Annotated in this window: 46 protein-coding genes and 1 pseudogene (1 of these 47 running past the window's edge); 26 read left to right on the top strand and 21 right to left on the bottom strand. The window is 72.8% G+C overall.

Features of this window, described 5'->3' with window-relative positions; translation table 11 throughout:
• Positions 1–2147, bottom strand: partial view of an RICIN domain-containing protein gene (locus tag ACZ6ZR_RS02040; protein ID WP_465638388.1) — the 5' portion only. It extends 37 nt beyond the left edge of the window; only the first 2147 of its 2184 coding nucleotides appear in the window; its start codon is at positions 2145–2147; the stop codon falls past the left edge of the window.
• Positions 2148–2179: 32 nt separating this feature from the next.
• Complete coding sequence (locus tag ACZ6ZR_RS02045) at positions 2180–4069, bottom strand: glycoside hydrolase family 3 protein (protein ID WP_465638390.1); 1890 nt, start codon at positions 4067–4069, stop codon at positions 2180–2182.
• Positions 4070–4322: 253 nt separating this feature from the next.
• Here ACZ6ZR_RS02045 and ACZ6ZR_RS02050 point away from each other — a divergent pair, with 253 nt between their 5' ends.
• Positions 4323–5516 (top strand): C40 family peptidase, encoded by a 1194-nt coding sequence (locus ACZ6ZR_RS02050; protein WP_465638392.1) that lies wholly within the window; start codon positions 4323–4325, stop codon positions 5514–5516.
• A gap of 7 nt (positions 5517–5523) precedes the next feature.
• Here the strand turns inward: ACZ6ZR_RS02050 and ACZ6ZR_RS02055 are convergent, their stop codons facing one another.
• On the bottom strand, positions 5524–6009 hold the full coding sequence (locus ACZ6ZR_RS02055) for a MarR family winged helix-turn-helix transcriptional regulator (protein WP_465638394.1): 486 nt from the start codon (positions 6007–6009) through the stop codon (positions 5524–5526).
• A 48-nt stretch (positions 6010–6057) separates the two neighbouring features.
• Here ACZ6ZR_RS02055 and ACZ6ZR_RS02060 point away from each other — a divergent pair, with 48 nt between their 5' ends.
• The 3 genes from ACZ6ZR_RS02060 to ACZ6ZR_RS02070 all read left to right on the top strand — a co-directional run bounded on the left by ACZ6ZR_RS02060 (position 6058) and on the right by ACZ6ZR_RS02070 (position 8142).
• A complete protein-coding gene (locus ACZ6ZR_RS02060; protein ID WP_465638396.1) occupies positions 6058–6963 on the top strand; it encodes an EamA family transporter in 906 nt (301 codons plus the stop codon).
• Positions 6964–6998: 35 nt separating this feature from the next.
• Positions 6999–7637, top strand: a complete 639-nt coding sequence (locus ACZ6ZR_RS02065) for an NAD(P)-dependent oxidoreductase (protein ID WP_465638398.1) — start codon at positions 6999–7001, stop codon at positions 7635–7637.
• A 91-nt stretch (positions 7638–7728) separates the two neighbouring features.
• Complete coding sequence (locus ACZ6ZR_RS02070; RefSeq protein WP_465638400.1) at positions 7729–8142, top strand: PPOX class F420-dependent oxidoreductase; 414 nt, start codon at positions 7729–7731, stop codon at positions 8140–8142.
• A 108-nt stretch (positions 8143–8250) separates the two neighbouring features.
• Here ACZ6ZR_RS02070 and ACZ6ZR_RS02075 read toward each other — a convergent pair whose 3' ends face one another.
• From ACZ6ZR_RS02075 to ACZ6ZR_RS02085, 3 genes and pseudogenes are all read right to left on the bottom strand, one after another.
• Positions 8251–8664, bottom strand: a complete 414-nt coding sequence (locus ACZ6ZR_RS02075; protein WP_465638402.1) for a VOC family protein — start codon at positions 8662–8664, stop codon at positions 8251–8253.
• A 10-nt stretch (positions 8665–8674) separates the two neighbouring features.
• Positions 8675–9121, bottom strand: a complete 447-nt coding sequence (locus ACZ6ZR_RS02080; RefSeq protein WP_465638404.1) for a helix-turn-helix domain-containing protein — start codon at positions 9119–9121, stop codon at positions 8675–8677.
• Between the two features lie 70 nt (positions 9122–9191).
• Positions 9192–9985, bottom strand: a pseudogene (locus ACZ6ZR_RS02085) (hypothetical protein).
• 244 nt (positions 9986–10229) lie between these two features.
• On the opposite strand from ACZ6ZR_RS02085, the gene ACZ6ZR_RS02090 reads away from it, so the two are divergent.
• The gene (locus tag ACZ6ZR_RS02090) at positions 10230–11096 is read left to right on the top strand and encodes a DMT family transporter (RefSeq protein WP_465638406.1); all 867 of its coding nucleotides are present in this window, start codon (positions 10230–10232) and stop codon (positions 11094–11096) included.
• A gap of 24 nt (positions 11097–11120) precedes the next feature.
• The gene (locus ACZ6ZR_RS02095) at positions 11121–11510 is read left to right on the top strand and encodes a hypothetical protein (protein WP_465638408.1); all 390 of its coding nucleotides are present in this window, start codon (positions 11121–11123) and stop codon (positions 11508–11510) included.
• Between the two features lie 7 nt (positions 11511–11517).
• Here ACZ6ZR_RS02095 and ACZ6ZR_RS02100 read toward each other — a convergent pair whose 3' ends face one another.
• Positions 11518–11871 carry a VOC family protein gene (locus ACZ6ZR_RS02100; protein WP_465638410.1) on the bottom strand — a complete coding sequence of 118 codons (354 nt, stop codon included), beginning with the start codon at positions 11869–11871 and terminating at the stop codon, positions 11518–11520.
• Positions 11872–11935: 64 nt separating this feature from the next.
• Between ACZ6ZR_RS02100 and ACZ6ZR_RS02105 the strand changes: the two genes are divergently transcribed.
• A complete protein-coding gene (locus tag ACZ6ZR_RS02105) occupies positions 11936–12556 on the top strand; it encodes a DJ-1/PfpI family protein (RefSeq protein ID WP_465638411.1) in 621 nt (206 codons plus the stop codon).
• Positions 12557–12565: 9 nt separating this feature from the next.
• Here the strand turns inward: ACZ6ZR_RS02105 and ACZ6ZR_RS02110 are convergent, their stop codons facing one another.
• Together ACZ6ZR_RS02110 and ACZ6ZR_RS02115 are read right to left on the bottom strand one after the other, a co-directional pair.
• Positions 12566–13099: a hypothetical protein gene (locus ACZ6ZR_RS02110; RefSeq protein WP_465638413.1), complete on the bottom strand. Its 534-nt coding sequence runs from the start codon at positions 13097–13099 to the stop codon at positions 12566–12568.
• Entirely contained in the window at positions 13096–13713 is a 618-nt protein-coding gene (locus ACZ6ZR_RS02115; protein WP_465638415.1) for an HAD-IA family hydrolase, read from the bottom strand. The genes ACZ6ZR_RS02110 and ACZ6ZR_RS02115 overlap by 4 nt, the downstream gene beginning before the upstream one ends.
• Positions 13714–13747: 34 nt before the next feature.
• On the opposite strand from ACZ6ZR_RS02115, the gene ACZ6ZR_RS02120 reads away from it, so the two are divergent.
• Positions 13748–14401: a hypothetical protein gene (locus ACZ6ZR_RS02120; protein ID WP_465638417.1), complete on the top strand. Its 654-nt coding sequence runs from the start codon at positions 13748–13750 to the stop codon at positions 14399–14401.
• Between the two features lie 239 nt (positions 14402–14640).
• Here ACZ6ZR_RS02120 and ACZ6ZR_RS02125 read toward each other — a convergent pair whose 3' ends face one another.
• Positions 14641–15267 carry a hypothetical protein gene (locus ACZ6ZR_RS02125; protein ID WP_465638419.1) on the bottom strand — a complete coding sequence of 209 codons (627 nt, stop codon included), beginning with the start codon at positions 15265–15267 and terminating at the stop codon, positions 14641–14643.
• 224 nt (positions 15268–15491) lie between these two features.
• Here ACZ6ZR_RS02125 and ACZ6ZR_RS02130 point away from each other — a divergent pair, with 224 nt between their 5' ends.
• From ACZ6ZR_RS02130 to ACZ6ZR_RS02155, 6 genes are all read left to right on the top strand, one after another.
• Positions 15492–16511, top strand: coding sequence for a methyltransferase (locus ACZ6ZR_RS02130; RefSeq protein WP_465638421.1), 1020 nt, complete (start codon positions 15492–15494; stop codon positions 16509–16511).
• Between the two features lie 74 nt (positions 16512–16585).
• Positions 16586–17566 (top strand): ribokinase, encoded by a 981-nt coding sequence (locus tag ACZ6ZR_RS02135; RefSeq protein WP_465638423.1) that lies wholly within the window; start codon positions 16586–16588, stop codon positions 17564–17566.
• 60 nt (positions 17567–17626) lie between these two features.
• Complete coding sequence (locus tag ACZ6ZR_RS02140) at positions 17627–18079, top strand: type II toxin-antitoxin system PemK/MazF family toxin (RefSeq protein ID WP_465638425.1); 453 nt, start codon at positions 17627–17629, stop codon at positions 18077–18079.
• A 73-nt stretch (positions 18080–18152) separates the two neighbouring features.
• Entirely contained in the window at positions 18153–18524 is a 372-nt protein-coding gene (locus ACZ6ZR_RS02145) for a hypothetical protein (protein WP_465638427.1), read from the top strand.
• Positions 18525–18695: 171 nt separating this feature from the next.
• A complete protein-coding gene (locus ACZ6ZR_RS02150) occupies positions 18696–19646 on the top strand; it encodes a chitinase (RefSeq protein ID WP_465638429.1) in 951 nt (316 codons plus the stop codon).
• 10 nt (positions 19647–19656) lie between these two features.
• Positions 19657–21306, top strand: a complete 1650-nt coding sequence (locus ACZ6ZR_RS02155) for a glycosyl hydrolase family 8 (protein ID WP_465638431.1) — start codon at positions 19657–19659, stop codon at positions 21304–21306.
• A gap of 90 nt (positions 21307–21396) precedes the next feature.
• On the opposite strand, the gene ACZ6ZR_RS02160 is transcribed toward ACZ6ZR_RS02155, so the two are convergent.
• The 7 genes from ACZ6ZR_RS02160 to ACZ6ZR_RS02190 all read right to left on the bottom strand — a co-directional run bounded on the left by ACZ6ZR_RS02160 (position 21397) and on the right by ACZ6ZR_RS02190 (position 29665).
• Positions 21397–21903 (bottom strand): hypothetical protein, encoded by a 507-nt coding sequence (locus ACZ6ZR_RS02160; protein WP_465638433.1) that lies wholly within the window; start codon positions 21901–21903, stop codon positions 21397–21399.
• A 139-nt stretch (positions 21904–22042) separates the two neighbouring features.
• Complete coding sequence (locus ACZ6ZR_RS02165; RefSeq protein WP_465638435.1) at positions 22043–27805, bottom strand: DUF5979 domain-containing protein; 5763 nt, start codon at positions 27803–27805, stop codon at positions 22043–22045.
• 127 nt (positions 27806–27932) lie between these two features.
• Positions 27933–28469 carry a GNAT family N-acetyltransferase gene (locus ACZ6ZR_RS02170; protein ID WP_465638437.1) on the bottom strand — a complete coding sequence of 179 codons (537 nt, stop codon included), beginning with the start codon at positions 28467–28469 and terminating at the stop codon, positions 27933–27935.
• 58 nt (positions 28470–28527) lie between these two features.
• A complete protein-coding gene (locus ACZ6ZR_RS02175; protein ID WP_465638438.1) occupies positions 28528–28842 on the bottom strand; it encodes a nucleoside triphosphate pyrophosphohydrolase in 315 nt (104 codons plus the stop codon).
• Positions 28843–28852: 10 nt separating this feature from the next.
• Positions 28853–29089 (bottom strand): hypothetical protein, encoded by a 237-nt coding sequence (locus ACZ6ZR_RS02180; RefSeq protein ID WP_465638440.1) that lies wholly within the window; start codon positions 29087–29089, stop codon positions 28853–28855.
• Positions 29082–29315: a DUF7848 domain-containing protein gene (locus ACZ6ZR_RS02185; RefSeq protein ID WP_465638442.1), complete on the bottom strand. Its 234-nt coding sequence runs from the start codon at positions 29313–29315 to the stop codon at positions 29082–29084. The genes ACZ6ZR_RS02180 and ACZ6ZR_RS02185 overlap by 8 nt, the downstream gene beginning before the upstream one ends.
• A gap of 29 nt (positions 29316–29344) precedes the next feature.
• Positions 29345–29665, bottom strand: coding sequence for a hypothetical protein (locus tag ACZ6ZR_RS02190; RefSeq protein ID WP_465638444.1), 321 nt, complete (start codon positions 29663–29665; stop codon positions 29345–29347).
• Between the two features lie 111 nt (positions 29666–29776).
• On the opposite strand from ACZ6ZR_RS02190, the gene ACZ6ZR_RS02195 reads away from it, so the two are divergent.
• Both ACZ6ZR_RS02195 and ACZ6ZR_RS02200 read left to right on the top strand, forming a co-directional pair.
• Positions 29777–30499 carry a GntR family transcriptional regulator gene (locus ACZ6ZR_RS02195; RefSeq protein ID WP_465638446.1) on the top strand — a complete coding sequence of 241 codons (723 nt, stop codon included), beginning with the start codon at positions 29777–29779 and terminating at the stop codon, positions 30497–30499.
• A 262-nt stretch (positions 30500–30761) separates the two neighbouring features.
• A complete protein-coding gene (locus tag ACZ6ZR_RS02200; RefSeq protein WP_465638448.1) occupies positions 30762–31181 on the top strand; it encodes an RICIN domain-containing protein in 420 nt (139 codons plus the stop codon).
• A gap of 108 nt (positions 31182–31289) precedes the next feature.
• Here ACZ6ZR_RS02200 and ACZ6ZR_RS02205 read toward each other — a convergent pair whose 3' ends face one another.
• Together ACZ6ZR_RS02205 and ACZ6ZR_RS02210 are read right to left on the bottom strand one after the other, a co-directional pair.
• Positions 31290–31460 carry a hydrophobic protein gene (locus ACZ6ZR_RS02205; RefSeq protein ID WP_465638450.1) on the bottom strand — a complete coding sequence of 57 codons (171 nt, stop codon included), beginning with the start codon at positions 31458–31460 and terminating at the stop codon, positions 31290–31292.
• A 52-nt stretch (positions 31461–31512) separates the two neighbouring features.
• Complete coding sequence (locus ACZ6ZR_RS02210; protein ID WP_465638452.1) at positions 31513–31881, bottom strand: PRC-barrel domain containing protein; 369 nt, start codon at positions 31879–31881, stop codon at positions 31513–31515.
• A gap of 246 nt (positions 31882–32127) precedes the next feature.
• On the opposite strand from ACZ6ZR_RS02210, the gene ACZ6ZR_RS02215 reads away from it, so the two are divergent.
• Positions 32128–34023, top strand: a complete 1896-nt coding sequence (locus tag ACZ6ZR_RS02215) for a transglycosylase domain-containing protein (protein WP_465638454.1) — start codon at positions 32128–32130, stop codon at positions 34021–34023.
• Between the two features lie 47 nt (positions 34024–34070).
• On the opposite strand, the gene ACZ6ZR_RS02220 is transcribed toward ACZ6ZR_RS02215, so the two are convergent.
• Together ACZ6ZR_RS02220 and ACZ6ZR_RS02225 are read right to left on the bottom strand one after the other, a co-directional pair.
• On the bottom strand, positions 34071–35339 hold the full coding sequence (locus ACZ6ZR_RS02220; protein WP_465638456.1) for a polysaccharide deacetylase family protein: 1269 nt from the start codon (positions 35337–35339) through the stop codon (positions 34071–34073).
• A gap of 121 nt (positions 35340–35460) precedes the next feature.
• Entirely contained in the window at positions 35461–37959 is a 2499-nt protein-coding gene (locus tag ACZ6ZR_RS02225) for a DEAD/DEAH box helicase (RefSeq protein ID WP_465638496.1), read from the bottom strand.
• Between the two features lie 154 nt (positions 37960–38113).
• Between ACZ6ZR_RS02225 and ACZ6ZR_RS02230 the strand changes: the two genes are divergently transcribed.
• The 9 genes from ACZ6ZR_RS02230 (at position 38114) to ACZ6ZR_RS02270 (ending at position 50470) form a co-directional block, all read left to right on the top strand.
• Positions 38114–38956 carry a nitrilase-related carbon-nitrogen hydrolase gene (locus ACZ6ZR_RS02230; protein ID WP_465638458.1) on the top strand — a complete coding sequence of 281 codons (843 nt, stop codon included), beginning with the start codon at positions 38114–38116 and terminating at the stop codon, positions 38954–38956.
• Positions 38957–38967: 11 nt separating this feature from the next.
• Positions 38968–40365 carry a dihydropyrimidinase gene (gene hydA, locus ACZ6ZR_RS02235; RefSeq protein WP_465638459.1) on the top strand — a complete coding sequence of 466 codons (1398 nt, stop codon included), beginning with the start codon at positions 38968–38970 and terminating at the stop codon, positions 40363–40365.
• A gap of 12 nt (positions 40366–40377) precedes the next feature.
• Complete coding sequence (locus ACZ6ZR_RS02240; RefSeq protein ID WP_465638461.1) at positions 40378–41391, top strand: TIGR03842 family LLM class F420-dependent oxidoreductase; 1014 nt, start codon at positions 40378–40380, stop codon at positions 41389–41391.
• A 394-nt stretch (positions 41392–41785) separates the two neighbouring features.
• Positions 41786–41941, top strand: a complete 156-nt coding sequence (gene lanA / locus ACZ6ZR_RS02245; protein ID WP_396291780.1) for an SCO0268 family class II lanthipeptide — start codon at positions 41786–41788, stop codon at positions 41939–41941.
• A gap of 91 nt (positions 41942–42032) precedes the next feature.
• Complete coding sequence (locus tag ACZ6ZR_RS02250; RefSeq protein WP_465638462.1) at positions 42033–45128, top strand: lantibiotic dehydratase; 3096 nt, start codon at positions 42033–42035, stop codon at positions 45126–45128.
• On the top strand, positions 45125–46450 hold the full coding sequence (locus ACZ6ZR_RS02255) for a lanthionine synthetase C family protein (protein WP_465638464.1): 1326 nt from the start codon (positions 45125–45127) through the stop codon (positions 46448–46450). Before ACZ6ZR_RS02250 ends, ACZ6ZR_RS02255 begins: the two co-directional genes overlap by 4 nt.
• A gap of 241 nt (positions 46451–46691) precedes the next feature.
• The gene (locus tag ACZ6ZR_RS02260) at positions 46692–47519 is read left to right on the top strand and encodes an isocitrate lyase/PEP mutase family protein (RefSeq protein ID WP_465638466.1); all 828 of its coding nucleotides are present in this window, start codon (positions 46692–46694) and stop codon (positions 47517–47519) included.
• A 138-nt stretch (positions 47520–47657) separates the two neighbouring features.
• Positions 47658–48902 carry an MFS transporter gene (locus tag ACZ6ZR_RS02265; RefSeq protein ID WP_465638468.1) on the top strand — a complete coding sequence of 415 codons (1245 nt, stop codon included), beginning with the start codon at positions 47658–47660 and terminating at the stop codon, positions 48900–48902.
• A gap of 104 nt (positions 48903–49006) precedes the next feature.
• Positions 49007–50470, top strand: a complete 1464-nt coding sequence (locus tag ACZ6ZR_RS02270) for an XRE family transcriptional regulator (RefSeq protein ID WP_465638470.1) — start codon at positions 49007–49009, stop codon at positions 50468–50470.
• Positions 50471–50610: the final 140 nt, after the last annotated feature.

A 50610-nucleotide genomic window follows, 5' to 3' on the forward strand; every position in this document is an offset into this window, starting at 1 on the left:
GAGTTCGACGGGCCGCCGGTGGAGTTCACCACGTGGGCGATGGTGCCGGTGCCGCCGAGCGAGACGGTCACCATGTCGTGGAAGCGCACCCCGGCACGGTTCGGTGCCTCGATCGCGTGCTCGGCCACCACGCCCGGGTTGACGTTGAAGTAGCAGTAGCTGCCCAGGCCCCAGGCCTCGTGGGTGGTCACCGAGCTGGCCACCTTGTAGGCGGCGTAGCCGCGGGTGGAGCCGTTCTGCCAGGCGGCCTGGTTCGGCGGGTCGTAGGGCAGCTCGTTCTGGAAGAAGTAGGTGCGGCCGCCGTTGCCGTTCCACACCACCTGGTGCTGCTGGAAGTGTTCGACGAAGAGCCCGTACATGGTGACGGCGGTGCCGTTGACGGTCAGTCCGGTGGCGGCGGTGTTGGCCGTCCAGCCGACGCCGCTGCCGTGGTCGGCGCGCCAGATCCAGGTGTGGTCCCCGATCACGTCGGAGCTGTTCACCACCAGGCTCTGGGTGGCCTTGCCGACGCCCGCGCCGCCGATCCGGAAGAACACGTCGTGCAGGGAGACGGGGTCCGCGGTGTGCCGGGCGGTGGAGCCGTCCGGGCCGAGCTGGAGCAGCACGGGGGAGTTGACCGGGCCGGCGTCGAAGAGCAGTCCGGCGAGCTTGACGCCGTCCACGTCGGCGACGGTCATCGCCGCGATGCCGTTGTCCGGGACCAGGGTGGCCAGGCCGAGGCCGAGCACCACGGTGTCGGGGCGGGTCACGTTCAGGGTCTGGTCGAGGTGGTAGACCCCCGGGGTGACGAGCAGGTTCTTGCCCTGGCCGAGCGCGGCGTTGATCTGGGCGGCCGTGGCGCCGGGCTTGACCACGAAGAACTGGTCGATCGGCAGCGAGCTGCCCGGCTGATTGCCCGAACTCCAGGACGTGCCGGTGGAGTTGGTGCGCAGCCCGGGGACGAAGACCCGGTAGGCCCCCGCCGCGTCCACGTAGAGGAAGGGCTTCTCGCGGACCACCGGGGTCCGGTCGACGGTGGTGTAGGGCGGGTTCGGGAAGGTGTTGGCGGGGGCGTTGACGTCGCCGACGAAGACCATGTTCCAGTTGGAGCCGGTCCAGCCGCCCCACTGGGAGTTGCGGGAGAGCCACTGCTGCTGCGAGCCGGAGCGGACCTGGCCGTCGATCAGGGAGTCGGCCAGCAGGCCGCCGCTGGACCAGCCGCCGTCGTCCAGCTGGAGGCTGCCGCGGACGTGCATCCGGCGGTACGGCGCCGCCTGTGAGACGGCCCAACGGTCGGTGCCGGAGGGCGGGTTGACGGAGAGCCCCTCGGCGGAGCGCCAGAAGTTCTGGGTGGCGTTGCCCTGGAACCAGTCGGCCTCGGCGTGCACGCCGCCGTTGATGGTGACGGCGTCGGGGGTGAGCCCGAGTCCGGCGACCTGGGTGTAGAAGCCGACGTTGGCGTCGACGTCGTAGGTGCCGGGCTTGAAGAGGAGCGCCTGGCGCTGCGCGCCGAACTGGTTGGTCTCCTGCTGCCGGAAGACCGCGTCCAGCTTGGCCTGGACGGTGGCGGCGGGCATCGAGGGGTCGAAGACGGCGACGTTCGGCCCGAGGTCGGGGTTGCCGGGATTGCCGGGATCGCTGCCGGCACCGAAGGAGAAGGACTGCGCGGCGGTGCCGTTGCAGGCGTACTGCTGGAGCACCACCGAGTCGGCGGTGGAGGCGGACGGCACGTCCAGGCACCTGCCGCTGTTGCGGTTGACCAGGTGGTAGGCGCCGCCGCCCTCGTCCACCGGCAGCCACTGCTGGTTGGCGCCGCCGCCCCAGGTCCAGAGCTGCACCTTGGCGCCGTCTGCGGTGGAGACGCCGGTGACGTCCCAGACCTTGGTGGCGTCGCCTCGGGCGGCGATCCGGACGTAGCCGCCGTCGGTCGGCAGCAGCTGCCACTGCTGGGCGTCGGTGGCGTTGCAGGCGTACTGCTGGACGGCGGTGCCGTTGGCGGTGGCCGCCGCCGCGGCGTCCACGCAGCGGCCGCTGTTCCTGTTGACCACCGTGGTCCAGCCGGTGGGGGCGGCCGCCTCCGCGCTGGTGGGGGACAGCACGGCGGCCGGGGCGAGCAGCGTGGCGGCGGTCAACAGCGGTATGCCGTAACGCCGTTGTCGTTGACTCATGGAGGTGGGGGCTCCTGACTCGGTAGGGGGGATCAGCGGCCGGTGGTGAGGCCGAAGCCGTAGCGGAACAGCGGGTCGTAGGACGGGTCGCCGACGTTCAGCGGCTCCTGGGCCTCGCTGCGCGGCCAGCTGACCGGGAGCTTCCCGGAGAAGCGGCGCTCGCCGAACAGCACGTCGGCCACCCCGCCGCCCTCGCTGCCGGGCAGCCAGGACATCACGAAGGCGTCCATGGACGGGAGTTGGCCGGTGACGATCTGCGGGCGGCCCGCCACGTCCAGCACCACGCAGGTGGGGACGGCGGCGCAGACCTTGTCGACGGCGGCCCGGTCGGCGGGGGAGAGCTCCAGGGTGTGGCCGTTGTTGCCGACGTCGCCCATGCCCTCGGCGTACGGGGTCTCGCCGATCACCACCACGCCGACCTTCGCACCGTTGACGGGAGCGGAGGCGTCCGCGCTGTAGACGGCGGACGGGGCGTACTCCCGGATGCCCTCCAGGACGGTGGTGGCGGGGATGGTGTCGTCGGCGGCGCCCTGCCAGGTGACGGTCCAACCACCCGCCTGGTTGCCGGGGTTGTCCGCGTTGACGCCGGCGACGTAGACGGCGTCGGTGCGCCTGAGCGGCAGCGCGCCGTGCTCGTTCTTCAGCAGCACCTGGGACTCGGCCACGGCCCGCCGGGCCACCGCGCGGTGCTCGGGCGAGCCGATCGTGGACTGGTACCGCCGGTCGGTGAACGGGTGCTCGAACAGGCCGAGTTCGAACTTGGCCCGGAGGATCCGGCGGACGGCGTCGTCGATCCGGGAGCGCGCGACCCGGCCCTCGTTCACCTCGGTGAGCAGCGCCTGCTCGAACTTCTCGGCGCTGTACGGGACCATGAACATGTCCAGCCCCGCGTTGACGGCGGTGCGCACCTGCGCCGGGTAGTCGCCCGGGAGTTGGTTGATCGCGTCCCAGTCGCTGATCAGGAAGCCGTCGAAGCCGGTCTTCTGCTTGAGCACCTCGGTGAGCAGCTCGTGGTTGGCGCTCATCTTCACCGGGTTGCCGAGGCCGTCCTCGGTCCAGTCCACGCTGGAGTACGAGGGCATGATCGAGCCGACCCGGTGCCGCTGCACCGCCGTGACGTACGGGGCGAGGTCGATCCGGCGGAAGCGTTCGCGGGAGGTGACGGTGACGCCCTGGTCCAGCTTGTAGCTGCCGGCGGAGGATCCGTAGGCGGTGGAGCCGTCACCGGCGTAGTGCTTCACGGTGGCCAGCACCCGGTCGGGGCGGTCGAGTTGGGAGCCCCAGGGGCCCTGGAAGCCGTCGATCTGGGTCTCCATGGAGCTCACCAGCTCGGGCGTCTCGCCGAAGCTCTCGTAGGTGCGGCCCCAGCGGTCGTCCCGGGCCACGCAGACGCAGGGGGCGAAGACCCACTGCGGGCCGGTGGCGCGGGTCTCGATCGCGGTGATGTGAGCGGCCTCGCGGGCGAGTCCGGGGTCGCGGGTGGCGCCGAGCGCGATGTTGTGCGGGAAGACGGTGGCGCCCACCAGGTTCCCGTGGCCGTGCACCGAGTCCACGCCGTAGAGCAGCGGGATGCCCAACCTGGTCTCCAGGGCCCGGCGTTGGTAGCCGTCCACCATGTCGGCCCAGGCGGCCGGGGTGTTGGCGGCGGGGGTGGAGCCGCCGCCGGAGAGCAGCGAGCCGAGGGCCAGCGTGGTGATCCTCGCCGGGTCGCCGTCCACGGCGTTGCGTTCGGCCTGGGTCATCTGGCCGACCTTCTCGGCCAGGGTCATCCGGGCCAGCAGGTCCTCGACCCGGCGCTCGACCGGGCGCCTCGGGTCCCGGTAGGCCGGGCCGGCGGCCGCCGACGCCGTGAGGGGGAGGGCGGAGGCGGCGATGGTGGCGGCGGCGAGCAGGGCTCCGCCGAGCAGGGGGCGCCGGTGCATGCGGATGTGTCTCCAGTCCTGGGTGGGGTGCCGGAGGTGCGATGTCAGGAGCATGTAAGCAGAGTCCTGAAAGCATTGGTAAGGGGTCGGGTCGCTCTTTTTTCAGGACTTGAACTTAACCGTGAAGTAACGCCTGGTCAGATGACGAGCCGTCAAGGGACTACCCGTGCTCAGTGCGCGGTGCTTGAATGCGCACCACCAAGCCAAGCCCACGACAGTTCGGGACGGTTCCGTGACTACGCGCGTAACACCCTTGGCACGCTGGCTCCTTCGTCCACTGCGCACCGCGGCCCTGCTCTCGGTGCTCGCCTCCTTCGCGGTCTTCTTCGCCGGCGTCCAGCCGGCCGCGGCCGCCCCCGCCTGCGGAGTGCTCTCCTCCGGCGCGGCCACCCAGGCCGTCGCCGCCGTCAACGCCGCCTGTGGCCAGATCGGCACCCCCTACTCCTGGGGCGGTGGCCACGGCAGCCAGCCGGGACCGAGCTACGGCAGCTGCGACGCCTCCAACGGCGCGCCGAACGACTGTCACGTCCGCGGCCTCGACTGCTCCGGTCTCGCCCGCTACGCCTACTACCTCGCGGTCGGCGCCGACGTCATCAACGGCACCACCTACACCCAGTGGCCCTCCTCGCGCGCGGTGGCCCGCTACTACCGCTCCGACGGCACCGCCCCGCTGCTCCCCGGCGACCTGGTGTTCTTCGGCAACTCGCCCTCCACCATCCACCACGTCGCGGTCTACCTCGGCCAGGGCTACATCGTCGAGGCCCCGTACTCCGGCGGCTACGTCCAGGTCGCCGCGCTCTCCTCGCACGGCGACTACTACGGCGCCATCCGCCTCTACGGCCCCGGCGGCGGCAACCCCAACCCGCCCACCACGCCCGGCCAGTACTGGGTCGACACCTTCGCCAACGCCCCGGTCTACGGCTCACCGACCTCCACCACCCAGACGGGGACGCTGTACCAGGGCACCAACTACGTGTTCTGCAAGGCGTGGGGGCGTGAGGTGGCGTCGGGTTCCTCGTTCAACCACTGGTGGCTGAAGACGGACCCGGATGTCGGTCCGGGCGGTCAGTGGGTCTCGGCCTTCTACCTCTCCCGGTGGGGCAACGACGTGGCCAAGGACAACAACGGCACCGTCATCCCCGACTGCGCGGGCGGCGGGGCACCGCCGGCCACCGGCAAGTACTGGGCGGACACCTTCGCCAACGCCTCGGTCTTCGCCTCGCCGAGCAGCACCGCCGCCACCGGGACGCTGTACCAGGGCACCAACTACGTGTTCTGCAAGGCGTGGGGGCGTGAGGTGGCGTCGGGTTCCTCGTTCAACCACTGGTGGCTGAAGACGGATCCGGATGTCGGTCCGGGCGGTCAGTGGGTCTCGGCGTACTACCTCTCGCGCTGGGGCAACGACGTCGCCAAGGACAACAACGGCACCGTCATCCCGGACTGCTGACGTCCCCTCAGGCCAGGCCCTCCAGGAGGGTGCGCAGGAGGGTGGCGAGGTGTTCGCGGTCGGCGGTGGGGAGGGGGGCCAGGAGGCGCTGCTCGGTGGCGAGGTGGTCGGGGAGGGTCTCGTCGACCAGGGCGAGGCCGGCCTCGGTGAGAGCGACCAGGACGACGCGGCCGTCGGTGGGGCTGGGGGTGCGGCGGATCAGGCCGCGCTCCTGGAGGCGGTCCAGGCGCTGGGTGACGGCGCCCGAGGTGACCATCATGGAGCGCATCAACTCGGCCGGCGTGAGCGGGTTTCCGGGCCCGTTGCGGCGCAGGGTGGCGAGCACGTCGAAGGAGGGCGTGTCCAGGCCGTGGGTGGCGAAGGTGCGCTTGAGCTCGGCCTCCACCCGGGCGGTGAGCTGCTTGAGGCGGCCGATCACCGCCATCGGGGAGACGTCGAGATCCGGCCGCTGGGCGGCCCACTGCGCGAGTACCTGGTCCACGTGATCCGTCATGGCAGCAAAGTCTAGCGATATCTCTTAGCAGTGAGATATGTTTGCTTAGTGCTAAGAGATCGAACCGCAGCGCTCCTGCTCACCGCCCTGGCGCCCGCCGTCTGGGGCTCCACCTACCTGGTCACCACCGAACTCCTCCCGCCCGGACGCCCGTTGCTGGCCGCGCTGCTCCGCGCGTTACCCGCCGGGCTGCTCCTCGTCGCCCTCACCAGGGAGCTGCCGAAGGGCAGTTGGTGGTGGAAGGCGATGGTGCTCGGCACGTTGAACATCGGTCTCTTCCTGGCCCTGCTGTTCGTCGCGGCCTACCGCCTGCCCGGCGGCGTCGCCGCCACCGTCGGCTCCGTCCAGCCCCTGCTGGTGGCCGGCCTCTCCGCCGCCCTGCTCGGCCAACGCCTCACTCTGCGCACCCTGCTCTCCGCCGTGGTCGGCATCGCCGGCGTCGCGCTGCTGGTCCTGCGGGCGAACGCCCGGCTGGACGCCGTCGGCGTGGCGGCCGCGCTCGGCGGCGCCGCCGTGATGGCCACCGGTGTGGTGCTCAGCAAGCGCTGGTCCTCCCCGGCCCCGCTGCTGGCCACCACCGGGTGGCAACTCGTCGCCGGCGGCCTGCTGTTGGTCCCCGTCACGCTCTTCGCCGAGGGCCCGCCGCCCGCCTCGCTGACCACCGGGAACCTGCTCGGCTACGCCTACCTCGGCCTGATCGGCGCGGCTGTCGCGTACGTCCTCTGGTTCCGCGGCATCAAGGTGCTCTCGCCCAACGAGGTGACCTTCCTCGGCCTGCTCAGCCCGCTGGTCGCCGCCCTGCTCGGCTGGATCGTGCTGGGCCAGAGCCTGACGCCCGCTCAACTCCTGGGCGCCGCCCTCGCCCTCGGTGCGGTGCTGTTCGCCGCCCGCTCCGGCCCCCGGCCGGCCGCCACTGAGGCTCCGGTGCAGCCGCCCGTTCTCGCCGACCGCTGACCCCACCCCTTCCGATTCCGAAGGAGACCACCACCATGCGCATCACCGTTTTCGGAGCCGCCGGAGCGGCCGGCAGCCGGATCGTCACCGAGGCCGTCGACCGGGGCCACGAGGTCACCGCCGTGGTCCGCTCGCCCGAGCGCTACCCCGCCCTGCACCCCGAGGCCCGCCACCGCAGCGGCGACGCCCTCGACCCGGACCGGATAGCCGAACTGACCGAGGGCCAGGACGTGGTCATCGCCGCCACCCGCCCCGTCCCCGGCCGGGAGGAGGAGCACGCCGCCGTCACCCGCGCGCTGCTCGCCGGGCTGGCCAAGAGCGGCGCCCGCCTGCTGCTGCTCGGCGGCGCCGGCAGCCTGCTGCTCCCCGGCGGCGAGGGGCTCACCGTGATCGACGGCCCCGACTTCCCGCCGTCCTGGCGCCCGATCGCGCTGGCCTGCAACGAACAGCTGGCCGCCTGCCGCGAGGACGGGACGGTGGACTGGGCCTACCTCAGCCCGGCCGCCGTCCTGGAGCCCGGCGAGCGCACCGGCACCTACCGCCTCGGCACCGACGAGCTGGTGGTCGACGCCGAGGGCAACTCCGCCATCTCGATGGAGGACGCGGCCGTCGCCCTGCTCGACGAGGCCGAGCGGCCCCGCCACCACCGCACCCGCTTCACCGTCGGCTACTGACGGCGGCCGGGGGCCGGCCCGTAGACCGAGCGGCTGTCAGGGGACGGACGGGGGTCGACCCCTGGCGGCCGCTCAGGTTAGGGTCCAGGACATGACAGCGATCATGAACGAGGCCGTCCGCGCGCTGCTCGACGCCCCGGTGGTGGCCGTGCTCGCCACCGTGAACCCCGACGGCGCCCCGCAGACCTCGATCGTCTGGGTCACCCGGGACGGCGACGACCTGCTGATCTCCTCCACCGCCGGGCTCCGCAAGGTCCGCAACCTGGAGCGCGACCCGCGTGCCAGCCTGATCCTGCACGACCCGGCCGACCCGCTGCGCTACGTCGAGCTCCGCGGCCGGGCCACCGTCACCGAGGACACCGGCCGGGCGCTGGCGGTCACCGTCGCCGAGCAGTACGAGGGGCCCGGCGCGGGCCAGGAGTACCTCGAACTCCCGCCCGAGGTCCGGCGGGTGGCGATCCGGATCGTCCCCGAGCGGGTGCTCGGATCGCTCACCAGGATCTGACGACGAAGGCCGGCAGCCCTTCCGTAGTGGAGGGCTGCCGGCCTTCGTTCGGTGTGCCCTGAACCGACCGGCGATCGGGGGGCGGCGTCGCCCAATCGCCGGTCGGTCCTACTTCTTCGGCTGGTTGAAACGGAGCGCGTTGCCCGCCGGGTCGCGGAACGCGCAGTCGCGCACCCCGTACGGCTGGTCCACCGGCTCCTGGAGCACCTCGGCGCCGGTGGCCCGGATCCGCTCGAAGGTGGCGTCCACGTCGTCGGTCGCGAAGATCGCCCCGCGCAGCAGGCCCTTGGCCAGCACCTCCGCCATGGTCTCGCGGTCCGCCGCCGAGGCGTTCGGGTCGGCCAGCGGGGGCTCCAGCACGATCGACACGTCGGGCTGGGCCGGCGAACCGACCGTGACCCAGCGCATCCCCTCGAAGGAGACGTCGTTGCGCACCTCGAAGCCGAGCGCGTCCCGGTAGAAGGCGATGGCCGCGTCGTGGTCGTCGACGGCGATGAAGGTCTGGGAGAGCGTGATGTCCATGGGCCCCACGCTACGGCCGGGGCTTCGGATCTGCTTCTCCATTCCTGACCGCCTTCGCGGGCGGCGTGCGGACCGGCCGCAGGTACATCTTGGCGATGTAGGAGGGGATGGCCGACTCGTCCACGTGCTCGCGTGCCCGGTACGCGCTCGGGCTCTCCCCGACCAGCTCCGTGAAGCGTGAACTGAACGAGCCGAGCGACGTACAGCCCACCTCGAAGCAGACCTCCGTCACGCTCAGGTCCCCGCGCCGCAGCAGCGCCTTCGCCCGCTCGATCCGACGGGTCATCAGGTAGCTGTACGGCGTCTCCCCGAAGGCGGCCCGGAAGCTCCGCGAGAAGTGGCCCTCCGACATCAGCGCGGTCCGCGCCAGCGCGGCCACGTCGAGCGGCTGCGCGTAGTCCCGGTCCATCTGGTCACGGGCCCGCCGCAGCCGGGCCAGGTCCTCCAGGTTGCTCATTGGATCACCCTCCCACAGCGCCGCCCCCGGCCGCGCGTCACCGCAGTTCGCGGGGGACACCCATGGTCGTTCACGCCAGTGGGAGGACCGGGCGGGTGGAGGTCTCCTCGAAGAAGGCGTCGCCGGCCGGGTTGTGGAGCCAGGCCGCGTAGTCGGGGTTGCGGTGGGAGGTGGCGAGGGGGAGCCAACCGAGGAGGTTGCCGTAGCCGCCGCAGGCGGATTCGCCGCCGTCGCCGCCGTAGAGGGAGGTGGGGTCGGAGGTGAGCTCGGTGCGGTAGGGGTCGTAGGCGATGCGCAGGCCGAGGGCGTTCGGGCGGTGGTGGGGGCCGTCGGGGGAGTGGTACGGGATGCGGTCGAGGGGGCAGGTGTCGCCCCAGCGGAAGAGGGTGCGGGCGCCCGCGCCGCAGGCGTGCTCCCACTCGTCGGGGGTCGGCAGCCGCGGGCGGTCAGGGCCTCCTCCGCACCGTCCGGCTCCTCGCCGAACTCCTCGTCCTCGACGGCCACCAGCACGGTCGGGACGGTCACCCGCCGGTACGGGCTGAGCATGTGGGCGAGGTGGCCCCGCAGGTCGTCCGCGTGGCCGAACCCCTGGTCCACGCTCGCCTGGTAGTCCTCCTCCTGCCCGGGCGCGGGCTGCCACGCGTCCAGGTCCAGGCCGAGGGTGACGGTGCCGCCCGGGACCAGGGCGAAGGCCTGGTCGGCACGTTCCATCAGTGCGCGGTGGAAGGGGCGGCCGAGGTGGTGGACGGTCTCGACGGAGACCAGGTGACTGCCCGTCAGGGCGGCGGCCTCGCGGGCGGTGCGCAGGGCGGTGGGCAGGTCGAAGGACCGCCACTCCTCGAAGGTGAGGTCGTTGAGGGGCATGGTCGGGAGTCTGGCAGCGGCCGGTGACAGCGGGGCGGGCCGTCGTCGTGGGACGGGCCGTGTACGGTGTGGCCCATGCGTTCCCGGATCCTGCCGCCGCCCGTCCGCTAGCGGGCGGCTGACTCCCTGACAGGTGCCGGACGGCCTTGCGAGGCCGTCGGGCCGGTGAGTGGCGCCCGCGCGAGGTGGCCCTGATCCGGCCGGGCCTCGGAGCCCGGCGCCTCTTCCATGGAGAACGAACGCCATGACCACGCATGTCGCCGTGCCGTACCGGCACGGTGTGCTGTCCATTTCCGCCGCAGCCGTCGCCTGGGGCGTGGGCGGGGCCGTCGCGGCCCTGCTGATGAACACCGCCGGGCTCGGCCCCGTCGCCGTCTGCGCCTGGCGGTTCGCCGTCGCGGCCGGGTGCTTGGTGCTGCTGCCCGTCGGCCGGAGCGAGGGCCGTTGGTGGGCCGCCGTGCTCACCGGGATCGGGCTGACGGTGGGCCAGTGCGCCTACTTCGCCTCGGTCCGGTACGCGGGCCTGGGGCTGGGCACCCTGGTCACCATCGGTGCCGGACCCGTGTTCACCAGCCTCGGCGCCCACCTGCTGCTCGGCGAACGCCTCACCCGCCGGGCACTGACCGCGAACGGCCTCGCCCTCGGCGGGCTGGTGCTGCTGGTGGCCGCCCCGGCGGCCGGGCCGCGCCCGCTGCTCGGGGCCGGGCTCGCGCTGCTGGCCGGTGCCGCGCAGAGCGGGCTCACGCTCTGGGCCCGGGGCGGTGGCACGGCGCGCGCCTCGACCGGCGCCTTCGGCACGGGGCTGGCCTGCCTGGTGCCGCTGGCGCTGCTGCTGGAGGGCGGAGTGCTGCCGAGTGCGGGGCAGCCCGCACCGACGGCCGCCGCGCTGCTCTTCCTGGGGACCGTCCCGACCCTGCTCGCCTACCGCTGGTACTTCACCGGCCTGACCACCGTCCCGGGCGCGACCGCCGCCGTCCTGGTCCTGCTCGAACCGGCCACGGCCGCCGTCCTGGGCATCGCCTGCTTCGGAGAGCCGCTCACCTGGACGGTGGTGGCGGGCTCGGCCCTGCTGCTCACCGCGATCACCGGCCTGGCGCGCCAACGGCAGTGACGCCCCGTCGGGGATGATGGCGGGATGTTGGTCACGGTGGAGGCGGTCCCGGCGGGGCTGCCGCTGGTGCGGGTCAGGTCGGCCGTCGGCACGGCGGTGGTGGTGTGGCGCGGCGCCGCCGAGGCGGTGGGCCGGGAGCACCACGTCGAGTGGACCCTGGACGAGGAGCTCGGCTGGGGCCGCAACGCCGACCCGGCCGCCTCCACCACCCCTGCCCTGTGGGAGGAGGGTGGCCATGTTGTTCTTCGTGGGGTGCTGAGCATCGACGAGGACGGCGGGGCCACCCTGGGTGTGGACGGCGCACTGGTCCTGTTGGGCGTGCCCGAGCCCGCGCCGCCGACGGATGCCGACGGGACGTGGGTCGAGGTCCGGATCGGGCGCGAGCACGCGGAGGCGTGGCCGTTCGAGGTCTGAGGTGCCGTCAGGCGGGCTGCCAGAGTTCGATGCGGTTGCCCTCGGGGTCGGTGACCCAGCCGAAGTGGCCGACGCCGTCCATGGACTGGGTCTCCTCGGCCACCTCGGCGCCCTTGGCGCGGAGTTGGGCCAGCATCGCGTCCAGGTCGCGGACGCGGAAGTTGAGCATGGTCTGCTGGCTGCGGGCGCCGAAGTAGTCGGTGTCGGCCTCGAAGGGGGCGAAGACGGTGGGGCCGGGCTGCGGCTGCCAGAGGCCGTGCTCGTCGGAGTCCAGGCCGAGGCAGTCGCGGTACCAGGCGGTGAGGGCGGCGGGGTCGTTGGCGCGCAGGAAGTACCCGCCGATGCCAAGCACACGTTCCATGCGGCCCATCCTGCCAGGGCCCGGGCCGGGGAGGTGGGAGGTCACGGTGTCTATGCTGCACCGCATGGACATCGTGATCCCGCTCTTCGAGGACTTCGAACCGCTCGACGCGGTCGGACCGTACGAGATCCTGGCCTATCTGCCGGGGGCGACCGTGCGCTTCGTGACGGCCGAACCGGGCCTGGTGAAGGACGTGTTGGGGTCGATGCCGGTGCACGTGCCGACCTCCTACCGGGAGGTCGAGCGCTGCGACGTGCTGCTCGTCCCGGGCGGCGGCAGCTTCCTGCGGATGGCGGCGGACGAGGAGTTCCTGGCCTGGGTGCGGCGGATGCACGAGGGCGCCCGCTTCACCACCTCGGTCTGCACCGGCTCGCTGGTGCTCGGCGCGGCCGGCCTGCTGGACGGCCTGACGGCCACCACGCACTGGGCGGCGGTCGCCGACCTGGAGGCGTACGGTGCCACCTACACCGCCGAGCGGGTGGTCCGCCAGGACCGGGTGATCACCTCGGCGGGCGTGTCCTCGGGGATCGACATGGCGGTGGGGCTGGCCGCGCTGCTCGCGGACGAGGTGACCGCGCAGGCGATCCAGCTCTACACCGAGTACGACCCCCAACCCCCTTACGACACCGGGTCCTTGGCGAAGGCATCCCCCGAGGTGGTGGCACGCGCCCGCACCTTCGGGTAGGGCACGCCGTCAGACCCCGGGTAGCGGGGAGACGTTGGGGGCGGCGGGGAGGGGAGCGTCGCAGAGGGCGCAGAAGAACTCGCCCTCGCGGACGACGTTGAGCTCGCGGCAGGCGGTGCAGCGGCGGAAGACGAACGCGTGGGTGAAGCCCGGCGGGTGGGCGATTCCGGCGAGGCCGAGCGCGGCGGCCAGTGGCGGCCAGGCCGTGACCGGGTCCGGGCAGTAGCCGGTGGACTGGTTGGTGACCTCGTGCACCGCCCAGTGGCCGTCCGGCTGCCGGGCGAACGCGATCTCGCCGGCGCAGAGCACCGGCCCACCGCCCGCGCAGACCACGTGCTCGCTGCGGCGCGCGGCCAGGCGGAGCCGGCCGGCCGGGTCGACGACGTAGGTGAACGGCTCGGAGAGCTCGGCGGTGGGCCGGGAGGCGAGCCAGGCGTCGAGCTCGGCCCGGGAGCGTATCGCGGTTCTTTCGGCGGCCGGGCTGACGAGGCGTCGTATCTCGGGCGGGCCGACGTAGACGTAGGGGTGGTGCCGGGCGGTCATGTGAGGAGGAGCGGGGCCAAGGCGGTGCGGAGGGCGGCGGGGGTGGTGTAGTGGTGGCCCGTCATGCCGAGGGCCGTCGCGGCGGTGACGTTCTTGGGGCTGTCGTCGATGAAGAGGCAGCGGTCGGGGGTGGTGCCGGCCAGGGTGGCGGCGTGGTGGTAGATGGCGGGTTCGGGCTTGGCGGTGCCGAACACGGCGCTGTTGACGACGTGGTGGGCGAGGTCGGTGAGGCCGAGCTCGGCGAGGCCCTGGTCGAGCCAGGTGGTGCCGTTGGTCACCAGGACGAGGGGGCCGCGGACCCGGACCTCGCGGAGCAGGGCCACCACGGTCGCGTCGGCGTGGACGGGGGTGGTGGTGAACGCGGTGGCGAGGGCGCGGGCCGTGGGTGCGTCGGTGCGGGGTGTGAGGGCCGCGGCGATGAGCTCGGCCCACTCGGGCTTGCCGAGGCGGCCGAGGACCAGGGGCTCTGCGAGTTCGGCGGAGAAGGCGGCGGCGTAGGTGCTGCCCTCCGGGACGCCCGCGGAGACCTCGAGGGCGGTGACCTCGGACTGGTCGAAGTGGCGGATGACGCCGTCGAGGTCGCACAGGACGGCGTCGAAGGGGGAGAAGGTCATCCCATCTGGATATCACAGGGGGGAGGATGGCGGTATGGAGAGCACGGGGGAGACGGCGGCCGCGCTACGGCAGGTGCGGTGGATCGTGGGCGGCACCGGGGCCGGGAAGACCACCGTGGCACGGGAGTTGGCGGCGCGCCACGGGGTCGAGGTGTTCGACGGGGACCGTGCGGAGCACGGCTGGGTCGAGCGGGCGGTGGCGGCGGAGCAGCCGCGGTTGGCCGCGCTGCGGGGCCTGGAGCCGGGGGAGTTCTGGGCCGGGCGGACGGCGGCGGAGGTGCTGCGGGCGATGCCGAGCCTGTACGGGGAGGTGACGGGGTTCCTGGTGGAGGAGGTGAGGGCGCGCTCGGCCGAACGGCCTTTGCTGGTCGACTACTTCGGGATCCTTCCGGACCAGTTGGCGCCGCTGGTGGCGTCGGCGGCGCAGGTGGTGTGCCTGGTGCCGACACCGGAGTTCCGCGAGGCGGGGTTGCGGGCCCGGTACGCCGACCCCGCGCGGGCGCGGGCCAACTGGGGTTCGCGGGACCCGGGGGAGATGCTCGCGCTCAGGCTGGAACGGGACCGGCTCTGGGACGTGGAGGTCCGGGTGCGGGCCGCGCGGGTGGGCATGGCGGTGCTAACGGTGGACGGGACCGTGGGAGTGGGGGAGTTGGCGGCGGAGGTGGCACGGCGGTTCGGGTGGGCGTAGCCGATGTGCGGCCCGCTCCGCCGGGGCGCGGGGAAAGTGCGCGCCCCTGACCGGTTCGCGCTGTCGAAGCCCCAGCGCGCGGCCGACACCCGGGGCCGGCTCCGGATCGCGGCCTGCCGCCTCGCGGTCGCGGTCCCGCGGCCGGTACCGACGGCCCTTCCACGTCAGTGGTGTGCCCGCGGGGGGATCCGGGGCCGGGGCCAGTAGGCTCAGGGTGCGGGGATGAGAGCCGTCATGAGTCAGGTCGCGCATGAGGGGACGGCGCTGATCCCCCGTCCGGAGAGGACCCCGGCCGCGTTGAAGGCCGCGGTGGCGCTCGTCGCGCCGGTCCGCCTGCAGGAGTCGCCCCGCTCCGATCGTTCTGCGCGCACTGGGCTGTCGTGGTGGAGATCGAGCGGATCCCGGCCACCGCGCAGGACCACCGACGGGCGAACTACCTCGCCAACCACGGCAGCAGCGACGCCGAGCGGATGCAGGCCGCCGTGACCGGTCCCGATCTCCTGCACCGTCGTACCGGGGTGGAGGTCGAGCATCTCCAACATGCGGAAGACGATGGCCGGAGCCGAGGCCGACGACGACGGCCAGGGTTCGCCGTCGGGGGCCTTCCCGTCGTTGACCTGCGTCACGACCGGGGCATCGGCGTACGCCGCGTCCGTCCAGCCGGCCGGGTCCGTCTCGCGGTCGCACGGCACCAGGCCGTCACCGTGGTCCAGCCAGATCCGTTCGGGGAGGAACCGCGTCCGGGGCACGGCCATGGCTGCCGCCGCCCACTCGGGGGCCACGTCGTGGCCGAGTTCGGTGGCGATGGAGCGGAGCATACTGCGCGCGGCAGCCTGCTCCGGCTCGTCGTGCTGAGTGGTCGTCACTTGTGCTTCGGCCCCGGCTTGCTCTTCTGGCTGTCGGGGTTCGGGGCGGAGGGGCCGGGGTCCTTCTTTCCCCACCGTGGCCCATGGGGCGCTCCCTGCATGAGGATCATTGAAGTTTGGTTAGCCTAACCTAAGGCAAGGTGGATTGGTCTGTCCGGGCCACAGGAGTGGAAGCCTTGGTGCGTCCACGGTCTGACGGGGGGTCGGCTGGCTAGCTTGGCGGCATGCACACTGCGGCCGCCACCCCTGCTCTCGCCATGCTCCGCCTGCTCGGCGGCTTCCAGATCTCCCAGGCGCTCTACGTCGTGGCCCGGGCCGCGCTGGCGGACCAACTCCTGGACGGCGAACGGACGGTGGCCGAACTGGCCGAGGCCTCCGGGCTCCGGCCGGACCCGCTGGCCCGGATCGTCCGGGTGCTCGCCGGGGAGGGCGTGTTCACCCTGGACGCGGCCACCGGCATGGTCGGCCTCGGGCCGCTCGGCCGCACGCTGGTCTCCGACGGGCCGGACTCGGTCCGCGGTGTCGCGTTGACCTGGATGGAGACCCACTACCGGCCGTTCGCCGAGCTCCGGCACACGGCCGAGACGGGAGAGCCGGCGGCCGATCACCTGTACGGGATGCCGTTCTTCGCGTGGCTGGGGCAGGAGCCGGACCGGGTCGCCACCTTCACCGGGGCGATGACCGACTTCGCCCGGGCGATCCGTCAGGAGACCTTCTCCGCAGTCGAGTTGGACGGTGCCCGGACGGTGGTGGACGTGGGCGGTGCGGACGGTGCGGTGCTCGCCGGGCTGGCCCGGCGGTACCCCCACCTGCGGGGCACCGTCTTCGACCTGCCGCACGTGGTGACGGCCGCGCCGGCGGTGCTGCGGGCCCACGGGGTGGCGGACCGGATCACTGCGGTGGGGGGTGACTTCTTCGTCGAAGTGCCGCCCGCCGACTGCTACTTGGCGGGATTCGTGCTGCACGACTGGTCCGACGAGGCGGCCGCCCGGATCCTCTCCCGGATGTACCGGGCCGCCGCCGTGCCGCACGCCCGGCTGGTGCTGCTGGAGACGGTGCTCGACCGGGGCGACGCGCCCGAGCTGGCCGCACTGCTCGACCTCACCATGCTCGGGATGCTGACGGGCCGTGAGCGTACGGCCGAGGAGTGGCGCGGGCTGCTCGCGGGGGAGGGTTTCCGGCTCGACCGGATCCGGGAGACCGGCGGGCCGGTGTGCGTGATCGAGGCGACCCGGGTGCCGTGAGGCGGGCCGCTCCGTGGACGATGGGGTGGACGATGGGGCGAGGCAATCAGCGTACGGACCTTGGGAGGGCGGACATGTCGGCGAAGGTCGTCGTGGTCGGCAGCGTCAACGTGGACCTGGCGGTGCGGGTGCCGCACCTGCCCCGTCCGGGCGAGACCGTCACGGGTGGTGGGCTGGCGGAGAGCACGGGCGGCAAGGGCGCCAACCAGGCGGTGGCCGCCCGGCGGCTCGGGGCGCCGACGGCGCTGATCGCCCGGGTCGGGGACGACGCGTTCGGCCGCCGGACCCGGGAGTCGCTGGCGGCGGCCGGGGTCGAGGTGGCGGCGGTGACGACGGTGGCCGCCGCCACCGGGACGGCGCTGATCGTGATCGACCCGGACGGGGAGAACACCATCACGGTCTCGCCGGGCGCCAACGCGGAGTTGGACCCGGACGGTGTACGGCCGCAGCTGGCACGGGAGTTGGCCGGGGCCGGGGTGCTGCTGCTCCAGCTGGAGGTGCCGGTGGCCGCGTGCCTGGCGGCGGCCCGGTCGGCGCGGGCGGCGGGGGTGCCGGTGGTGCTCAACGCCGCTCCGCTGCCGGTGCGGGTCGGCGCCGAGCTCAGGGAGCTGATCGCCGCCGCGGACGTGTTGGTGGTGAACGAGGTGGAGGCGGCGGATCTGCTCGGCGGAGCCGCGGAGGGTCGTGAGCCGCTCGAACTTCCGGCGCTGCTGGGCCGGTTGGGGCCGGGTGAGGTGGTGGTGACACTCGGGGCCCGGGGTGCGGTGCACGGCGGGGCGGACGGGGGCGGTGTCCATGTCCCGGCCTTCGCGGTGGAGGCGGTGGACGCGGTCGGGGCGGGCGACGCGTTCTGCGCTGCGCTCGCGGTGGCCCGGGCCGAGGGCACGGGCGAGGGCGGGGCCGAGGGTGGAGGTGGGGGCGGGCTCGGTGCGGCGGTCCGGTGGGCCTCCGCCGTCGGGGCGCTGGCCACCACCGGGCGGGGCGCGCAGGGGGCGCTGCCGAGCCGGGCCGAGGTGGAGGCCTTCCTGGGCGGCCGTACCGGAACGGCGTCCTGACGGGGAGCCAGGGCCGGAGGCGGCTTGATCGGTGTCGGGCGGGATGGCTAGCCTGCGGGCATGGCCGAGAGCACCGAGCAGGACCAGCAGACCCCGGGCCGTTCCGGCCCGTCCGCCACCGTGGAGGTCGAGGCGTACCAGGTCGGCCGGGTGCGGACCGAGTACGCCCCCGACCACGACGGGGATCCCGACCCCGGGGAGATCGTCTGGACCTGGGTGCCCTACGAGGAGCGGGACGGCCGGGGCAAGGACCGCCCCGTGCTGGTGGTGGCCCGGGAGGCGGGTGGCACGCTGCTGGCGGTGATGCTCTCCAGCAAGGGCCACGACCGGGACGCCGACTGGGTGCCGATCGGGGCCGGCCCGTGGGACCGTTCGGGGCGGGAGTCGTGGGTGGCGCTGGAGCGGGTGATGCGGGTGCACGACGCCGGGATGCGGCGGGAGGCCTGCGCGCTGGACCGGGCCCGGTTCGACCTGGTGGTGGAGGCGCTGCGGCGGCGCTACCGCTGGAGCTGACGGCGGATAATGGCCTGGTCGCGGGGCCCGTGGGCGGTGCCGGACGGGTGAGCGAGCGGGCAGGAGCGGGCGGATGGGTCTGACGGCGGGTCAGCGGGTGCGGCTGGTGGCGGACCTCGGGATCGGGGAGGCGGTGGCCGGGGAGGAGCTCGTCGGCTTCCTCTCGCTCGGCGCCGGGGCCGAGGGCACGGTCGAACGGGTGGACGGCGAGCTGCCGGAGCCCGAGGAGGTCCGCGAGTACCGGCGCCTGAAGGACCTCTTCGACGACTACGGCCACACCATGCCCGAGGAGAGCCGCAAGCGCCTGGAGGCCCAACTCGCCACCCTCGAACCGGAGTGGACGACCCACCAGACCCACGGCCCGCTGGTCACGGCCCGCATCCGCTTCGACAACGGCCTGGTCCTGGACGCCGCCCCCGAGTCCGTCCTCGCCCCGGCCCCGTGAGCGGCCTCCCGAACGACTGATGGGAAAGTTTCCTAACTAGGGCTATTGACTGGTGGTTGTCACGTCGGGATGCTGAACTCCGCGTCGCCGGTGGCCACCTGTGTCCGCACGTTCTGCCTCCCCCTTCGGTCAGAGAATCGAGTAGACGTGCAACGAATCAAGCGTGCCCTGATGGCAGCGTCCCTGGCGCTGACCGCTCCGCTGCTGGTCCCGACCGCCGCGACGGCCGCGGCTCCGGCCGGTCTGGCTGCGGCGCCGTACGAGTACCTGGGCTGGGGCAGCCCGCAGAAGCCGACCGATGTCATGGCGGCCACCGGGGTGAAGTGGTTCACCCTCGCGTTCATCCTGTCCGACGGGGGGTGCAATCCGAAGTGGGACGGGAGCCGGGCGCTGAAGGGCGGTTCGGACGAGGCCGCGATCAAGTCGATCCGGGCGGCCGGCGGGGACGTGGTGGTCTCGGTCGGCGGGTGGAGCGGGAACAAGCTGGGTGAGAAGTGCTCCAGCGCGTCGGCGCTGGCCGGGGCGTACCAGAAGGTCATCGACGCCTACCAGTTGAAGGCCTTCGACATCGACATCGAGGACACCGAGTTCTCCAACGCGACGGTCCGTCAGCGGGTGGTCGACGCCCTGAAGATCGTCAAGACCAGGAACCCCGGGCTGGTCACCTACGTGACCATGGGCACCACGCCGAGCGGCCCCGACGCCACCGGCAAGGACCTGATCAAGCGGGGTGCGGCGGCCGGGCTGGCGAACGACGGCTGGATCATCATGCCGTTCGACTTCGGCGGACACAGCGGGACCATGGGCCAGGCCACCGTCAGTGCGCTGGAGGGGCTGAAGGCGACCGTGAAGAGCGCCTACGGCTACAGCGACGACGCGGCCTACCGGCACATCGGGGTGTCGTCGATGAACGGCATCACCGACGAGCCGGGCGAGACCGTCACGCTGGCCGACTTCAAGACCATCCTGGCCTACGCCCAGCAGCACCACCTGGCGCGCTTCGCCTTCTGGTCCGTCAACCGCGACCGCGCCTGCGGCTCCGGGACGGACGCCGACGCCTGCAGCGGGATCGCGCAGTCGCCGTACGCGTTCACCAAGATCGTTGTCCAGTACAAGGGTTGAGGAGAGACCGATGAGTGACATCCGCAGAACGTCCGCCCTCGGCCTGGCCGCGGCCGGCCTGGTGGCCGGGATCGTCGCGGTGCCGGGCACCGCCTCGGCCGCCGCCACCCGCTACGAGGCCGAGGGCGCCGCGCTCTCGCAGGGCGTGGTGGAGGCCAACCACGCCAACTACTCCGGCACCGGGTTCGTCAACGGCGACAACGTGTCCGGCAGTTGGGTCGAGTTCACGGTGAACGCGGCCACCGCCGGCAGCGCGAACCTGACGGTGCGGTACTCCAACGGCACCACCACCGCCCGCCCGGCCGACGTGGCGGTGAACGGCACCGTGGTCTCGGCCGCCCGGGCCTTCAACTCGACCACCAACTGGGACACCTGGGCGAACTCCACGCTCTCGGTGCAGCTCACCGCCGGGGCCAACAAGGTCCGGCTCACCGCCACCAGCGCCAACGGCCTGGCCAACCTGGACTACCTGGAGGCCGACCAGCAGTCCACCCCGCCCGGCGGCGGTGGCCCGGCCGTCCCGTTCGGCAGCCACCAGTTCGCCTACGCGGCGGGGACGTTGAAGCCCAGCGGGGCGCAGGGGACGCTGGACCAGCAGGTGGTGGACAAGTACAACGCCTGGAAGTCGGCGTTCCTGAAGCAGAACTGCGGCAACGGCTGGTACCAGGTGATCTCGCCGGACGCCGACCACCCGTACGTGGCCGAGGGCCAGGGCTACGGCCTGGTGGTCACGGCGCTGATGGCGGGCGCCGACCCGAACGCGAAGACCGCCTTCGACGGCCTGCTGAAGTTCGTGCTGGCGCACCCCTCGGTGAACAACAAGAACCTGCTGGCGGCCGAACAGGACGTCAACTGCAAGTCCGTGAACGGCTCGGACTCGGCCACCGACGGGGACATGGACGTCGCCTACGGCCTGCTGCTCGCCGACAAGCAGTGGGGCAGCACCGGGACGTACAACTACAAGGACCTGGCGGTCAAGCACATCAACGCCATCAAGGCGAGCGAGGTGAACCCCACCACCAAGCTGCTGCTGCTCGGCGACTGGTCGGACTCGGGTGACCAGTACTACTACGTCTCGCGCTCCTCGGACTGGATGATCGACCACTTCCGGGCCTTCAAGAAGGCCACCGGGGACGCCGGTTGGGACACCATCAGGACCGCGCACCAGAACCTGATCACCTCCCAGCAGAGCAAGTACGCCGCCTCCACCGGCCTGCTGGCCGACTTCGTGGTGAACACCGACTCCACCCCCAAGCCGGCCGCCGGCGAGGTGCTGGAGAGCCCCAACGACGGTGACTTCGGCTGGAACGCCTGCCGCGACCCGTGGCGGATCGGGGCGGACGCCGTCACCAGCGGCGACTCGGCCTCGCTCGCCTCGGCGCGGAAGATGAACAGCTGGATCAAGTCCAAGACCGGCGGCAACGCCAACTCGATCGTCAGCGGCTACAAGTTGAACGGCACCGCCTTCGACTCCGGCAACGACATGGCCTTCACCGCCCCGTTCGCGGTCGCGGCGATGACCGACCCCGGTTCGCAGGCCTGGCTGGACGCGCTCTGGGCCAAGATGGTCGCCACCCAGATCACCCCGTCGGTCTACTACGGCGGCAGCGTGCAGCTCCAGACGATGATCGTCGCCTCCGGCAACTACTGGACGCCGTAAGCGATCCCGGACGACGGAAGGCCGGGGACGCAGCGAGCGCCCCGGCCTTCCGGCTCGTCCTGACGTCCTGAGGGGAGTGGCCGGGACGGGTCAGAGGTCCACGTCCAGGCTGGTGGGGCGGGGGCGGACCAGGGACCAGACCGAGGGGCTGAGGTCGCGCTCGTCGCGGATGTGGCCGTACATCATGCCGAGGTCCTTCTCGGTCTCCGGGCCGAGCTCCACCCGGTAGTCGCCCGGGGCGAGGTCCGGGAACTCGGCGCGGACCAGGCCGTGGCCGAGCATGCCGGTCTCGAACTCGAACTCGCTGACGCCGATCCAGCCCGGCACGCCCGCGGCCCGCAGCCGCAGCGAGCCGGTGACGGTGGCCTCCGGGTCGCCGTGGTACTCCCACGGGGACCAGTACTGGGCGACCACGTGCCAGGTGGCGACCAGGCCGGGACGGCCGTTGTCGAAGACGGCGCGTGCCACCACGAGCCGGTGCCGGAGGCGGGACCAGCCGCTCCGCCCCTCGTCGGTGAACTGGTCGGCCTCGAGGGCGGAGTCGATCCGGACGACGCTGGGAGCAGCGTGGTGACCGGTGCCGGGTGGGACGGACACGGGTACCTGCTTCGGGTGGGGTGCGGGGCGGAGGTCGTGCAATTCGCGTGCAGGTTAACAGGGTTCGCACACGCTCACGGCCGGTTCGCTCGGGGCGAACCGGCCGTGATGATCTGTCACCTCTCCCGTCACTCAGCCCTCACCAGCGGCGTGCGGCGTACCGGACGGCGAGGCCGAGCAGGAGCAGGGCGAGCGAGCCGGCCGCCCACGGGCCGGGGGCGCTGCCGGTGACCGGAAGCGGCGGCGGCGGAGGGGGCGGCGGCTCGGTGGCGTCGAAGCGGTTGGTGACCTCCAGGGTGGCCGCGGCCGTGGTCAGGAGCAGGGCCCGGTCGGCGGAGTCGTGCTCGACGGTGACCTCGGCGGCCCCGGCCCGGTCGGGCTCGGCGAGCCAGCAGCGGGCTCCGGCCGGCAGCGGGTCGGCCAGGTCGTCCACCGGGCGGACGGCACCGGGGCGGAGCTGGTAGCGCCGCCGGTCCAGCAGGACGACCGGGGTGGTGCCGGGCGCGGTGGTCAGGGTGCAGCTGAGCTCGACGGTGAACTCCCGCTCGGCCACGGCCGCCGCCCCGGTCCCGGTGGTCCGCTTGAGCAGGGCCAGCGCGGCCGGACGGTAGTCGTTGACGGCGGTGACGGTCAGGTCGGGGGCCTCGGCGGTGACCACGGCCGCGTGGAGTTCGTCGGGGTGGGAGACCGTCACCGTCTCGGCGCCGGAGGCCGGTTCACCGGCCCAGCAGCGGGTGCCGGTGAGCAGCAGCTCCGGCAGGGTGACGGGCCGTCCGGCCCGCACGGTCACGGTGCGGTCGAGCACCGGCTTGCCGTCACGGCGGCAGATCACGTGCAGCTGGAACTCGGCCTCCCGCAGGTAGCCGGCCCCGGCCAGCGGCCCGGTCAGCTCCTTGGCGAGGGTGAGCCGCCCGGCGTGGAAGGTGTTGCTGAGCTCGGCGGTGGCCAGGTCGGTGAGGCCCTCCTTGACCTCGACCCGGCGGACCGGCTCGGCGGGAACGTCCGCCCCGCCGGCGGCGGTCTCGGTGACGGTGCACAGCGCGCCGACCGGGAGGCCGTCCAGACGCTCCGTCAGGTGGCCGGGCCCGGTGAGCTCCAGCTCACGGGTGAGCACGGCGGCCCGGCCGTTGAAGTCGCAGACCACCCGGAACCGGAACGGCCCGGTGGCCAGGGCACTCCCTGCGCCGGTCAGCTTCTTGGTGACCTGGAGCGAGCCGACCGCGAACTCGTTGGTGACGATCACGGTGGCGGTCTCGCCCCGGGTGTCGACCGCGTCGGGGCCTGGGGTGGGGGAGAAGACGTCCACCCGGGTGGAGTCCACCAGTTGGTAGTGGACCCGGGTGGCGCCGCCGTCGTCGGTCTCCTCCACCCGGCAGAGGCTGCCCTCGGGAAGGTCGGTGATGGCCTGGGAACCGTCCCCGTCGAAGACCAGCTGCTGCGGGAAGCCGGGCAGCCGGGTGCCGTTGAAGGAGCAGTCCGCGTTGATCTTGAACGGGCCCCGGCCGACCGTCTCGGCGGCCTCGCCGGTGATCCGCTTGGCGATGACCAGGTCCTTGCGCGGGTAGCGGTTGGCGATCTCCTCCTGCTGCCACTGCGCCGCGTCGGTGGCCCGGGTGATGGTGACCACGACGGCGTTGGCCTCGCCCCGGTGGTCGGTCTGCGCCCCGGCCGACTCGGTCTCCCAGAACCGGCAGACCGCGCCGACCGGCACCCCGCCCAGCCCGAACGGCTTGTCGGGGCTGAACTCGGTCTCGCCGGAGCGGACTTCGACACTCTCCCCGCCGGCCGTGGTGAGCAGGCAGGAGTAGGCCAGCCGGAACGGTCCGACCGGTACGCCGGCCGGCGGGTCGACGACGTCCTTGAGGATCCGGACGTTGCCGAAGACCAGGCCGATCCCGGCCTTCGGGGGCTCGGTCACCGGCAGCCGGGTGGTGGTGCCGCCGACCCTGACGGTCTCGGTGTGGGCGAAGGAGTTCCAGGCCACCGAGGCGTAGCCGGGCACGGTCAGGTCGGCCGGGGCCCGGAACGGCAGGGTGAAGGTGACGGCGCTGCCGGGGGCCAGGCCGACCGGGAACGCCACCTCGGTCTCGAAGGCGGTCGCGTGGGTGGTGTCCGCGCCCCACATCGCGGCCGCGCAGGCGCGCTTGGGCGTCTCGACCTTGCGGCCGCACGGGTTCTCGGTGCCGGTGTAGGTGACGGTCGCCGTGCCCGCGCCGTCGTAGCGGACCGGGCCGGTCAGGGTCGGCACGGTGTCCCACTCGGTGCCGCGCTGCTCGTCGCCGAGCAGCACCCCGGTGTCCTTCGGCGCCGGGAAGACGTCCAGCAGCTGGAGCGAACGGGCCGGTTCGGTCCCGGTGTTCTCGATCCGGATCAGGAAGGAGAAGTCCTGGCCGGGCCGGGTCAGCGCGACGCACGGGTAGCGGGTGTACACCGTGCCGTTGGCCGTCAGCTCGGGGCAGCGCGGGTCGCCGGCCGGGACGGGCTTGCCGGTGTTGGCGTCCTGGTAGCCCAGCGAGCGGTCCCCGGTGACCCACTTGGCGGCGTCGAAGGAGACGCCGGAGCGGGAGGTGACCTGGGCCGAGGAGGTGCAGAAGGTGCCGGGGCCGTACCGGGGGTCGTCGGTGACGGTGCCGAGCCGGGGGGAGGACTGGTCGCAGTTGACCTTGGATACCGTCTCCGAACCGGCGCCGAAGACGTTGGTGATGGTGGTCCCGGCCGCGACCCCGCCGTTCAGCTTGACCTGGTAGCCGAGCACCACCTCGCTGCCCGGGTAGAAGGTCCAACCGGGGAAGCGCCAGCGCAGCTTGGTGATCCGGCCGCCCGCGTCCCGCTCGGGTTCGAACCGGACCTCGGCGGGGCCGGCCCCGCCCGGCGGCACCGTCACCTTCACGGTGTACGGGCGGCCCTGGTCGCCCTGGAAGGCGTCGTCGAACCGCAGGCCGCTGGGGACTTCGTCCACCACCACCAGGTCGGGCACCGGCGCGGTGCCGGTGTTCCTGACGTGCAGGTTGAACGGGGCGACCGAGCCGGGGCTGAGCACGGTGGTGGCCGGCTCCTTCTCCACCCGGATCAGGTTGCTGCCCTCGCGCACGCTGAGCGAGGCGGAGGAGTCCGGCACCGGGAAGGTGCCACCGTCGGGCTGCAGCCGGCTCTCGCCGGCCGCGCTCGCGGTGTCCTCCAGCAGGTCCGGGATCGGGGTGCCCGGCGCGGAGCGCAGGCCCTCGCGCGGACGGACTGTCAGGCAGACGCTGCTGCCGGGGCAGTCCTGGTAGTTCGGCGCGGAGGTGGCGGGCAGGATGCCGTAGCCGCCCTGGGAGTTGGTGAAGGTGACCCGGACGCCCTGGATGCCGGCGGGGTCGACGCCGGCCGGGAAGCCGGGCTTGGTGGAGGAGGTCGGGGTGCCGGTGACGAAGACCGGGGGATTGCTGCGGCAGCCGGTGGTGCAGACGTCCACCTGGACCCGGTCGGCGCCGTTGGGGAAGGTGATCCCGGCCAGGGCGGTCACCGTGACGGCGTCGAAGAAGTCCGGGTCGGTGTCGGTGACGACCAGTCGCTTCAGGCCCAGGTTCCCGGTGTTGACGGTGGTGAGCCGGAGCGTGACGTCCTGCGGGGCGACGCCGGTGACCGGGCGCAGCACGGTGCTGGGGGCCAGCGTCTTCTGCAGCGAGGCGGCGGCCTTCGCGGGCTTCACCTCGACGCCGGGGGAGCAGCTCGGGTCGCCCTCGGGTCTGCCATCGACGCTGACGGCGGCGCAGTTGTCGATCCGCCCGGAGGTCACCCCCGGCCGGAGCCGGACGGTGACGGTGGCCCGCATGAAGCCCTGTGGCGGGATGCCGTCCGGCTCGGCGATCCGGACGCCCTTGGCCCGGGACAGCAGCGCGCTGTCCGGCGGGACGTAGGCCACCCAGGAGTTGACGGACGAGTCCCAGAGCTCGACGCCGATGTGCAGGGTGCGCGGGCTGCCGTCGGTGGAGACGCCGACGATCTCCAACTGGTCGAAGGGGTTGCCCGGGGCGGTGGGGTCGGCCGGGTCGGTGACCCGCACGTTCGGGCGGGTGACGTTGCCGCTGTTGGTGTAGCCGAGGCTGAAGGTGAGGTCCTGGCCGGGCGGCACCTCGGTCCAGGAGGAGGACTTGAAGCCGTTGCCGTCGGGGTTGCGCTCCTGCACCTTGAGGACGGCGCAGTCGGTGACGGCGGCCGAGCCCGAGCCGTTGGCAGGGTTGGCGGCGGAGGCGTCGGCGCAGTCCTGCACGCCGTCGCGGGTGTCCTCGGAGGTCACCTTGGAGTTGAGGGTGCCGTTGACCGACAGTTTGCCGACCGCGCCGGGCTGGATGGTGCCCTTGCCGCCCTGCTCGCCCTTGTAGGTGATGGAGATCCGCTTCGGCGGGCTGCCGGCCGGGCAGCCGGTGGAGGTCCGCACCTGGGAGGCGGGCGGGTTGGTGAGGGCGACCGGCGCCGGGGTGGAGCCGTCCCGGCAGGTGACCGTCAGGGTCGCGGTGGTGGCGCCGGGCGGGAAGTCGACCTTCAGCTTGGCGGCGTCGAACTTGTCGAACTCGCCGACCGCGCCCGCCGAGTCCGAGGGTTCGGTGATGGTGAGCTCGGAGACGGCGAACGGCGAGGTGTTCTTGGCGTTCAACTGGGCGGTGACGCCGGAGTTCTCGCCGCGGACGGCGGTGCCGTTCTGGGTGAAGTCCCCCCGGTTGTCGGGGAAGAACCGCTTGTCGAGGTCGACGGTGGCGATGTTCGGCAGGATGTCGTGGTCCGAGCAGGCCGGCAGGCCGATCACGGTGAACCGACTGCCCGCGTCCTTGACGGCGGAGTCGGCGCAGTTGTGCACGGTCTGGCGGGCGGCCGGGCTGATCTGGGCACCGCTGGTGCGCTCGGTGCGGCGCAGCTTGACCTGCATCGGCACGGTGGCGCCGGTGGCGTCGTAGGGGAGGGTGGCGCCGGTGGAGTTGGTGAACTCGTACCGCACGCCGGTGACCTGACCGGCCGTCACCCCGGCGGGCAGGGTGAGGTCGGGGCCGGGGGCGGCGGTGCCGCGCACCCACTCGTTCTCCGCGCAGCGGCTGCCGGGCGGCTTGGTGCACACCAGCACGGTGACCCGGTCCGCCCCGTCGGGCATCCGGCCGACCGGGCCGAGCGAGACCAGGTCGAAGTTCTCGTACAGCGCGGCGGTGTCGTCCTGGACGTCGAGGCGGCTGATCCCGTCGGGGGTGGCCGAGGTGTTGGCCGCGCCCAGGGTGACGGTCGAGATGCCGTCGCCCTGCGCCACGTCCGAGGTGGGCTGCCAGGTCTTGGTGGCCTTGGCGTCCAGCAGCTTCGGGACGGTGACGGTCTGGGTGACGCTGCCGATCACCTCGGTGGCGTTGTCCGCCCTCGCGGTGGCGGTGTTGGTGACGGTGTCGCCGTCCTCCAGCGGCCCGGTGGCGGGGACCTTCATCCCGACCGACACGTCCGCGGTGGTCCCGGCCGGGAGGCCGACCGATCCGGCCGGGTTGGGCGGGGAGGCGAGCGGGCTCCTGAAGTCGATCCGGAGCTTGCGGGTGGCCGGGTCGTAGGTCACCTGCTGGGTGGGGGTGGAGGGCGGGAGCGCGGTCATGTCGAACTCGGGCGGGAGCACGTCCTCCAGGTGCGCGTTGACGCAGGAGACCGAGAGGGAGGAGCAGGAGAGCGTCAGCTTGTACGAGAACGCCGACCCGGGGACGAGCGGGTCCGGAGCGCCCTCCACCGCCTTGGTCAGCGTCATCACCGGCCCCGCCGCGTGGGCCGGCGGCGCGCCGACGAGCGCGGCCGCCAGGCCGAGCACCAGGGCGGCGGCTGCCGGCCCGCGCAGCGGCCGGGTGGCCGAGCGCCCGAAGTCCAACCCGACCATGCGCATCCTGTCGTCCGACGTCATCATGGGCCTGAATGATCGTCAGACTAGGCAGCGGTCCGCTTCGCCCTCCGGGGCGACGCGCCCGGCTTCGCCCGGATGGCGCAGATCGGAGGGCGCAGGTCGGAGGGCGCAGGTCGGGGGCGGACAGGCGCTACGGGCGGTCGAGGCGGTAGACGTAGTGCAGGCGGTCGTCGGCGGGGTTGTCGGGCTCCAGGTCGGCCTCGACGTAGCGGTGGAAGCCGGCCTTCTCCAGGGCCCGCCAGGAGGCGCGGTTGGCGGCGTGCACCGGGATGACCAGGGCGGTCGCGGTCGGGTGGTCGGCCCAGGTCGCGGCGGTGAGGGCCCGCAGGATGCGGGTGCCGAGGCCCCGGCCGGTCAGGCCGGGGTCGCCGATCAGGTAGTCGAGGGTCATGCCGCGCTCGGGGATCTCGGCCTGGGCGGCCAACTCGCCCAGGTACTGCGGGTAGTCGGCGATCCAGCAGCGCTGCACCAGGGCGACCGGCCGGCCGTCGACGGCCACCAGCAGGTCCTCGGACGGCTCCTCGCCCCGGGTGGCCGGCCCGAAGTCGCGTTCGACCGCCTCGGGTGAGGTCTCGTGGTTCCACCAGCGGGCGACGTGCGGCTGCGCCAGCCACTCGGAGAGCAGGGGGAAGTCGGCGGCGGTCAGCCTGCGCCAGGTGATGGTCATCGGGCCGTTGTCCCACACCGGCGGCCGCCGTGCCAAGTCGTTTGATCGGAGGGGGAGTTCAGGAGGGATCGTTGCCCAGCCAGACCGCGCCCCGGGTGAATCCGCCGCGCTCCCGCGCCTTCGCGGCCCGCAGCCGCTCCAGCTCGGCCGGTGTGAGACCCCGGGCGGCGGCCAGCGCGTGCAGCACCTCCAGGACGTCGGCGAGCTCCTCGGGCTCGCCGGACTCGATGAACTCCTCGGTCTCCTCGCGGAGTTTGGCGCAGAGCAGCTCGTGGAGCTCACCACCGGCGGCGGTGCGCAGCCGGGGGGTCAGCCCGGCCGCGGTGATGATGCCGGGGACGAGGTCGCGGACGAGCTTGTCTTCAGGAGTCACGCCGCGGATGCTACCGAACGCCCGCGCCGTCGGCGGCGGGCAGCTGAGGGGCGGTCACCTGCGGGGCGGGGAACCGGGCGGCCCAGAGTCTGACGCGGTGGGCCGAGGTGAAGGGCTCGGGGGTGCCGGCCAGGCAGCCGGTGCCGAGGCGGCGGATCCAGTCGGAGTGCAAGGTGTCCCAGGCGCCCCAGAGTTGGGGGCCGTCGCCCACGCGGGGGAGCGGGCGGGGTTCGTAGCGGTCAGGCATCGGGGATCATCCGCCAGGGGAGTGAGGTGACGTGTTGGAAGGTGCGGTGTTCGGGGTGGGTGGTGAGGTGGGTGAAGGCCGCGCCCCGGGCGTCCTCGAAGTGGGTGGAGGGCAGGGTGTTCCAGCCGCACGGGGTGCCCTCCTCGTTCTCGCTGGCGCACTGGAAGAGGTGGAGGGAGGGCAGTGCGTCGGGTTCGTTGTCGGGAGCAAAGGTCCACTGGGGCACGGGCGTTCGGTCCTTCGGTGCGCGGCGGGTCAGCCGGGTGGCGGGCGGGTGGACGGGGAATCCGCCCGGAGGTGTTCGGTGCCGGCGGGCGTCCGGATGGCCCGGGCGGCTCCCTCGCCGTTCGGGCTCGCCTCCTCGATCTCGGCCCAGACCGACGGGATGTCCCCGTCGCCCGGGTCGGTGGTGCCGTACCGGGTGACGTCGGCGCCGTTGAGGACGGCCAGCAGGCCTGGCCACCGTTCGGGCGGGACGTCGGGCAGCGGCACGGAGAGCCGGACCTGGCCGCCGTTGCGGGTGGTCTCGGGCGCCAGGCCGGTGACCTCCTCGATCGCAGCCCGGAGCTCGGACACGCGCGCGCTGTGCACCCGTCCCCCTCTATGCGTAGGGCTCAACTATATGCATAGAGTAAGGGAGGCTGGATACTCTGTCACCAACCTGCGACAACTGGGAGGACGCGCCCCATGAGTGACGAGCCATCCCCGTACCTCCACGTGGCGGACCGCCTCCGCGAACGCATCGTCGGAGGAGAGTTCGGCTCGGGTGACAGGCTCCCGTCCCTCACGCAGCTGGTCGGCGACTACGGCTACAGCATCAGCGTCGGCCAGAAGGCGTACGGCCTGCTGGAGCAGGAGGGGCTGGTGGTCGCGCAGCACGGGCGCGGCTACTTCGTCAGCTCGCAGGACGCGCCCGCGCTGCTGATCCGCCGTCAGGGCGACGGCGTCACCGGGTCCTGGCGCTCGGAGTCCGCGACGGCCCGGGCCACGGAGGCCGTCGCGGCCCGTCTGGAGATCGCGGCCGGCGACCCGGTCATGCACACCAGGTACGTCCACCTGGTCGACGGGGCGCCCTCGTACCTGATGGAGAGCTGGGAGCCGATGGCCGTCACCGGCGGCACGCTGATCGTGCTCCCCGAGGCCGGGCCGTACGGCGGCATCGGCGTGGTCGCCCGGATGGCCGCCATCGACATCCAGGCCGCCCCGCCGGTCGAGCGCGTCACCGCCCGCACCCTCACCCGCGCCGAGGCCCAGTCCCTCGCCACCACCCCGGGCGGCCCCGTGCTCGCGATCGAACGCACCCACCACGACGCCGCCACCGGCCGCCCGGTCGAGACCGCCGACCTCGTCCTCCCGGGCGACCGCTGGTCCACCGAATACGGCACCCGCCCGCCCCGCCGCTGCGGCTGATCCGTCATCCGGCGTCGGAACGGCGAGCGCCGCCTTTGCAAGGCGGATGCAGGCGGTTCGAGACCGTCTGCGCCCACTCCCAACATGCAAGCCGGAGAGCCCGTAACAGGATCTTGTGGTTGTGGGTTGGTGGGCCGTGTCCGGTGTGACGATTCGTCCGTTGGCGGCGTGTGAGTGCACCGTGGATGGTCGACGACGAGTTGCGGGCGCTGATCGAGCCGGTCCTGCCACCGTGGCCGGAACGGTTCAGACCACGCCGTAGGTGGCCAACCGTGAGTTCACCGTCGGCGGCTGCTACTTCAACAACGACCACAGCAAGATCGTCAACCAGCTCAAGGGGAAGGTCTCCGACGTCCGCAGCTACCCCTTCCAGCTGACCAGCCAGCAGATCGCCGGGCTCTACAACGTGCCCAAGCAGGCGCTGGTCAACACCGCCGCCAACAAGTGCCTGGACGACAGCGAGGCCAACACCAGCAACGGCAACAAGATCCAGATCTGGGACTGCAACGGCTCCCCGGCCCAGCAGTTCACCCTGGGCGCCAACAGCAGTCTGCGCTGGACGCCCAACGGCACCGACCCCGGCCTGTGCGTCGACGACCCGAACGGCAGCACCACCTCGGGAACACAGCTGCAGCTGTTCACCTGCAACGCCACCGACCCGCAACGCTGGACCCTCAAGTAGTCGGGCCGCTGCTGCGGCGGTGATGGGGTGCTCGTCGAGTATCTCGGGCAGGCGGTCCGGAGGAGGGCGACAGGTTCTGTCGCCCTCCTCCGGGTTGTTGACGGTCGGTCACCAGCGGTACCAGCGGCCGCGGGAGCCGGAGGGGTTGGAGCCGCGGGCCAGGAAGCCGAGCAGCCAGATCACCAGGACGACCAAGGCCACCCACCAGAGGACCTTGAGGGCGAAGCCGGCGCCGAACAGGACCAGCACCAGGAGCAGGACGAGCAGCAGGGGGACCACGGTCGGGCACCTCCGTCGATGAGGAAGGACGCGGGCAGGGGCGGGAGCGGGGTCAGATGACGGGGCCGCCGCCGAAGGGGCCGTAGTAGTGGGTGTACTGGCTGCGGTAGTCGAAGCCCTCGGGGGCCTGCGGGACGTACTCGGGGCCGTGCTTGATCTCGTCCTTGGTGCGGTTCACCCGGATGCGCTCCTCCTCGTGGTCGACGAGCAGCACGGTGCCGGCCGGGAGCAGGACGTGCTTGCCGAAGATCCAGGGGCCGGTGTCGACCACCAGGTGGCTGGAGTCGACCTCCTCGGAGAGCTTGTCGACCTTGCCGATGTGGCCGTCGGTGGCGTCCACCGCGTAGCCGGTCAGATCGGCACCCGAGACGAGGCCGGAGGTCTCGCTGAACCGCCAGAGGCCGGTGTCGTCGTCGCTCATGGGGCTGTCTCCTCTCGTGTCCGCGTCACGGTCCGTCCCCGTGACGCTCTGCGGCCGCGCCTACCCGGCATCCGGCGGCTCACTCCCGGAGTGTGACGGCGATCACCCGCCGATGGGCAAACCCGTTCGGCTTCCCGGAACGTGTGTTGCTGGTGAGAACAGTGCGACCACTGACGATGTGGGAGAAGGATGCGGAAGAAGACTGTGCGAATCCGACCGGACTTCCCACGGCGGGGGCGGCGCGGGGTGCGCCGCTGGTTACCGTCCTGGCGGCAGCTGCTCGTGACGGCGCTGCTCGGCACCGCCGCGCTGGGCGCCGCCGCCTGCTGGCGCTACGCGGTGACCGAGATACCCACGGACCTCAACTCCTTCGCCACCCAGCAGAACAACGTCTACTTCTGGGCGGACGGCACCGAGATGGCCCGCACCGGGCTGGTGAACCGTCAGGAGGTGCCGCTGGAGAGCGTTCCGGAGTCGGTCCGCTGGGCGGTGCTCTCGGCCGAGAACGCCTCCTTCTACGAGGACCCGGGGATCTCGGTGAAGGGGATCGGGCGGGCGGTGCTCACGCTGGTGACGGGCGGGGACACCCAGGGCGGCTCGACCGTCACCCAGCAGTACGTGAAGAACATCTACCTGAACCAGGACCAGAACCTGACCCGCAAGGTGGACGAGGCCTTCATCGCGGTGAAGCTCGACCGGAAGCTGAGCAAGGACGAGATCCTGGCCGGCTACCTCAACACCAGCTGGTTCGGCAGGGGCAGTTACGGCATCGAGCGGGCCGCGCTGGCCTACTACGGCAAGCACGCCTCCGAACTCGGGCCCAGCGAAGGCGCCTTCCTGGCGGCGGCGTTGAAGGGGGCCGGGCTCTACGACCCGGTGCTCGGCCCGGAGAACCGCAAGCGGGCCGTCGAGCGCTGGTCCTGGACGCTGGACCGGATGGTGGAGACGGGGCACCTGTCGACGGAGGAGCGGGCGCGGTACACCGAGTTCCCGGAGCCGAAGGAGCGTCAGCCGCAGACCGGGCTGAGCGGCCAGACCGGCTACCTGGTGGAGCTGGCGCGCTCCTACGTGGAGGCCAACGGCGGTCCGACGGCGGCCCAGCTCGACCTCGGGGGCTACCAGATCCACACCACCTTCGAGCGGGAGCGGACGGCAGCGCTGGCCCGGTCGGTCGAGGAGCAGGGCAAGCGGCTGGACCCGGCGCACCGCCCCGCCGACGTCAACGTCCGGGTGGGCGCCGCCAGCGTGGCCAAGGACGGCCGGATCCTGGCGCTGTACGGCGGGCCGGACTACCTCAAGCAGGGGTTCAACAACGCCAACACCTCGAACGTGCCCGCCGGTTCGGTCTTCGGGCCGATCGTGTACGCGGCCGGGCTGGACCACGGCGTCCAGCGCAAGCGCGGCGCCGCCCGGACGCCCGTCACCCCCGGCACGCCGTACGACGGCGACGACGGCATCAACGTGATGACGCCCGAGGGGCCGTACTGGGGCCGCAACGGCAAGATCGTGACCGCCGTCAACGACGGGCGCCGCTCCTACGGCACCATCGCGCTGCGCACCGCCGTCGAACAGTCCGTCAACGGCCCGATGGCCCAACTCGGGCTGGACGTCGGCCTGGACCTGGTCCGGCGGACGGCGCTGGACCTCGGGATGCTGCCCGCCAGCCTGGGCGAGGCGGTGCCCGCCTTCGCGCTCGGCAACTCCCGGCCGAGCGCGATCCGGACCGCCGGCGCGTACACCGCCTTCGCCGAGCAGGGACAGCGGACGGACCCGTACTCGGTCACCGCCGTGACCCGGGGCGGGGAGCCGGTGAAGCTCCGACTGCCCGCCTCCGCAAGGGTGTTGAGGCCGGAGGTGGCGCGCGAGGTGGACGAGGCGCTGAAGGGGGCGGTGCGGGAGGGCACGGCGGGCGCGGCGCGGGCCGCCGGGCCGCAGGTGGCGGGGAAGACCGGCACCACGCAGGACCGGACGGCGGGCTGGTTCGTCGGCTACACGGGCGGGGTCTCGACGGCCGTGACGGTGTTCCGGATGGATCCGAAGACGATGCAGCTCTCCGGGCTGGAGGGGCTGGCCGGGGCGGAGCCGAACACCCCGGACTGGAGCTACCCGGCGGCGGTCTGGGCCGGCTACGCGACCGGATGAGCAGGGCCGGCGGGCCGGTTCAGTGGTGAACCGGCCCGCCGGGCCCGCTACTTGACGAGGGTGGACCAGTCCGGGGCCTGCGCCGGGTCCAGCCCGCGCAGCTGCTCCAGGACCTTCGGGTCCTGGGCGTCCAGCCAGTCGGCCAGCTGGCGGAAGGAGACGCAGCGCACGCCCTCGCGGCGGCAGACGGACTTCACCACGTCCTCGACGGCCTGCATGTAGATGCCGCCGTTCCAGGTCTCGAAGTGGTTGCCGATGAACATCGGTGCCCGGCTGCCGTTGTAGACCCGTTCGAAGCCGTTGAGGTAGCCCTCGCGGGTCTCCTTCAGCCAGGTGGGGTACTTGCGCGGGTCGCCCTCGGTGGTGTCGCCGGACTGGTTGGCCAGGAAGTTGAAGTCCATCGAGAGCACCTGGGTGGCGCGCCCGGGGTAGGGCAGCAGCTGCAGCGGGAAGTTCCAGATGCCCTCCTTCCTGACCGGCCAGACCTGGAACTCCCCGGTGGAGCTGGCGTCGTAGCGCCAGCCGTAGTTCTTGGCGGCGGCCAGCAGGTTCTTCTGGCCCTCCAGGCAGGGGGCCCGGCCGCCGGCCAGGTCCTTGCGGAAGTCGAAGGGCAGCGGCGGGAGCGAGCTCAGGCCGGTGTTGGTCTTCCAGCGCTCCACGAAGGAGTAGGCCTGGTCGATCTCCGAGCGCCACTCCTCGACGCTCCACTGGCCGCCGCCCTTGGCCTCGCAGAAGTGGCCGTTGAAGTGGGTGCCGATCTCGTTGCCCTCGCGCCAGGCCTCGCCCAGCTCGTGCAGGGTCTCCTTGATGTGCCCGTCGGTGGGGAAGGAGATCGCCGCCTCGCCCGGGGCGTGCTGCGGCGGGCGGTAGAGGGTGCGTTTGCTCTTGGGCACCAGGTAGATGCCGGTGAGGAAGAAGGTCATGTCCGCGTTGTTCTCCCGGGCCACCTCGCGGAAGCGGGAGAACAGGTGGTCGTCGTTCTCCAGCGCCCCGTCCCAGGAGAACACCACGAACTGCGGCGGTTTCTGACCGGGCGCCAGCTTCTCCACCGGCGGCTGCCCGGGCTGCGGCCCGGTGAAGGAGGTCGAACCGTCACCGATCACCCGGACCTGCCCGTCCCAGGAGGGGGAGGGGCTGGGCGACTGCGAGGGAACGGCGGGCGCGGGCGGCGTGGTGGTGGCGGAGGCGGTGGCGCCCACCGCCGTCACGGCCGGTCTGCCGCCGCCGGCCGTCGCCACCGCGAGGACCACCGTCACCCCGGCTGCCACCGCCCCCGCCGAGAGTCGTACGCGTCCGGCCCGCCCGATTCCTGCCACCGTTACCGCCCTGGATGTCCTCGCTCGTGAACTGACGATCATTCACAAGGACGCGTCGGACGTGTGCGGTGGTTACGTTCGGGCAGGGGACTGCCCTTTCGGGCAGCCCCCGGGTGTCCTGTCAGCCGTCCAGGCGGTTGACGGCGGTGACCCGCAGGACGGCGCGGCCCTCCTCGTCGGATCCGTAGAGGTCGACCTCGGCGCTGATGCCCCAGTCGTGGTCCCCGGCCGGGTCGTCGAAGATCTGCCGCACCCGCCAGGAGCCCTCCTCCGGGTCCTCCTCGATGAGCAGCATCTTGGGGCCGCGGGCGTCCGGGCCGGTGCCGAGGTCGTCGTGCTCGTCCCAGTACGGGTCCATGGCGTCCGCCCAGCGGTCCGCGTCCCAGCCGTACTCGCTGTCCAACTCGCCCAGCTCGGACCAGCGTTCGAGCGCGCAGAGCTCCACCCGGCGGAACATCTCGTTGCGCACCAGCACCCGGAAGGCGCGGGCGTTGGCGGTGACCGGGGCGGGCTTGTCGTCGAGCCGGACCTCGGGGGCGGCCGGGTCGGTCGGGTTGGCCAGCTGCTCCCACTCGTCCAGCAGGCTGGAGTCGACCTGGCGGACCAGCTCGCCGAGCCAGGCGATGACGTCCTTGAGGTCGTCGGTCTTGAGGTCCTCGGGGACGGTCTGCTCCAGCGCCTTGAAGGCGCCGGCCAGGTAGCGCAGCACGATGCCCTCGGTCCGGGCCAGCTCGTAGAAGCCGACGTAGTCCGAGAAGGTCATGGCCCGCTCGTAGAGGTCGCGGACCACCGACTTGGGGGCGAGCTGGTGGTCGCCGATCCACGGGTGGGCCCGGCGGTAGACCTCGTAGGCGTGGGTGAGCAGCTCCTCCAGCGGCTTCGGGTAGGTGATCTCCTGGAGCCGCTCCATCCGCTCCTCGTACTCGATGCCGTCCCGCTTCATCTCGCCGATCGCCTCGCCGCGCGCCTTGTTCTGCTGGGCGGCGAGGATCTGGCGCGGGTCGTCGAGGGTGGCCTCGACCACCGAGACCACGTCCATGGCGTAGGACGGGGACTCCTGGTCGAGCAGCTCGAAGGAGGCCAGCGCGAAGGTGGAGAGCGGCTGGTTGAGCGCGAAGTTCTCCTGGAGGTCCACGGTGAGGCGGACGATCCGGCCCTCGGCGTCCGGCTCGGGCAGCCGCTCGACCACGCCGCCGGCCAGCAGCGAGCGGTAGATGGCGATCGCGGTGCGGATGTGGCGGCGCTGGGCCGACTTGTCCTCGTGGTTGTCCGTCAGCAGCTTGCGCATCGCCTCGAAGGCGTTGCCCGGGCGGCCGATGACCGAGAGCAGCATGGCGTGGCTGACCTTGAAGCGGGAGACCAGCGGCTCCGGGTCGGCCGCGATCAGCTTCTCGAAGGTCTCTTCGGACCAGGAGACGAAGCCCTCGGGGGCCTTCTTCCGGACCACCTTGCGCTTCTTCTTCGGATCGTCCCCGGCCTTGGCGACAGCCTTGTCGTTCTCGATCACGTGCTCGGGCGCCTGGGCCACCACCTGGCCGACGGTGTCGAAGCCGGCCCGGCCGGCGCGGCCGGCGATCTGGTGGAACTCCCGGGCGCGGAGCATCCGGACGCGCTGGCCGTCGTACTTGGAGAGCGCGGTGAACAGCACGGTGCGGATCGGCACGTTGACCCCGACGCCGAGGGTGTCGGTGCCGCAGATCACCTTCAGCAGGCCGGCCTGGGCCAGGCGCTCGACCAGGCGGCGGTACTTGGGCAGCATGCCCGCGTGGTGCACGCCGATGCCGTGCCGGACGTAGCGGGAGAGGTTGCGGCCGAACTTGGTGGTGAAGCGGAAGCCGCCGATCAGGTCGGCGATGGCGTCCTTCTCCGCCTTGGAGCACATGTTGATGCTCATCAGAGACTGCGCGCGCTCGACGGCTTCCTTCTGGGTGAAGTGCACCACGTAGACCGGCGCCTGACCGGTCTTCAGCAGCTCTTCCAGGGTGTCGTGGATGTTGGTGCGCTTGTACTCGTAGAACAGCGGCACCGGGCGGGTGGCCGAGCGGACCACGGTGGTCGGGCGGCCGGTGCGGCGGGTCAGGTCCTCCTCGAACCGGCGGACGTCGCCCAGGGTGGCGGACATCAGCAGGAACTGCACGTGCGGCAGCTCCAGGATCGGGATCTGCCAGGCCCAGCCGCGGTCCGGCTCGGCGTAGAAGTGGAACTCGTCCATGACCACCTGGCCGATGTCGGCCCGGTCGCCGTCGCGCAGCGCGATGTTGGCCAGCACCTCGGCGGTGCAGCAGATGATCGGGGCGGTCGGGTTGACGCTGGCGTCACCCGTCATCATGCCGACCTGCTCGGTGCCGAACATCTTCACCAGGTCGAAGAACTTCTCGGAGACCAGGGCCTTGATCGGCGCGGTGTAGAAGGTGCGCTTGCCCTCGGCCAGCGCGGCGAAGTGCGCACCGGCCGCCACCAGGCTCTTTCCCGAGCCGGTGGGGGTGGCGAGGATCACGTTGTTGCCCGAGACCAGCTCGATCAACGCCTCCTCCTGGGCGGGGTAGAGCGTGATGCCACGGTCCGCCGCCCATTCGGCGAAGGTCTCGTACAGCGCGTCGGGTGTGGCGGGCTTCGGCATCAGGTCCAGGAGGGTCACCGGGACATCTTGCCTGGTCGAGATCGTCTTGGGCAAAGGGGATCAGCCGGGGGAATCCCGGCGCTGTCGGGCGCGTAATCCCCGGGTGCGGGTGGAAGAACTCCTAGCCTCAGCTCTCTACAGCGAGGAGCGGACGATGAGTCGAGTGGTGCGCGCTGCCCTGTTCCAGACTTCGTGGGCCGGTGACCAGGAGGCCATGCTGGCGGTCCACGAGCAGGCGGCGAGGGACGCGGCCGCGCAGGGCGCGCAGGTCATCGGGTTCCAGGAGGTCTTCAACTCCCCCTACTTCTGCCAGGTGCAGGAGCCCGAGCACTACCGGTGGGCGGAGACGGTGCCGGAGGGTCCGACGGTCCGTCGGATGCAGGCGCTGGCCAAGGAGCTCGGCCTGGTGATCGTGGTGCCGGTGTACGAGGTGGAGCAGGCGGGGTTCTACTACAACACCGCCGCGGTGATCGACGCCGACGGGTCGTACCTAGGCAAGTACCGCAAGCACCACATCCCGCAGGTGAAGGGGTTCTGGGAGAAGTACTACTTCAAGCCCGGCAACCTCGGCTGGCCGGTCTTCGACACCGCGGTCGGCAAGGTCGGCGTGTACATCTGCTACGACCGGCACTTCCCGGAGGGCTGGCGGGCGCTGGGCCTGGCCGGGGCGGAGATCGTCTACAACCCCTCGGCCACCAGCCGGGGCCTGTCGGCGTACCTGTGGCAGCTGGAGCAGCCCGCCGCCGCGGTGGCCAACGAGTACTTCGTGGCCGCGATCAACCGGGTCGGCACCGAGGAGTACGGCGACAACGACTTCTACGGCACCTCCTACTTCGTCGACCCGCGCGGGCAGTTCGTGGGTGACGTGGCCTCGGACAAGGACGAGGAGCTGGTGGTCCGTGACCTGGACCTGGGCCTGATCGAGGAGGTCCGCCAGCAGTGGGCGTTCTACCGCGACCGCCGGCCGGACGCCTACGGCCCGCTGACGGAAGCCTGAGGGGGCGTCGGATGAGCAGGACGGTCATCCGCGGCGGCCTGGTGATCACCGCGGCCGAGGAGATGCACGCGGACGTCCTGGTGGAGGGCGAGCAGGTGGTGGCGCTGGCCGCCACCGGCAGCGACGCCGCCGGGGCCTGGAGCGCGGACCGGGTGATCGACGCCACCGGGATGTACGTGATCCCGGGCGGGGTGGACGCGCACACCCACATGCAACTGCCGTTCGGCGGCACCGAGGCCAGCGACACCTTCGAGACCGGCACCCGGGCCGCCGCCTTCGGCGGGACCACCACCATCGTGGACTTCGCGGTGCAGTCGGTCGGCTCCTCGCTGCGGGCCGGGCTGGACGCCTGGCACGACAAGGCGGCCGGGGTCTGCGCGATCGACTACGCCTTCCACATGATCCTGGCCGACGTGAACGACGCCAGCCTCAAGGAGATGGACCTGCTGGTGGACGAGGGCGTCACCTCGTTCAAGCTCTTCATGGCCTACCCCGGCGTCTTCTACAGCGACGACGGGCAGATCCTGCGGGCCATGCAGCGCGGCGCGGCCAACGGCGGGCTGGTGATGATGCACGCCGAGAACGGCATCGCCATCGACGTGCTGGTCGCCCAGGCGCTGGCGGCGGGCCACACCGACCCGCGCTACCACGGCGAGGTGCGGCGGGAGCTGCTGGAGGCGGAGGCCACCCACCGGGCGATCAAGCTCTCCCAGGTGGCCGGCTCCCCGCTGTACGTGGTGCACGTCTCCGCCGCCTCGGCGGTGGCGGAGCTGGCGAAGGCGCGGGACGAGGGGCTGCCGGTCTTCGGCGAGACCTGCCCGCAGTACCTCTACCTCTCCACCGACAACCTGGCCGAGCCCGGCTTCGAGGGCGCCAAGTACGTCTGCTCCACGCCGCTGCGGCCGAAGGAGCACCAGGCGGCGCTCTGGCGGGGGCTGCGCACCAACGACCTCCAGGTGGTCTCCACCGACCACTGCCCGTTCTGCTTCGCGGGGCAGAAGGACCTCGGTCGCGGGGACTTCTCCAAGATCCCGAACGGGCTGCCGGGGGTGGAGAACCGGATGGACCTGCTGCACCAGGCGGTGCTGGACGGCCATCTGACGCGGCGTCGGTGGATCGAGATCGCCTGCGCCACCCCGGCCCGGATGTTCGGCCTCTACCCGCGCAAGGGCACGATCGCCCCCGGCGCCGACGCCGACCTGGTGGTCTACGACCCGGCCGCCGAGCAGACCCTCTCGGCCGCCACCCACCACATGAACGTGGACTACTCCGCCTACGAGGGCCGCCGCCTCACCGGCCGGGCCCGCACGGTGCTCTCGCGGGGCACCGTGGTGGTGGACGAGGGCAGCTACCTGGGGCGGCCCGGCCACGGCCGCTACCAGCCGCGCTCGACCTGTCAGTACCTCTAGAGGAGCGTGACCTTGGACATCGGACTCGTCCTGCAGACCGACCCGCCCGCCCGGCTCCTGGTGGAGCGGATGAAGCGGGCCGAGGCGGCCGGGTTCACCCACGGGTGGACCTTCGACTCGGTGGTGCTCTGGCAGGAGCCGTTCGTCATCTACAGCCGGATCCTGGCCGAGACCTCCCGCCTGACGGTCGGTCCGATGGTGACCAACCCCGGCACCCGGACCTGGGAGGTGACGGCCTCGCTGTTCGCCACCCTCAACTCGATGTACGGCAACCGCACCGTCTGCGGCATCGGGCGCGGCGACTCCGCGATGCGGGTGGCCGGCCGCCGGCCCGCCACCCTGGACCGGCTGTCGGCCGCGATGCGCGCCATCAAGGAGCTGGCCGAGGGCCGGGAGGCCGAGGTGGACGGCAGCCCGCTGCGGATCCCGTGGGTGGAGGAGGGCGCCCGGCTCCCGGTCTGGATGGGCGCGTACGGCCCGAAGGCGCTGGAGCTGGCGGGCCGTCAGGCGGACGGCTTCATCCTGCAGCTGGCCGATCCCTTCCTGACGGAGTGGATGGTCAAGGCGGTGCGCTCCGCCGCCGAGCGGGCGGGGCGTGACCCGGCGGGCGTGACGGTCTGCGTGGCGGCGCCCGCGTACGTCACCTCCGACGGCTCGCCCGAGGCGCTGGCGCACGCGCGCGAGCAGTGCCGCTGGTTCGGCGGCATGGTCGGCAACCACGTGGCCGACCTGGTCGAACGCTACGGGGAGCACTCGGGGTTGGTGCCCGACGAGCTCACCGACTACATCCGCGACCGCAAGGGCTACGACTACTCCCACCACGGCCGCGCGGACAACCCGGACACCGCCTTCGTGCCCGACGCCATCGTGGACCGCTTCTGCCTGATCGGCCCGCCGGAGGCGCACCTCGCCAAGCTCCGGCAGCTGCGCGAGCTGGGCGTCGACCAGTTCGCGGTCTACGCGATGCACGACGCGATCGAGGGCACCATCGACGCGTACGGCCGGGAGGTGATCCCGGCACTGTAACCGGGCCGGCCGGGCCCGGCCAGTGTCACCGGTGCACGGGTGAGGAGTGCCGGACGCTCACCTGTGCACGGGTGGACCGGGCCCGCTCGGAGGGGGTTCGGGAGGCCGGTCGGATCCGGCCAACGGCCGCGCGGGGCACGGGAGTCGGCGATGGTGCGTTTACCGCCTGATGGTGGCGCCGCCGGACGCCGGCCCGGGTGGGGGAGCGGCGGGTGAGGCGGATGGTGCCGATGGGGGAACGCACTGGTCCGGGGCCGGTGGTGAAGGTGTGTCAGCTTGGCCGGAACGGGTCTCACCGTGGGGAAAGTCCGCGAGGAATGGTGTGGCTGCGGGGACGAACTACCGAACGTTTCGTCGATTACCCGCAACCCCCACACATCCCTTGGGAGGGATCATGCGCGACGAGATCATGTTCCAGGACGACGCGGCCGACCTGGACCTGGACCTGCGGATCTCCGAGGTCTCGGAGCAGACCCAGCAGTTCGGCCAGGGCACCTACACCTCGCCCAGCAGCTACGCGATCGGCACGCGTTGCCCGGTGTGTTGCTGACGGTGAGTGACCTTTGAACGCGGGGCGGGCCCGGGCCCGCCCCGCGTTCTCCGTGTACGGGGTGGACGGGACCGAGGCCGAGGACGGGCACGTGCGAGTTCAGCTGGACATCTTCGAGGTGCGGGAGCCGGTGCTGGTGCGGACGGCGAGCACGCAGCGCACCCTGGCCGAGGTGCGGATCGACCCGGACCAACCGCTGGCGGGCGTGCGGGAGCTGGCCGCCCGGCCGCTGCTCCGGCAGGCCGTCGAGGTGGCCAGCGGAAGCCTGGGGTCGAGCCTGCGACGGCTGGCCGACGACGAGGGCGCGGCCGCGCTCGGCCGCAAGCGCGTCCTCAGCGCGGCCCGCACCCTCACCCGCTACGCCCGCCGCTCCGGCGGACGCCCCACCCCCTTCGGCCTCTTCGCCGGCGTCGGCCGGGCCCGCTTCGGCGAGGTGGCCAAGACCGGCCCGGCCGGCCCCGGCCGGGTGACGGTCCGGCTGGACGGCGGCTGGCTGCACCACCGGGTGCTGGACTGGCTGGCCGCGCCCGAGGTGCGCCGCCGGGTGGACGTGGTGCTCGACGACCTGGCCGTGCTCCGCGACGGACGCCTCACCCTGGACACCGGCGGCCACGAGGTCTCCGTCCGGGACAACGCCGTGGTCGCCGCCGTGCGGGCGCTGGCCGCCCGCCCGGTCGGGTACGCCGCGCTGTTGGCGGACCTGACGGAGCGTCTGCCCGCGGTCGGGGCCGATCGGCTGGACGGGCTGCTGGCCGGACTGGTCCAGCACGGCTTCCTGCGGACCTCGCTCACCCCGCACCGGATCGACGCGGCCCACCTGGACCGGATCGAGGCCGCCGTCGAGGGCGCGGTGCCCGGCGCCGCCGAGGGCCTGCGGGCCGTCCGCGCCGCGGCCGCCGCGCACGAGCGGGACCTGCCGGGGGAGGGCATGGAGTCCTGGCGGGCGCTGCTGACGGCCGTCCGCGCGCTCGACCCGGCCGCCGACGAGCACCAACGCCCGCCCGTCCAGGTCGACTTGACCTACCCCGGCGAGACGGTGCTGCCCGCCTCGGTGGGCGAGGAGGTGCGCCGGTACGCCGCCGCCGTCTGGGTGATGACCCCCGAGTGGGGCGCCCTGGCCCACCTGCGCGACTACCGGGACCGCTTCATCGAGCGCTACGGCACCGCCTCGGCCGTCCCGCTGGCCGACCTCGTCGACCCGCACCGGGGCCTCGGCCTGCCGCCCGAGTACACCGCCGAGGACCCCCACCCCCGGACCGGCCCGGGCGCCGAGGCCGACCGGCCGCGCCGGGCCGCGATCGCCGAACTGGTCCAGCAGGCGGTGCTGGAGGGCGGCGAGCTGGTGCTCACCGACCAGGACGTGCGGAGGATCGCCGGGCTGGCCGGGCACGACCCCGAAGCCCGCCCGCCACGCACCCTGGAGCTCTGCTTCCAGCTGCTCGCCGAGAGCCCCGACGCCCTCGACCGGGGCGACTACCTGCTGCTCGGCAGCCCGCACATCGGCTCCTGGACGGCGGGCGCCACGGCCGGCCGGTTCGCCGAGGCGGCCGGGCTGACGGCATCGTTGGCCCGGCTGGTGGCCGAACCACCGGACCAGGACGCCCTGTTGGCGCAGCTGGAGATCGCCCCGCGCGATCCGCGCTCGCTCAACATCGTCCAGGTGCCCAGACTGCTCCCGCACCGGATACCCGTCGGCCTGCCCGACGACCGCGCCGACCCGCACTGCCTGGACTGGCGCACCCTGCTGGTCGCGGCCGGGGCCGACGGGCTGCGGCTGCTGCACGCCCCGACGGGCCGTCAGGTGGTGCCCGTGCTCCCGCACATGCTGGCCCTGGACGCCCAGGCCCCGCCGGTGGCCCGCTTCCTGGTCGAGCTGGCCGCCGCCCGCCCCCGGGTCTGGACCGGCTGGGACTGGGCCGGGCTCGACACCCTGCCCTACCTGCCGCCGGTCCGGTACGGGCGGGTGCTGGTCGCCCCGGCCCGCTGGCTGGCCGGGCGGCGGCTGCGCGAGGCCGCCTCTGCTGCTTCCTGGGAGGCCGAGCTGGGGGAGTGGCGGCGGCGCTACCGGGTGCCGGACCGGCTGCAGATCGCCCGCAACGACCAGATGTACCCCGTGGACCTGCGCGAGCCCTGGGACCGCGAGCTGCTGCGGGCCGAACTCACCGCCGCCGAGCCCCGGTTCGTGCTCTACGAGGATCTGACGGCGGATCCGGCGCGGCTCGGGTGGAACGCCGGGCACGTCACCGAGATCGTGGTGCCGCTGGCCCGGGCCGGTGGTCCGGCCCCGCGTCCGCCGGAGGCCGAGCGGGCGCCGCTGCGGCCCGCTCCGAGCCGGGTGTTCCTGCCGGGGGAGGAGTGGCTCTACCTCAAGCTGTACGCCGAACCGGCCTCCCACGACGCCCTGTTGGCCGCCCACCTGCCCGCCCTGCTTGCCTCGGTTGAGGAGGACGTGGACCGCTGGTTCTTCCTGCGCTACCGCGACCCGGAGCCGCACCTGCGGCTGCGGCTGCACGGGGCCGACCCGGAGGCGCTGCACGGGCGGGTGCTGCCCGCGCTGGCGCGCGGCGTCCGGCGGCTGGTCGAGGCCGGGGCGGTGCGCACCGTGCTGCTCGACACCTACCGGCCGGAGACCGACCGCTACGGGGGCGAGGCGCTCCAGGAGGCGGCGGAGCGGCTCTTCCTGACGGACAGCCGCTCCGCGCTGGTGCAGCTCGCGGCGCGGCGGGCCGGGGCGGCCGCGGTGCCGGACGAGGTGCTGGCGGCCTTCGGGCACGGGCTGCTGCTCTCCTCGCTGGGCGAGTGGGACTGGTGCTCCTGGGTGGACCAGGCCTTCACCAAGGGCCCGGACCACGAGCTCTACCAGCGCCACCGGCCGCTGGCGGACGGGCTGTTGCGGCCGGGGGGCTTCGTGCCCGCCTCGGAGCGGCTGGGCATGCCGCAGCTGGCGGCGCTCTGGTCGGAGTCCGAAGCCCCGCGCGCTTACGGCGAGTTGATCCTCGACGCGCCGGCCGCCGATCGCGACGAGGCCCTGCACTCCCTGCTCCACATGCGCCACAACCGGCTCTTCGGCACCGACCCGGCCGCCGAGGCCCGCGGCTACGCCGTGCTGCGCGGAGCCGCCCGCACCGTGCTGGGCCGGCGCCGCGCCGGACAGGACGTCAACTCGGAGGAAGGGAACGCCAGATGACCACTCCCGACCGTGCCTGGCTGCGCGAACGTGCCGGGGCCGTGTCCGCCGCCGTGCTCGACCGGCTGGCCGATCCGGTGGCGACCAGGGCCGCGACGGTGATCCCGGACGAGGCGGCGGAGGACGGGCGGGGCGAGAACGTCTGGGCCGAGCTGACCCTGGGGAGCGGCAGCCCCGGGCTGGCCATCGCGTTCAGCGGCGGGGCCTGGCCCGCGGAGGCGCGGGCGGCCCGGGCGCACGGGTACCTGGGGCTGGCGACCAGGGCGGTGGCCGAGGGCGGCACGGTGGCCGGCGGGATCTTCAAGGGGCCGGGCGCCTTGGCCTTCGCGGTGCTGCTGGCCCACCGGGCCACCGGTGGCTACGTCTCCGCGCTGCACCGGCTCGACGACTACCAGCGAGAGTTGGTCCGCACCGCACTGCCCGCGGTGACCGACGCCCCGCTCACCACCATCGGCCGCTACGAGGTGGTCCGCGGCATGACCGGCGTCGGCCGGTACCTGCTGGCCCGGGAGGAGGCCTGCCGCCCGGAGCTGGAGGCGGTGCTCGGCTACCTGACCTCGCTCTCCCTCGGCGAGGTGGAACACCGCGGCCACCGGGTGCCGCGCTGGTGGTCGCTGGACGCGCCACGGACCGGCGCCGAGGCGGACTTCCCCGACGGCCACCTCAACCTCGGCATCTCGCACGGCGTGGCCGGCCCGCTCGCCCTGCTCTCGCTGGCCTGGCGGCAGGGGGTCCGGCTGCCGCGCCAGGCCGAGGCGATCGAGGCCTGCGCCGCCCTGCTCACCCGCTGGGCCGTCCGCGACGCCCGCGGCCCGTACTGGCCACCCCACCTGACGCTCCGCCAGTACCTGGCCGGCCCCGAGGCCTTCACCACCCCGCCCGGCTGGCCCTCCTGGTGCTACGGCGCCCCTGGCGTCTCCCGCGCCGTCCAACTGGCCGGCCTCGCCCTGGACCGCCCCGACTGGACCGGCCTGGCCCGCCGCTCGGTGGAGCGCCTCCTCACCACCCCCCTGGACACCTGGGGCCTGCACGACCACGCCCTCTGCCACGGCTGGGCCGGCACCCTGCACCAACTCGGCCGCCTGAACGAGGAGTTCGGCGAGGAACGGATCGAACGCGTCCGCGACCGGCTGGCCGCCCGCCTGGTCTCCTCCTTCGACCCCGCCCTCCCCTTCGGCTACCGCTTCACCATGACCAAGACCGACTACGGCAGCGACATCTCCGGCTACCTCGACGGCGCAGCCGGCGTCGCCCTCGCCCTCGACTCCTACGCGACCCAGGCCACCGCCTCCGACTGGGACATGCCGCTGCTGCTGTCCTGACCGAAGCCCAGTGGTGAGCAGCCCTTCCCGATCGGCACACTCGCCGGACGGGAACGGACATCCACGGGTTCGTCGAATGAGGACAACGTCCGGCTGGTGGTGTGGTTCGGCTGACGGGCCGTTGCACACACGGCGGGCGAACGCAATCGAACGTGATGGAGTGGGTTCGGCTGTGTTGACCGTCACATGACCGCGTCGGGACGATACCGCCCAAACCCCTCCTGGGAAAGGTGAGTTCATCGTGACGGAGAGTCTGCGGTCCAGGGCCGTCGTGCTGCGGGAGTTGCACGAGGACGGCGTGCTGGTGCTGCCGAACGCCTGGGACGCCGGGAGTGCGGCGTTGATCGCGCGGGCGGGGGTCAAGGCGATCGCCACCACCAGTGGTGGGGTGTCCTGGGCGCAGGGGAAGCCGGATCAGCAGGCGTTGAGCCGGGCGGAGATGGTGGAGCAGGTGCGCCGGATCGCGGCCGCGGTGGAGCTGCCGGTGACGGCGGACATCGAGGGCGGGTACGGGCCGGCGCCGGAGGACGTGGCGGCCACCGTGGAGGCGGTGGTGGCGGCCGGTGCGGTCGGGGTGAACCTGGAGGACTCCAAGCCGGACTTCACGCTGTTCTCGGCCGAGGAGCAGGCGGAGCGGATCCGGGCGGCCCGGGCGGCCGCGGAGCGGGCCGGGCTGCCGGAGCTGGTGGTGAACCTGCGCACGGACGTGTTCCTGTTCGGGATCGGCGAGGAGGCGGGCCGGCTGGAGGACATCCTGGCGAGGGCCGCCGTCTACGCCGAGGCCGGGGCGGACAGCCTCTTCGTGCCGGGGCTGCTGGACCTCGCGGTGATCGCCGAGCTGGTCAAGGGCCAGCCGCTGCCGGTCAACGTGATGGCCGGGCCGGGGGCGCCGACGGTGGCCGAGTTCGAGGCCGCCGGGGTGCGCCGGGTGAGCGTGGGCACCGCCGTGGCGCAGGCCGCGTACACGCTGGCGGCGCGCGCGGCCGAGGAGCTGGTGACCCGCGGCACCTACCAGGAGCTGGCGGGCGCGCTGGACTTCGGCACGGTGAACGGCGCCTTCAGCCGTTGATCGGCGGATCCGATCAACGCTGTCGGTCAATCGCCGACTCCGCTGGAATGACCGGGAGTTGAGGGGTGCGGGCGGCACGGTGCCGCCCGCACCCGTACCGCATCCGAGCACAGCCGGCAGGGAGCGAGGACGAGCCCAGTGACCACCACGGCCGAGAGCGGCACCACGAAGAAACCGGCACCACCCCCACCTGGGGTCTTCGCCACCCTGCGGCAGACGCCGGTCTCCGTCCGGTACCTGCTGGGCGGCGTCCTGATCAACCAGATGGGCGCCTTCGTCCAGACCTTCCTGGTGCTCTACCTGACGGCCCGTGGGCAGTCGGTCGGGCACGCGGGCATCGCGCTCACCGCCTACAGCGTCGGAGCGGTGCTCGGCACCATCCTGGGCGGCGAACTGGTCCAGCGGTACGGCCCACGGGCCACCATCACCGGGGCGATGTCCACCTCGGCGGTGATCCTGCTGCTGATCCCCACGCTGAGCGGAGCGGGCCGCTTCCCGCTGCTGCTGGTGGCCGTGGCGCTGGCCGGGCTGGCCACCCAGAGCTACCGCCCGGCGGCCTCGGTGCTGCTGAGCGACCTGATCCCGGCGGAGCACCGGGTGATGGGCTTCTCGATGATGCGGATCGCCCTGAACGGCGGCGCCGCGCTGAGCCCGCTGATCGCGGCCGGCCTGATCCTGCTCGACTGGGACCTGCTGTTCTACCTGGACGCGGCCACCGCGCTGGTCTACGCGCTGCTCGCGCTCACCCTGCTGCCGAAGGTGGCGGCCCCGGTGGAGGAGGACGAGGAGGAGGACGGGCCGAAGGCGAAGGGCGGCTACGGCGCGCTGCTGCGCGACCGCAAGTACCTGGCCTTCCTGGCCTCGGTGCTGCTGGGTTCGGTGATCTACGTCCAGTACACCGTGGCGCTGCCGCTGAAGATCAGCGCGGAGGGGCATCCGACCGCGCTCTACAGCACGGTGCTGACCGCCTCCTCGGTGATCCTGATCAGCTGCGAGCTCAAGCTCACCAGCTACGTAAAGCGCTGGCCGCCGTACCTGGCGGGCGGCATCGGCACCGCGCTGATGGCCCTCGGGGTGGCCGGGTACGGGCTGCCGTTCGGCTCCGTGGTGACGATCGTGCTCTGCACCGTGGTGTTCGTGTTCGGCGTGATGATCAGCGGGCCGACCATGTTCGCCCACCCGGCCACCTACCCGGCGGCGGTGAAGGCCCGTTACATCGCGGCTCACCAGGCCGGGTTCGGGGTCGGGTTGGCTCTCGGCCCGACCCTGGGGGTGCTCGCCTGGAGCACGCTCGGGAACGGGATCTGGTGGGTCTGCGGAGCCGTCGGCCTGGTGGCCGCGCTCTGCGCCCACCTGGGCATGCGGGGGGCGAACGCCGCCTGACGCACCGACACACGGGGGAGTGGGCCGCCGGGCTACACCGGGCGGTCCACTCCCCCGTGTGCGCACTTCCTCCTTGATCAGGACGAGGGAAGAGGATGGGGCACATGGGGAGACCCGAGAGACCGGTGGACGCCTCGGGCGGAGTGGTGGCGGAGTTCGCCGGCCGGCTCCGCCGTCTGCGTGCCGAGGCGGGCAGTCCGACCTACCGGGACATGGCCAGGACCGCCATGTACTCCGCGTCGGTGCTCTCCAGCGCGGCCAACGGCCACCGCCTGCCCACCCTCCAGGTCGCCCTGGCGTACGTCGCGGCCTGCGGCGGTGAGCGGGAGGAGTGGCGGCGGCGCTGGCTGGACGCGGCGGCCCACGGCGGGGTGCCGGTGATCGGCAGCCGCCCGGCGGCGCCGCCGCAGCGGCAGCCGCCCTCCCCGGTGCCCGAGTCGACGCCCTGGACGAACGGCTGGACGAACGGCTGGACGGTGCCGGCGGACCGCCCGGAGGGGGGCCGGGGCACCCCCGAGGACGAGCCGTACGCGGTGCCGGTCGCCCCGGCCCTGACCGCCCCGCCGATGGGCCCCTCCGTTCCCGTCCAACTGCCGCTCAGACCCCAGGGGTTGATCGGACGCCAGGCCGAGCTCGGGCGGCTCGGCGGGCCCGGCGGGAGCCCGGTGGTGATCAGCGGGCCGGTCGGGGTCGGCAAGAGCGGACTGGCGCTGCGGCACGCGCACGACCTGGCGCCCGGCATGGTGGACGGCCAGCTCTACGCGGATCTCGGACCGCTCGCCGAGGACGACTACGACCTCGGCGGGCTGCTCTGCTCCTTCCTGGTGGCGCTCGGGGTCGAACCGGAGCGGATCCCCGCCGCCGCCGACCAACGCGCCGCGCTGTACCGCTCGTTGATCGCCCGCCGCCGGGTGCTGGTGCTGCTGGACAACGTGCACTGCGAGCGTCAGGTCCGGCCGCTGCTCACCGACAGCGCCACCAGCACCACCCTGGTGGTCAGCCGCTCCGCCCTGCTCGGCCTGCGCGACGTCCGGCGGCTGCGCCTGGACCCGCTGTCCCGCGCCGAGTCGCTGCACCTGATCGCCGCCGTCCTGCCCGAGCGCGCCGGGGCCGACCCGGCCGCTGCGGACCGGCTGGCCGAGCTCTGCGGCGACCTCCCGCTCGCCCTGGACATCGCCACCCGCAGGCTGCTGCCCCGCCCCGAGGTACCGCTGCGCTGGGCGGTCGCCCGGCTCGCCGAACCCGCCGCGCTGCTCGACTGGTTGAGCGTCGGGGACCTCTCGATGCGGGAGTCGCTGAACTCCGCCCACCTGCAACTGGGAGCGCCTGCGGCCGAGTTGCTCGACCGGCTGGCCCGGATCCCGGTGCGTGACCTATGGGCGCAGGAGCCGTTGCTGGCCGAGGAGGAGGCGGTGGACGAGTTGGTGGAGGCGGGCGTACTGCAGCGCGGCGAACGCCCCGGCGGCTACCGGCTGGACCCACTGGCACGGGCCTTCGTCCGCGACCGCGACCCGGCACGCAACCTGCTGCCTCGCCGCACCCGCCCCTTCCCGCGGATCCGTCCCTAGTGCCGTGCCCGGCGAGGTTTGCCCCGTCACGCCGCCCGGCACGCCCTCTCGCCGCACCGGCCAAAAGCCCGGGTAGCTCCGCTACGACGGGCCTTCGCCCGGCACGCCGATAGCACGCACCGAACGACGCGACGGGGCAA

Source organism: Kitasatospora sp. NPDC088742 (assembly GCF_055584905.1).

Excerpts from the sequence above, each read along its gene's own strand:
- ACZ6ZR_RS02045 (WP_465638390.1), bottom strand. The coding sequence starts at position 4,069 with ATGCACCGGCGCCCCCTGCTCGGCGGAGCCCTGCTCGCCGCCGCCACC.
- ACZ6ZR_RS02055 (WP_465638394.1), bottom strand. The coding sequence starts at position 6,009 with ATGACGGATCACGTGGACCAGGTACTCGCGCAGTGGGCCGCCCAGCGG.
- ACZ6ZR_RS02065 (WP_465638398.1), top strand. The coding sequence starts at position 6,999 with ATGCGCATCACCGTTTTCGGAGCCGCCGGAGCGGCCGGCAGCCGGATC.
- ACZ6ZR_RS02070 (WP_465638400.1), top strand. The coding sequence starts at position 7,729 with ATGACAGCGATCATGAACGAGGCCGTCCGCGCGCTGCTCGACGCCCCG.
- ACZ6ZR_RS02075 (WP_465638402.1), bottom strand. The coding sequence starts at position 8,664 with ATGGACATCACGCTCTCCCAGACCTTCATCGCCGTCGACGACCACGAC.
- ACZ6ZR_RS02080 (WP_465638404.1), bottom strand. The coding sequence starts at position 9,121 with ATGAGCAACCTGGAGGACCTGGCCCGGCTGCGGCGGGCCCGTGACCAG.
- ACZ6ZR_RS02090 (WP_465638406.1), top strand. The coding sequence starts at position 10,230 with ATGACCACGCATGTCGCCGTGCCGTACCGGCACGGTGTGCTGTCCATT.
- ACZ6ZR_RS02095 (WP_465638408.1), top strand. The coding sequence starts at position 11,121 with ATGTTGGTCACGGTGGAGGCGGTCCCGGCGGGGCTGCCGCTGGTGCGG.
- ACZ6ZR_RS02100 (WP_465638410.1), bottom strand. The coding sequence starts at position 11,871 with ATGGAACGTGTGCTTGGCATCGGCGGGTACTTCCTGCGCGCCAACGAC.
- ACZ6ZR_RS02105 (WP_465638411.1), top strand. The coding sequence starts at position 11,936 with ATGGACATCGTGATCCCGCTCTTCGAGGACTTCGAACCGCTCGACGCG.
- ACZ6ZR_RS02110 (WP_465638413.1), bottom strand. The coding sequence starts at position 13,099 with ATGACCGCCCGGCACCACCCCTACGTCTACGTCGGCCCGCCCGAGATA.
- ACZ6ZR_RS02115 (WP_465638415.1), bottom strand. The coding sequence starts at position 13,713 with ATGACCTTCTCCCCCTTCGACGCCGTCCTGTGCGACCTCGACGGCGTC.
- ACZ6ZR_RS02120 (WP_465638417.1), top strand. The coding sequence starts at position 13,748 with ATGGAGAGCACGGGGGAGACGGCGGCCGCGCTACGGCAGGTGCGGTGG.
- ACZ6ZR_RS02130 (WP_465638421.1), top strand. The coding sequence starts at position 15,492 with ATGCACACTGCGGCCGCCACCCCTGCTCTCGCCATGCTCCGCCTGCTC.
- ACZ6ZR_RS02135 (WP_465638423.1), top strand. The coding sequence starts at position 16,586 with ATGTCGGCGAAGGTCGTCGTGGTCGGCAGCGTCAACGTGGACCTGGCG.
- ACZ6ZR_RS02140 (WP_465638425.1), top strand. The coding sequence starts at position 17,627 with ATGGCCGAGAGCACCGAGCAGGACCAGCAGACCCCGGGCCGTTCCGGC.
- ACZ6ZR_RS02145 (WP_465638427.1), top strand. The coding sequence starts at position 18,153 with ATGGGTCTGACGGCGGGTCAGCGGGTGCGGCTGGTGGCGGACCTCGGG.
- ACZ6ZR_RS02150 (WP_465638429.1), top strand. The coding sequence starts at position 18,696 with ATGGCAGCGTCCCTGGCGCTGACCGCTCCGCTGCTGGTCCCGACCGCC.
- ACZ6ZR_RS02155 (WP_465638431.1), top strand. The coding sequence starts at position 19,657 with ATGAGTGACATCCGCAGAACGTCCGCCCTCGGCCTGGCCGCGGCCGGC.
- ACZ6ZR_RS02165 (WP_465638435.1), bottom strand. The coding sequence starts at position 27,805 with ATGATGACGTCGGACGACAGGATGCGCATGGTCGGGTTGGACTTCGGG.
- ACZ6ZR_RS02170 (WP_465638437.1), bottom strand. The coding sequence starts at position 28,469 with ATGACCATCACCTGGCGCAGGCTGACCGCCGCCGACTTCCCCCTGCTC.
- ACZ6ZR_RS02180 (WP_465638440.1), bottom strand. The coding sequence starts at position 29,089 with ATGCCTGACCGCTACGAACCCCGCCCGCTCCCCCGCGTGGGCGACGGC.
- ACZ6ZR_RS02195 (WP_465638446.1), top strand. The coding sequence starts at position 29,777 with ATGAGTGACGAGCCATCCCCGTACCTCCACGTGGCGGACCGCCTCCGC.
- ACZ6ZR_RS02210 (WP_465638452.1), bottom strand. The coding sequence starts at position 31,881 with ATGAGCGACGACGACACCGGCCTCTGGCGGTTCAGCGAGACCTCCGGC.
- ACZ6ZR_RS02225 (WP_465638496.1), bottom strand. The coding sequence starts at position 37,959 with ATGCCGAAGCCCGCCACACCCGACGCGCTGTACGAGACCTTCGCCGAA.
- ACZ6ZR_RS02230 (WP_465638458.1), top strand. The coding sequence starts at position 38,114 with ATGAGTCGAGTGGTGCGCGCTGCCCTGTTCCAGACTTCGTGGGCCGGT.
- hydA (WP_465638459.1), top strand. The coding sequence starts at position 38,968 with ATGAGCAGGACGGTCATCCGCGGCGGCCTGGTGATCACCGCGGCCGAG.
- lanA (WP_396291780.1), top strand. The coding sequence starts at position 41,786 with ATGCGCGACGAGATCATGTTCCAGGACGACGCGGCCGACCTGGACCTG.
- ACZ6ZR_RS02255 (WP_465638464.1), top strand. The coding sequence starts at position 45,125 with ATGACCACTCCCGACCGTGCCTGGCTGCGCGAACGTGCCGGGGCCGTG.
- ACZ6ZR_RS02270 (WP_465638470.1), top strand. The coding sequence starts at position 49,007 with ATGGGGAGACCCGAGAGACCGGTGGACGCCTCGGGCGGAGTGGTGGCG.